Origin of the sequence: Flavivirga jejuensis, assembly GCF_030540765.1 — a bacterium.
Classification (GTDB): Bacteria; Bacteroidota; Bacteroidia; order Flavobacteriales; family Flavobacteriaceae; genus Flavivirga; species Flavivirga jejuensis.
The window spans coordinates 230,686-288,356 of the sequence record NZ_JAUOEL010000004.1 but is presented as its reverse complement, the minus strand read 5'-3'; the positions used below and the strand labels follow the sequence as shown (position 1 = coordinate 288,356).

Genomic DNA, 57,671 nt, shown 5'->3' with positions numbered 1-57,671 from the left:
TCCTGATTCATATTCCCAGGATCTGTCATTTCTAAAAAAGTCACCCAAATATCTTTAAAAATATTACCTGTATAATCTAAACTTGGGAATAGATATATGAGTAGTAATCGTAGGCCTGTAAGGACTACAAATACTACTATAAACAAGATTAAAAGGCTTTTAAATATGGAAGCGCCTCCTTTACTTAAAAAACGTTCTGCTTTATAGCTTAAACGTTCTCTGAAAGAATTTTTCATAAAATAGTAGGATTGAAAGTTGTTAGAGTTTGGGGTATTAAATAATGCTAAATTTTAGTTGAGTTGTTCTACAAATTCTGCCATGATGCCTTTTACATGAGCTGAAGACATATCCATAACGGTTCCCATTTCTAGGATCATTGTTCTTTCTGAAGCATCAAAATTACCATCAGAATATGCAACATCTAAAGCACATTTTATTAAAAGTTCCTTACCATGCTCATTTAAAGACGGACCGACATTTTTTAAATAGGTTGAAATATCGCTGGAATCTGCTTGTACTTCTTTTATATAATCTTCTAGCTGAAATGAAGACATATCATTATGTCCATATTTATTAATGATATTTAATACCATTACTTTTTCGTTATTATCAATAACACCATCGGCTAACATGATTTTTACCATAACATGGCGTATGGCTTGCTCATACATAGCCATGAATGCTTCTTTATCTTCAGAAGCTGTATTATTTATAACTTTTGTAATAAAAGTACCTTTACAATGGTCACACTCTACATATTCGCCTTTACTTCCTAAAGGAATAAGTGGAATAAAATATAAGGTAAAAAATTGAGTTACTTTTCTGTGTCTATACCCTCTATTGTCTTCACATTGTGGGCAATTAAACATGCCTGTTGCTTTAGTTGAGCGTACACCCCTGGTTCCGAAAATAATCATGATAGTTAGGTTGATTTAGGTTAAAATTATTGCCTAAATATAGTAATCTTAATTTATAAACTAAAATTAGTTATTCAATACAGTTAAGAATTATTAAATATGTTTTTATTGTAGTAACCATTCTTTTTACCTCCAAATTCTATTATTTATGATATGTTTGGGCAAAACAAACAAATTATAAGTGTGATTTTTCTTAAAAATTTAATAATTTTTTATTTTCTTCATTAAGTAAAGAGTATGCAAATAAATTAACAGAAATATTACGAATGGATTTGAATATTATAACAATCCTACATCAAAATCATAGCTTATTGACAAAAACAAGAATAAGCTTATTTTTAACATAAGAATATTTCTTACATTTGAATATCCTAGAAACACAATCTAAAATTTTATGCAAAACATTACTTTAGTGCTTTTATTTTTATTTGCTTCATTGGTTTCTTGGAGTCAGGATTTATATAAGACAAAATCTGGTATTACATACAAGATAGGTGATACTTTATACATTGGGCAACCTTTAAGCAATTTAGGGTGGCTGTCTATTTATGAGACACGGGAAGAAGATTATATTAGAAACAAAAATCTAATTGACAAATTAGTAATTATAACAGATATAAATCTAGAAGCAAATCCAGTACATTTAATATTTAACTATTTAAATAAGGATTTAAAAATAGATATTGACGATGCTATTCGTAATAAAGAAGTTATACCTCATGTAAAAAGGGATTTAGCAGACAAAAAAAAACTCAATAAATATCAATTATTGAAGGATTTGAAAGACCTATTAGACTCTGGAGCATTAACACAAGAAGAGTTTAATGAAGAGAAGAAGAAAATATTAAAGCACTAACCAAAATAAACTGCAATGAAATTGCAGGGTTTATCTTTAGATAAGATAATAAACAAATCTCTTTTGGAACATTACATATGAAGAAATTAATTTTATTATTACTTGCGTCTATTGTTTTTTTTTGTAATTCTAGTGATAATACTTCTGCAACTTTAGACGATAGCAAAAAACTGTTTTAAAACTTGTTAAAATCGTTCAATTAGAAACTAAATCACATCAAGCTCCTTACCTATTTTAATAAATGCTTCAATAGCTTTATCTAAATGATGACGTTTATGTCCTGCTGATAATTGAACACGTATTCTTGCTTTTCCTTTTGGTACTACTGGGTAGAAAAAACCAATAACATAGATGCCTTCTTCTAATAATTTTGAAGCAAATTCTTGTGCCAATGTTGCTTCGTATAGCATAACAGGAACTATAGGATGATCTCCTGGAACGATGTCGAATCCTGCAGCTGTCATTTCTCTTCTAAAGTATCTAGTATTTACTTCCAAGGTATCTCGAAGCTCTGTAGAAGCACTTAAAATATCCAATACTCTAATGGAAGCACCAACTATTGATGGTGCTACGGTATTTGAAAATAAATAAGGTCTGGAACGTTGTCTTAACAGCTCTACAATTTCTTTTCTTGCTGCTGTAAATCCACCAGAAGCGCCTCCTAAAGCTTTACCATAGGTACCTGTTATAATATCTACGCGTCCCATAACTTTTCTGTATTCATGAGTGCCACGACCTGTTTTACCAATAAATCCTGTAGAATGGCATTCGTCAATCATAACTAAAGCATTATAGCTATCTGCTAAATCACAAATTTTATCAAGCTGTGCAATGGTACCGTCCATAGAAAAAGAGCCATCTGTAACGATTAATTTTCTACGTGCTCCTTTTGCTTGAATTAATTGTTCTTCTAAGTCTGACATATTGTTATGGGCATATCTAAATCGTTTTGCCTTACACAAACGAATCCCATCAATTATGGAAGCATGGTTTAATGCATCTGAAATAATAGCATCTTCGGCATTTAAAATAGGTTCAAATAAACCTCCATTTGCATCAAAGGCAGCGGCATATAAAATACAATCTTCCATCCCTAAAAAAAAGGCAGTCTTTTGCTCTAATGTTTTATGAATATCTTGTGTACCACAGATAAAACGTACAGAAGACAAACCGTACCCATGGGAGTCTATAGCTTTTTTTCCTGCATCTATAACTTCTGGATGAGATGATAACCCTAAATAGTTATTGGCGCAAAAATTTAATACTTCTGTTGATGTTGTCGTGCTTATTTCTGAGTTTTGAGGCGTTGTTATAATTCGTTCTGATTTATATAATCCTGCAGCCTTAATTTCTTCAATTTCATTCTGCAAATCATGTTTTATATCTGAATACATATTCTTATTATTTTTGATATTACTACTAAGGGGTTGTTTAAAAATTTCGTCTATTATTTTTTATGCTTCTTTTTACGCATTATTTTGTTAAAATTTAGAACTGTAACTGAGCTACTTTTAAAAATTTCGCCTTGTATTGCATCTCTGCCTGCCAATGTCATTAAATTAAGGAATTTTATCCTATTTTGTCACATTGAACGCAGTCGAAATGCTTTAAAAAGCTAAGGTTTATAAGGTCTTCGACTGCACTACCATTGACGGATTTCATAAATAATTAATTTTCAATCGTTTGTCATTCAGAGCACAGCGAAGAATCTTTATTATTAATCTCTAAAGATTCTTCAGTCGTACCTCCTTCTGAATGACACGAACCTTTTGCAAACATAAGATGACACCCCAATTACGTCATTTCATCCGCTAGTTAAAATTTTTAACACAGATCTCTGACTGACATTTTAGCCTTAACTTAATGACATTGGCAGGCAGGAAAAATAGCCTATAAAAATTCTAATCACAAAATCTTAAACAGACTCTAAACTTCAACAGTCATTTTATATTGTTCTATTAGCTTACTAATCATAGTTTCTGTAATAGACCACAAATCGTATTGAGGTTTCCAATCCCAATCCATTTTCGCTTCGGAATCATCTATAGATTTTGGCCAATTTTCTGCAATATCTTGTCTGAAATCTGGTTTATACTCAATTTTAAAATCGGGGTATAATTCACAGATTTCTGATGCTATTTCTTTTGGTGAAAAACTGCTCCCTGCTATGTTATATGACGTTCTTACTTTTATATTTTCAATAGGTGCTTCCATAATCTCTAAAGTAGCTCTAATGGCATCATCTATAAAAATCATAGGTAAAGCGGTGTCTTCTTTTAAAAAACAAGTAAATGTTTCATTTAAAACAGCTTTATGATAAATATCTACGGCATAATCTGTAGTTCCTCCACCTGGTAACGACTGGTATCCTATAATACCTGGATAGCGAATAGACCGAATATCTAAGCCATATTTAACATGGTAATATTGTGCCCAATTTTCACCATCTACCTTACTAATACCGTATACAGTAACGGGATCTAGATAGGCATCATTAGGGGTATTATTTCTTTGGGCACTCGTTCCAAAAACTGCTATTGAGCTTGGATAAAACACCTTTTCTATATTATAAATTCTAGAGACTTCAAGAACATTAAGCCACGTTTTTATATTAATATCCCAAGATCTCAATGGGTTCTCTTCTCCTTTAGCAGATAAAATGGCCGCTAAATGATAGATTTGAGTCACTTTATATTGTATAACAACTTCTTTAATTCTATCAAAATTAGTAGCATCAATGATTTCAAATATACCCTCTGAATCTTCGCGCTCTCTTATATCTGAAGCTATAATGTTTTCTTTCCCATATTTATCCTGTAGCGCTTTGGTAAGCACGCTTCCAACCTGTCCATTAGCTCCTATTACTAAAATCATTGTTTTCATAATTTAAAAGCATTATTTGCTTTCAAAATTAAATATTACAGCTTTTAAAATAAAATATATAAATTAATTAAGTAATTATATCTTTTTTATAATCAAATAACAGCTATATTTACTTTTAAACAATTAAATAATCGTTTTTTGCAATAATTTTTATTTGACACATTATGGAAAATTTAGACCAAACAGACATTACCATACTTAGAATTTTACAAAATGATTCTAAAAAAACAGCTAAAGAAATTGCTAAAATTTTAAACTTAACGCCTTCTCCTGTTTATGAGCGCATTCGTAGACTTGAAAATCAAGGATTTATTAAAAAATATGTCGCTATACTTGATAAAAAACTCATTGAACGATCTGTAACTACTATATGTCAAGTTTCTATGCGTTATCACAGTGAAGCTTTTATTGAAAAATTTGAAGAGCAAATTCAAAATTTAGACGAAGTTCAAGAATGCTATCATATGGCTGGTCAGGTAGACTTTATTTTAAAAATAAACACAAAAGGGCTGGAAGATTATCATAATTTCGTAAAGTATAAACTTTCTAAAATTGAAAATATTGGTGTATTAAATAGTACGTTTGTTTTAAAGGATATTAAGAATTCTTCGGAGTTTTATATTTAATAACCTCGGCTAGATTTGTAACAAATTTTACTTATTCAAGACTAATAAGTATACCTTTATGCCTTACATCTCATATTCAAGAGATTAAACAAATTGATTCAGCCCTCTGAAAGAAATCTTCAAAACACAGGTTCTATAGGATATGACCATATCATTTATAGTCGTACAGAAAGAATAATCTAAATTATAGAAAAACAAAGATGAAAGAAACGCCCCAAGTTCGAAAATCATTACACAAACCTTATAGATACGACAACACCAATCGTAGTAATAGAGGGGATATGACTCTGTTCCTGTTTATGATATTCATAGCTTTAATTACTATTTTTGGTTTTCTAGTAATATATTTAACGATTCATTTGTCCTTATATATTTTAGGCATATCTGTAGTAGTAATGATAGTAGCATTTAAAATTTATAACACTTTTTATCACCGCTATTATCGAATATTAAAAATAACAGAACAACAAGGTAAAAATGAAGATCGTATATATTATGCTGTTCAATCATGTATTTCATACAAAAAACTAGAAAAAATAGTTCATAAAGGGAATGCGACATGGAAAAATGTGAAGTTATTTTATGATGATTCTGGTAAAAAAAAGGCTGAGGCTTTTTTTGATCGTAAAACGATTGAAAATAAGGGAAGTGACATTGTAATATCTCAAATTAGGAAGTCGATACATAAGCCTAAATTCAGTGATAAATTTTTTGAGAAAAACAATTTCCATGTATCTACATTAATAGTTCCTGGAATACTACTTGGGATCGTTTTAATCATCATTTCACTTAGGTTATTAATATTATTTATGCCCTCAAGCATGTTTTTATTTGGTTATTTGGCTATGCATGGGATTATTATATTTTGCACCATAGTAGTGTATCAACTTTATATAAGAAAGAACCATCGTTATATTCGATTGATAGAAAGCACTGTGTGGCAAGGTCGCTATAAAAAGACATCATACCATTTACAATCATTTATTTCCAAAAAAAAGCTAGAAAAAATAGAACGTAAAAAAGATATAAAATGGAAATATTATGAACATCATGAATTTAAACCAAACATTTCCAGAAAAAGTGCTGAGTATTATTTTGATAAAGATACCATTGAAAAAAAAGTTATAGAAGAAGTTTTATGATATAACAAGAATTGATTTTCTGTGGTAAATCAAAATAGTTTACTCCTAAAAAATACGATCTTAAAAAACAATCCTCTAATTTATATAAAAACAAAAATGAAAGAAACGTCCCAAATTAGAAAATCACTACACAAGCCTTATTGGTATGATAAAACCAACTATAGTCATGTAAGTAATTATGATTTTATACTAACCAGTTTAACATTCCCATTTATTGCCTGCCTAGTATTAGTTCTTTTTTATAGTGTCTGGCCTTTATTTATACTAGTAGCAACCGTAGTATTAGCAATAATAAGCTATAAATTGTATAATAATTTTTACTATCGCTATTATCGCCTTATAAAAAGAACAGAACAAAGAGGCTCAAATAAAAAACAATATTATGTGGTTCAAACATGTCTTTCTTCCAAAAAATTAGAGGTTTTTTTAATTAAAAAACGTGTAAAATGGAAAGACGTTGAATCAGGTAGTAAAGAAAGTATGGAGGCCTTTTTTGACCAGAAAACTATTGAGAAAAAGGTGGATGAAATTTTACTATCACCAATAAAAAAGGCTATACTAAAACCTAAATTTATTCATAAGTTTAGGGAGAAAAATAATATCTTAAAAGCAGAAACAAATACCTCTAAACATTTTTTGTATTTACTTCTTCCTGTCTTGTTATTTGGCTTGGCTTGGTACTCACCCCAACCGTTTTATACAATAGGAGTTGTTATACTGAGTCTGATAATAGTCTATGTGTTTTATACTAAAAATACTTCTCGTTTTCTTCGTGTGGTAGAAAAACGTGTGCACCAAGGTCGGTATGAAAAAACAAGCTATCATATTCAGTCCTTTATTTCTAAAAAAAGCATAAACGAAATAACACATAAAAAGAATATAAAATGGACAGATCATTATCCCGAAGAATTTAAAAATGATGTTTATAGAGAAGAGGTCGAGGCTTTTTTTGATAGAAAAACTACTGAAATAGAAGTGATTGATGATGTTCTATAAGGTGTAAAATGGTTATAGAAATCTGGTTAATGAGTTTCTTTAACAAACTCTAAAGCTCGTTTTTCATTGTAGTAAACATTCTTTTTGTCTACAAACCCTACATGCCCTCCATGTTGTGGCATTTCTAAATAAAGATTGGGGTTGTTTTTTGCCTCTTTTACTGGATAACATTCTGGAGATAAAAAGGAATCGTTTAAAGCGTTTATTATTAGTGTTGGTATTTTTATGTTAGGAAGAAATTGTAAACAGCTAGATTTTTCATAATAATCTAAAGCATCTTTAAAACCGTGTGCTTTAGAGGTGTAAATATTATCAAAATCGAACAATGTTTTTATTGAGGCAACGTCTTCGTCACTTAAATCTTCTTTGAAATTTTGTTGCTTCGTTTTTAGGCGATTCACTAAATATTTTAAAAATCGATCGTGATACAGTTTGTTTTTAAAAGTATGCAACGCTTTAGCGGAACCATACAAATAACAGGGCGCAGATGCTGTAATGGCTGCTTTTATTTGATTGGGTATTACTTCTCTTTCTCCTAAATATTTTAAAATCATATTAGCGCCCAAACTGATACCTTTTAAATATATTTCTGAATAGTCTTTTTCTGAAATAATGTGTGTAATAACAGCCTCTAAATCTTCGGTAGCTCCAGAATGGTAACTACGGAACTTTAAATTATCTTCTCCGCTACATCCTCTAAAATTTACACAAACGGCATCAATATCATTATCATTAAAAAGTTTTGCTGGGCCTTTCATATAAGGTCTCTGTCCGTTGCCTTCTAATCCATGCAGTAATATAAGAAGCTTATTGGTTTTTGTTTTTGAGAAACTCCAATCTAAATCGATAAAATCACCATCGAATAAAGTGATACGTTCTCTTTTTTGTTCGACTCCTTGAACGCGCCTAACTAATCCTGAATATACTGTTGAAATAAAGCCATTTTTTAAAAGGAAAGGTGGTTTGTAGGTTGATTCTATTATTGGCATGTGTTTAGTGTTGGGTTTTCAGTGTTCGGTGCTCAGTGTTCAGTGTTTGGTGTTTGGTGTTTGGTGTTTGGTGTTTGGTCGTTAAAAATTAAATTTCTAGGGACGTAAATTTAAAATCGGTGCCATTAAATAATCCTTTATCGCTTAGTTTTAATGATGGGATGACTAATAAAGCCATGAATGATAATGTCATATATGGGGCGTTAAGACTACTACCTAATTGCTTTGCCATGGTATCTAATTCTGCATATTGTTTTCCTATCGTTTCACCATCTTGATCGCTCATAATCCCTGCAACGGGAAGTGGTACTACTTTTTCTTCGGAATTTGAAATAGCACAAATGCCTCCTTTATTCTCAATTAGTAAATTAACGGCTTTACAAATAGCTTCATCACTCACTCCTACTGCTATAATATTATGTGAATCATGCCCCACAGAGGAAGCTATTGCGCCTTCTTTTAATCCGAAATTCTTAATAAAGGCTATGGCTGGTTTTTGATCTTGGTATCTATTTACAACTGTCATTTTAAGGATATCATTTTCAATATTAGAAACCAAATTTCCATTTAAAACTGAAGTGTTAGCAATGTGTTCATTTGTTACTAATTGTCCTTCTAAAGCTTCTATAACTCGAATTTGTTTGGATGACGATTCTAATCTAAAATCTGATACGTCTTTTTTATTGCTATTGAAATTATTAAGGTTCTCAAAAGCTACTGGTTGTATTAAAGAGGTTCCTTTATCGAAAACCAATGTGCCGTTTATATAGGTTTGAAGGGTTTTAAAGTTGATTAAATCTTCTACAATTATAAGATCTGCAAAATCACCTTCTTGCAATAACCCAACGTCTAAATTATAATGTTTTACGGGGTTGATACATGCGGATTTTAACACTTTAAAAATGTCTATTCCTTTTGCTACGGCTCTGACACATAGATTATTGATGTGATGTAGTAGTAGATCATCTGGGTGTTTATCATCACTACAAAACATCATGTTTTCAAAATGTTCTGGTAGTAAATCTATTAAGGCTTCAAAGTTTTTAGCGGCACTCCCCTCTCTAATTAGAACTTTCATTCCTTTTTTAAGCTTTTCTAAGGCTTCTTCATAGGTAAAACATTCGTGGTCTGTAGAGATTCCTGCATTTATATATTTAGTAACATCGTCTCCTCTTAAGCCTGGTGCATGACCATCAACGGGTTTATTATAATGTTTCGCCCAAGCTACCTTTTTCATGACTTCTTCGTCATCAAACAATACGCCTGGATAGTTCATCATTTCTGCTAAATACTTGATATCTGGGTTTTCAAGAAGTATTTTAATCGCTTCTGAATCTATAACGGCTCCCGCCGATTCGAAACTGGTTGCTGGTACACAAGATGGTGCTCCGAAATTAAACTTAAATGGTACTTTTTTACCGTTATCAATCATAAATTCAACGCCTTCAACTCCTAATACATTTGCTATTTCATGAGGATCGGAAACCGTGGCTACTGTGCCGTGCGTGACTGCCAAACGTGCAAACTCACTTGGTACCAGCATAGAGCTTTCTATATGAATATGAGCATCTACAAACCCTGGTAGTATATAATGATTTACATTGTGTTCTTTTTCTTGAATGGTAGAAATTTTTCCGTTTTTAAAAGTGATTTCTCCTTTAAATATGCGTTTGTTTTGTATGTCTACTATATTGCCTTGTAGTTTCAAATTGTATTTGTTTTTTAAAAGTGAATTCCTGTTTTCACTTCGACTGTGCTCTGTGTGACACATAGGAATGATACGATCACTTTAATTCTATTTTTAGAATATTTTTTGTTTTTTCTTTTACTTTAAAACGGTTATCTGCCCGCTTTCCTAATATCCATATGATATCTCCTCCAGAGCATAACAGCCTTACATTTTCTTTGTCTAAAAGCGATAGTTTTTCGTCTTTAAAATACTTACTTAGTTTCTTTTTTCCAGACATTCCTAATGGGTAAAACACATCACCTTCTTCCCATTTCCTGATGATTAGCGGATATTTTAATGCTTCTTTATCTACATATATAGTTTGCTTGTTTTTTTCTAGAATAGTATCTGCTTCATCAAAAAATAAAATTCCTATGTCTGTTTTTACTTGTTTATCTGTTTTCGAAATTGTAATTAGTGTGTCTTCTTTTTCTAGGTCTATCTCACTTAATAAAATATGTTCTCTGTCTTTTATTAAACGGTGTGTTGTTGAGAGGATCTGTTTTCCTGATTGTGCTTCTAATAAGTTAACGATATCATTCCATTCTGTAAATCCGTAGTCTTTAAATGCTTCGAATAAATAGGCTTTTGGATTGTTTAATTTTTTGAATTCTGAAATCTTGTATGCTTCTTGATCTTTTTCGGTCGTTCTGGCTCCTTTTAAGACTTCTTTTACGCTTTCTTTAACGATATCTGCTGTATCGTTTAGATTGTTAAGTGTACTCTTGAAATTTTGTAATAGTTGTGGATTGATCTCTTTTAATGTTGGTATGACATCATGCCGCAATTTATTTCTTAGATATTTAGTTGATGTATTACTACTGTCTTCTCGCCATTTTAAATGGTTTTCTTTGGCGTATGTTTCGATAGATTCTCTTGGGGTTGTTAGTAATGGTCTAACGATGTTATTATTGACTTCTGGGATTCCTGTTAGGCCATCTATTCCTGTTCCTCTGGATAAATTGATTAAAAAGGTTTCTAGGTTATCGTCTGCATGGTGTGCTGTTAATATATAATCGAATTGTAATTGTACTGCTAATTCTTGAAACCAATCGTATCGTAATTTTCGAGCCGCCATTTGTGTGGACAGCTTTTTTTCATTGGAATAGGTTTCTGTATCAAAACTTTCTATGAATATTTCTATGTCTAATTCTTCTGCTAGTTGTAATACGAAGTCTTCATCGGCATCGCTTTCTTTTCCTCGTAAATTAAAATTACAATGGGCTAAGGTTATGTTTAGGTTTAGTTGATGGCATAGATGGGTTAAAACGATACTGTCTACGCCTCCTGAAATGGTTATTAGGAGCTTACTATCGTTTAGGTAAGGGTGCTTTTTATTTATATGTTTTTTGAACTGTTCTAACACGTTTCAAAGTTAATATTTTTAATTTTAGTTCTGTTGGGATTTGCTGAGATAACTTAGGGGTGTGTTTTTTCTTTTGTGGGGATGGTTTCTCTCTCTCTCTAAGACGCTGAGGCGCAAAGGGAATGCTGTTTATTGATTATTGTTTACTTATTATTAAATACTGTTTTGCTTATTATTAAATATTATATGTAAAAAACAACTCTATAGTCTTACTGGAAATGTCTGTGGTGAACCCTTTATTATAATTTTTTGTTGATAGGTTATTTCTCGCTAAGTCGCAAAGCCGCAAAGGAAGTACTGCTTACTAACCTCTGCTTACTGAACACTGTTTACTGAATACTGTTTACTGAGCACTGAATACTGTTAACTAACCACTGTTTACTGAATACTACCACTGGGCACTGTTTACTGAAAAACAATTCTATAATCTTACTAAAAATGACTGTGGAGAATCTTTTTATTATAATTTTATGTTGGTACTTTATCTCGCTGAGACGCTAAGCCGCAAAGGAAGTACTGCTTACTAACCTCTGCTTACTGAACACTGTTTGCTAAATGCTGTTTACTGAGCACTGAACACTGAACACTGTTTACTGAATACTGAACACTGCCTACTGAACACTGAATACTGAACACTAACTCTCCAACACTGTTCGCATTGCTTTTGCTTTTAGTAGACATTCTTCGTATTCTTTTAAGGGGTCACTTTTTGCTGTGATGGCTCCGCCTACTGAATAGGATACATATTTCTTGGTTTGGTTGTACAGAATGCTTCTTATGACTACATTAAAATCGAAATTGCCTGTGGGAGAAAAATACCCTACTGATCCTGAATATAATCCGCGTTTGGTCGTTTCTAAGTCTTCTATTATTTTCATGGCTGAGATTTTTGGGGCTCCCGTCATACTTCCCATTGGGAATGTACTTTTTATAATGTCTACTGGGTGTGTTGTTTCTTCTATCTTTGAGGTGATTGTAGAGATCATTTGATGTACTTGATCGAACGTATATACTTTTGTTAATTCTTCAACTTTTACACTTCCTTTTTTTGCTGTTTTTGATAGGTCGTTGCGTACCAGGTCTACAATCATAATATTTTCGCTGCGCTCTTTTGTGTCTTGAGATAGGGCTTTTTTTAGTCTGTCATCTTCTAATTTATTCTTCGAACGTTTTGCTGTTCCTTTTATTGGTTGGGAAATTATAGTGTCTCCTTCTTTTTTTAAATAACGTTCTGGTGATGCCGACATCAAATATTTATCACCATATTTTAAGAATGTTGCAAATGGTGGTTTAGAGATATTGTTAAGTTTTAAATAGGTTTCCAACGGGTCTATACTCGTGTTTTCTGCATAAAATTCCTGGCAAAAATTGGCTTCATAAATATCGCCTCGGTGGATATGAGCGAGCATCTTGTTTACTTTTTCAAAATATGCATCTTTATGTATACGTAGTTTTATTTTTATCTGGTCTTCTTTGGTTGAAAGATTGTTACGTTGTAATGCTTCGCCATGTTGTATGTTTTTTAAATCTTCTTCAAACTCATCATCAACACAATTTAAATATTGGATTTCTACTTGGTTGTCTTTTAATAGAAATAGTTTTTTAGGTTGAAAAAAGTATAAATCTGGAAATTCTAAGCTGTCAAAATTATTAGATTTTAAAGGTTCTACATCATTTTTTAAGTCATATGTTAAATATCCAAAAATCCAATCGTTTACATTGGTTTGGTATTCTTTAAGCCTCTCAAAACTGCCTTCAAATTTCGTTTGTATACTTGTAAATGCATCTACCGCCAATATCGCTTCGTAATTGGAATGATTTTGTTCGTAGTTATTAGAATCTAACCAAACGACATCATCAAATTGCTGACTCCAAATCAGTAATTGGTCTTTAAATTGGTTAGTATTGTCTAAACTGTGAGTTTGTGTTGTTCTCAATAATAAAATTTAATGTGTAAAGTTAGTTAGAATCCTTAAAAAATTATAAGTTTTGTCACTTGAAGTCCTTTAAACTTTTTATTTTACCTGCGAATTTCACGTTTTACACCTTAACTTTATAGTTTTTGAGTGCTGTAACTATAATTATGCTGCAAAAAATGTTTTTATTTAGGATGCAAAACCTAAATTCTCGGTTATAAACTAAAAGTCTAGATCATTTTATTACTTTATATATTTCATTTTTATGTACATTTTAGAAAACGAAAAACTAAAAATAGCTGTTAAAAAAACGGGCGCAGAGCTATGCAAAATCACGTCGGTTAAAGATAAAATCGATTTTATGTGGGATGCTAATCCAGAGGTTTGGGGAAGTTATGCTCCTAACCTATTCCCTATAATTGGTGCTTTAAAGGATGATACTTATTTCTTTGAAAATCAATCATATAAATTGTCTAAGCATGGTTTTATAAGACACAATGACAAACTCATATTAAAGGAACAAAGTAAAGATTCTTTAACTTTTAAATTGAGTTATGATGAAAATTCATTAAAAATATACCCTTTTAGGTTTGAGTTTCTTATTACATACCAACTTATAGACACTATAATTTCCATTACGCATACTATTAAAAATCATGATGATAAGGCCTTGTATTTTTCTCTAGGTGGACATCCTGCTTTTAAATGTCCTGTATATAAAGACGAAGATTATAGTGATTACTGCTTAGAATTTGAGCACGTAGAAAACTCTGAAACACATGTTATAAATATGGAGAATGGTCTTATTTCGAATACTACTAAACCTGTTTTTAACAACTCAAATAGTTTAGCATTAAGGCATGACTTGTTTGATACTGACGCTCTTGTTTTTAAAGATTTAAAGTCTAAAAAAGTGACTTTAAAAAGTAAATCTAACGGTTCTATTCTTACTGTTAACTATAAAGATTTTCCTTATTTAGGTATTTGGGCAAAGCCAAATGGGGATTATGTTTGCATAGAACCTTGGCTTGGTATTGCTGATAACGAAAACACAAATCAGAATCTCAAAGAAAAAGAAGGTATTTTAACTTTAATGCCACAACAAACATTTAAAGCGGCTTATAGTATTGAAATACACAATAGTCATTTAGAAACTGTTTAAATTTTATCCTTTAGTTTCTAAGTCTAGAATTAATTATTAATTAAGCGTAACTTTGCCAGCTAAATAGCATCATTTTGAATTTTGAAGATTTAAATTTAAACACTCCGCTTTATAACGCCTTAGATGATCTGGGTTTTACAACTCCTACGCCTATACAAGAACAGGCATTTAATGTTGTTAATTCTGGTAAAGATATGGTGGGTATTGCGCAAACGGGTACTGGTAAAACCTTTGCCTATATGCTACCTATTATTAAGAATTTAAAATATTCTACTCAAGAGGAGCCACGTGTTTTGGTTTTGGTACCTACACGTGAATTAGTTGTGCAGGTAGTAGATGAGATTGAAAAACTTTCAAAGTACATTAATAATCGTGTTTTAGGGGTTTATGGTGGTACCAACATCAATACCCAGAAACAAGCAGTTGCTCAAGGGATAGATATACTAGTGGCAACACCTGGGAGATTATACGACTTGGCTTTAAGCAGGGTTTTGCAACTTAAATCGATACAGAAATTGGTGATTGATGAAGTTGATGTGATGCTCGATTTAGGGTTTAGACATCAACTAATTAATATTTTTGATATTCTTCCTAGTCGTAGACAAAACATTATGTTTTCGGCTACTATGACGCAAGATGTCGATGCTTTAATTAGTGATTTCTTTAAGAGTCCTCAACGTGTTTCTATTGCTATTTCTGGTACGCCTCTAGATAACATATCGCAAACACGTTATAATGTTCCTAATTTTTATACTAAGGTTAATTTATTAGAGCATTTACTATATGATACCGAAACTTTTAATCGGGTTTTAATATTTGTGGCTTATAAACGAATGGCTGATCGTTTGTTTGAAAAACTAGACGAAACATTTCATGACGAGTTATGTGTGATTCATTCTAATAAAACCCAAAATTACAGACTACGAAGTATTGAACAATTTAGAAATGGTGACAACCGTATTTTAATTGCTACAGATGTCATGGCTCGTGGGTTGGATATTGATAATGTATCCCATGTTATTAATTTTGATACGCCTTTGTATGCTGAAAACTATATGCATCGTATTGGTAGAACAGGTCGTGCAGAACGTGAAGGAAAGTCCATGGTTTTTTCTACTAAAGCAGAACAAGAGTCTATTGAAGGTATTGAAACTTTAATGAATATGGAGATTCCTTTATTGGAAATTCCTATGGCTGTTAAGATCTCTACGGAGTTAATTGAAGAAGAACGTCCGAAAATAAAGGAACGTAACAATCCTATTAAACGTAAAGATGAAGATGCTCCAGGACCTGCTTTTCATGAAAAATCTAAAAAAAACTCTAAAGAAAATTTAGGGGGTTCTTATAAATTTAAAATTGCTGCTAAGTACAAAAAGCCTAAAACAAGAGGTGATAAGAATTATAATAAACGGAATAAGAGGAAGTAGTTGGTTTAGTATTTTGGTTTGTTTTTAGAGATTAAATTTCGACGTGAATAAAAATTATAGAAATAATTTTCTAAATTTACGTTTATTGTTTTCAATATAACACTTGTTATTTGTCTATATATTCATTACCATAAATATCAAGCCATCCCTTCTTGCCACTATCTAACCTAAATCTTGCTAACGAACCATTGAAATTATCAATTGAAGTATACCTGCCCGATTTATTAATTGGAAAATAACCATATTTCTCATCCCTCTGAAACAAAATCGGAGTATAATAGTTTTTACTTCTAATAGTGTAAAGCATGTTATCTGGTAATAACTTTTTTAGTGAGTGAACACTGTCTTTTTTGAAAAAATATTCAAACAATGTTGCCCCATCACCTTTTTTTACAATAAAATAATTGTAGGCTTCGCCTGGTAATTGGTAATGAGCACCTAGACCAGAATTATCATCATAACTCAACGCTTTACTACCATTGAGAAAATAGGTTTCATATTCTTTATCCTTGAAAGGTAGATTATATACAAGTGTTTTCGGTGGACCTCCATCAAAATTATCAGTTTCTTCAATCATTTGAACTAAGTTTCCATCACGCACTATTTTTCTTTTTACCGAACTTACGGTTCCGCACACGGAATAAGGAAGCTCTGGTTTGTCTTTTAAAATCATCCCTTCTTTAGTAAGCCACTTTATTTGATTGTTGACCAGAATCTGTGAATAAGAATCATTATTAGCAAACACGGCTCTTGTGCCTTTTGGAGAGATTATTTTTAATTTCAGATTATAAACGTCATACTCTTGATTCTTTCCACCAATACCAAATCCTTTTTTGATATAAATTGTATCATATTTTTTGTTCAAAAGTGATTTATTAAATATAACATCTCTAAGTTCTTGGTGGTTGGTAATTCTGTAAAGATTAGTAAACTTATCGTTGTAATTATATGTACTCGTAAGTTCTTTAAGTTCTTTTATTGATGCTTTATCATCAATTTGTTCCTTAAAATTTTGCCCTCTTAAACTAGCCTTTAATCCATTAGCTCCATTGGTAATGAAACCTACTATGTCTAAGTGCCTACCCTCATGTTCTGTAAGTACTAGGATTTGGGTGTTTTTCTTAATATTTATAATAAAATAATTATAAAATTCTGTTTTGATTAAATTCCATTTGTTTTCTCTTCCTTGAATAATCTCATTATATTGATTTTTGTATTCAAAAACTCTTACAGAGAAATAAGCATTATTGAAATAATTAAGTTGGTATAAGACGTTTCGTTCTCTAAAATAAAGCGAAGGGTTTTGTTCAGAGAATCTGTTAATTGAAAATGGGGTTAAGGATTTTGTTTCAATTACGGAATCATCTAATTCTTCAGTCTCAATCTTTTTACTATAATAAGAAATATTGTGTTCATAATCGTAAAGTTCCAACAGTTCAAATTCAAATTGCCGATAATGTTCTTCTGATTTTTTGTAGAGTCTAAAATCCCTATCATTAAATGAAATAAGGTCAGCTTCAATGTTTACTATTTTCTGGCTAAATATCAGGCAAGGAATTAGTAATAGTAATTTAGAGAATAGTTTCTTCATGTCTTCTATTTGGGGTTAAGATTAGATATGAAATCGTTTAAATACTAAATAGTTATCTAGAATTTACATATTGTTTTAAAGTTCATTTTATATCTGATGATACTTACTTATCTACAAACAGAAGCTAATTTATATTAAAAAAACTTAAAATCAATATTTTCTGCAAAACATCTACTAACTTGTAAAAACAAAAAAAGCCCATAAACATGAGCTTCTAGTTTTAACAAAGTGCCTAAGGTTTTTATTTCACCAAAGTTTCTAAATGCTCGACTAATCTATCAAAAACAGAGCCCCAACCATTTAGAATACCCATTTTTTCTTGTTGCTTACAATACTCTTCTGTGTCGTGTACAATATTAAATGTAAAATTTGTTTGATCGCCATTTTTCTCAAAGAAAGCTTGTATTTCTACACCTTCGGTCATAGGTTTGAAATCTGCTGATGAAATTATTTTTTCGAATTCAACAATTTCAGAATATACGCCTTCAGTAATAAATTCATTACCATCTGGCATTTCCATGGTGTATTTCCACGTGCCTCCTACTTTAAAATTGTGTTGAATCACTTTAACATTCATTTTTACATGCCCCCACCATTTTATTATATGTTCTGGTTGAGTCCATGCTTCCCAAACCAATTCTATAGGCGCATTAAACGTTCTTTTTATGGTAACTGTTCGGTTGCTAGCATCATTTGTTTTACTCATTTTTTTTATTTTTAGTTTGTAATGTCATTAAATAATCTTCGAAAGTATCTATCCTATCTTCCCACAGGGCTTTATATTGTTCTATCCACAAAAATGCAGGAATAAGGTTTCTGGGTTTTATGATGCAAAAGCGTTCTCTACCCTTTTTGTTTATCTCTATGATTCCACATTCCTTCAAAATTTTCAAGTGTTTTGAAATTGCAGGACGGCTTACCTCGAATTTTTCGGCTACAGTATTTACAGTAAGTGATTCGTTAGAAAGCAACTCTATAATATCTCTTCTAACAGGGTCTGCTATGGCTTGAAAAACATCTCTTCTCATAATATTAGGTAACTGATCGGTTACAAATATAAACGTAACCGATTAGTTACGCAACTATTTTTGTCAAAAAAATAGATTGAGAGTATTTTATTAAATGAAAAGCAATTAGAATTTATGGTCTTAAAAACACAACTTTATTTGAAATGGTTGCTGTTTCATCAATAAGAATCGTTTTAGAAATAATGTTTGCTAAAATAGAGTCTAAACCTTTATAGGAGTCTGACACTACATTGTAAACTAGTTTTATTTTTTGGATAGAATCTGAAATAGTTTCAACTTCTCCTACTTGATGAATATTTTCTATTGAAAAATCACCAGTATAATTTAGAATGGAATCATTCGATAATTTTCTAAGTTGTAATAAAATATCATCTTTAAATTCTGGATGTTTTTTTTGAAGTTTTATTAAATCAAAATAGTCTTGAAGTTTTTGAGTTGATAGGGTTTCATATCTATTCACTTTTGAATTTATCTCAAAGTCGTATACTTCGGTATCATTTTCCATTTCCAATACAGGGCTTTCGGATACTTTATTAGCTTCATTATTTTTACATGAAATAAAAATCAGAATACATATTATATAGGTCAATCTCTTCATTTCACAATAAATTTAAGTTTTGAAATCTTTCCATCTTTCAACGTTTTATCTAATATTTCTACGCGTCTTAAATTACGTGTTGGCGTTGTAATAAACCTTATAAAATCTTCTTTAGTAAATAATTCAACTCCAATGTTGGTATCAAATAATTGATATATCTGAGCATCATTTGCTATAAGGTTATTAAGCTGTTGTTTATGTTTTTTCCAATCTTTTACGTTTCCGTTAGAATAATAATGCAGCATTAAAGCATAATCGTCTGTAACAAGTTTAACTGTTTGATTAGAATTGGAATCGATAAATCGAACTATAGTATCTGTTTTATGATATGGTGATTGCACTACAAATTTGATACGAGTCTCTTTTGTCTCATAATTAAAGCAACCCAGACTATCGGTTTTAAAATACAAAGGCGATTCTTCATCTTGCAAAATCTTGATATCTAATGGCGTTTTTGTTATGGGTGTATTTTTAATAGCATCTACAAAGCAAAAATGAAATTGATTTTTAGAATTCATACCAAATACAAAAAAAACAATTACGGGTATTAACAACAATAACCAATACAGTGGTTTTCTTTTATTTGATAGGACATGTGTTTTATTTTTATGAGTAGCCTTAAATGTATTCCAATCCTTCAAATCAACATATTCGCTTAGTAAATTAAGCATATCAATCCTCGGTAGTTTTTCAGTATTATTTTTAAAATAGGTATAAAACCACTTTTCGCTAACTTTTGCTTTTACTTTAATAAACAAATCTTCCTGAAATGAAACAATATCTTCACCTTTCCAAGCTTCAATTAAATCTGGCGCATGATTCGTCTTTAAAAAAGTAGCTGCTACTTTCTTTTTTAAAAGATTGAAATAATAAAAATCTTGTTTGATCAAGTTAAAATCTACTGGTTATAAATTAATTACAAATTGTAAAATAGATTACAAACCTTTTACAATCGCTTTACAATTCTTTGCTTCGATTGCTCGATATGTTTGTTTATATAATTATTAAAAATATAAAATTATGAAAGCAAATCAATTAAAAATAGTATTTAAAATTTTGGCAGTTAGTTTAATCTTTGTTTCATTTTTGGCTTGTAGTCAATCTTCTAAGTATAACGAAAGTGTTCCTGTTACTCATGTTGAAATAAATGAAGACTTTGAATCTGTTAATGATGAGACGTCTAATTTTGTTTTAAAACAAGATGCATCAATAAATGCAGTTCCAAAACATTTAAAAATAATTAAATCTGCCAATGCTAAATATAAAGTTAAAGATGTAAAAAAAGCAACCAATCAAATCAAGAATATGGTACACAAATACGGTGCTTATATTTCTGATTTAAGGTTTGATAATAATTTATACAAAAAAGAGAATCGTTTTACTATTAAAGTGCCCGAACAATACTTTGACTCTATGATAGACTCCATAAGTACTTTTGTAGAATTTATTGACTATGAAAACATAACGACACAAGATGTTACCGAAGAATATATCGATATTCAAACCCGTCTTAAAACAAAACTAGAAGTTAAAGCTCGTTATGAATCTATTTTACGTAAAAATGCTAAAACGGTTGAAGATATTTTAGCTACTGAAGACAAACTACGAATTATTCAGGAAGAGATTGAGGCTGCTCAAGGAAGACTAAAATATTTAACGAATAAAGTTTCATACAGTACGATACAAATTGATTTATATGAAACTGTAGATTATAAAGAAGAGCCTAACACTTATAACAAAACATTTTGGTCTAAAATTAAAGAAGGTATATCTTTTGGTTGGGATTTTATTGAATCTCTAGTTATAGGCATCATCCATATATGGCCATTGCTTATTATTGGAATACTAACTTTTATTTTTATAAAAAAGCGACTAAGACATAAAAAATAAAGAATTTCTTGAAACCTACTATCCTCGGCAGAGCCATAGAGGTATTTCGCTAGTTTCATACTCAATCAAGTTGCCGACAAGGTTTTGACCTAAAAAGGTCAAAAACCAAAATTCTTTATTTTTCCTCTCCCAGAACTGCCAAAAAAGTATTTAATAATCTTAATAAAAGCCCCTTTTCTTAATTCATGAAAAGAGGCTTTTAAACAATATATTCCAAAAATAACTAAACATTTTTTTGGAATCCTTTTAAAATTATAATACCAATTCTAGGAAGAATAAAAGTTATGCATCCAAATACAGTAGTTAAAAATGCTACCTTAAGCCCTCCAGACATCATACCTGCACTAATATCACCAACAGCTTCTATAGAGTCAAAAGCTTGAATCATACCTATGGTTGATCCTAAAAAACCAAAGACAAGCCCCAAAATACTGACATCTGATGCTAAGCTCATCATTTTTTTAGATTTGTTTAAATCCTTTTTAACACTTAAAAAGCCAAAGACAAGAAAGACAAATGCCAATATGAAACAGATTAAAATAAGTGACATAAAAAATGATCCGCCTTCTTCAAATCGTTTTGATAATTGTGAAAAAAAACCTGGGTTCTGTAATAATACTAATGTTATCATAATGTTTAAATTTATTGTTTTTTTGTTAATGTTTTTGGGTTAATTCCTGCTTGTGAAAAAATTAATGTCTTTTCCTTTAAATTAAACTTAAGATGAATTCCGAATTTTTCTTGTACAAATTCATTATTCTTTATAGCTTTAAACTTAAATAACATGTTTGGATTTGGACTACCTTTTAGTACATTACCCTCTGCTACAATGGTAAAACTAACCTTTTCATTTTCAATGAAGTATTCATATTCTCCAGCAAAAGGCTGTATTTGTTGTTCGGTCAATTCGATAAATGTCATATTAGCCATAGGTTTTACCAAGTCTTTATTTTGACTTGCTAAAAAACCATTTGTAATAATGTCTGATATACTATAATTTAAAGCATTTGCCAATAAAACAATGGTTGTTTTTTCTTCAGGGATATACGTTATTTCAGTAGCGAATCCATCGATAGCTCCCCCATGACCATAACTATCCAGACCGTACATTTCTCCTTTAAAAATGCCACTCCCATATGGGAACTTTTTAATTGTAATCATTTTTGAAAAACTTTCCGACGACATTAATTCCCCAGTAAATAGTGATTCATAAAATGTTACAAGATCGTATGGTGTCGCAACAATACCACCTGCACCACCAGGAACGCTCATATCTGTTTCTTCAGATTGTGTTAACGTACCTTTTTTATATTTATAAGAAACACACTCATTATTTGTTGCATTTATTTTACCACCATAATAGGTGTTTTTTAGGTTTAGTTTATCTGCAATTCTTTTTTGAAGCACCTCGGCATAGCTAGTCTTTTCTATATTTTCAATGATATAGCCCAGAAGAAGAAAATTAGAATTGGAATATTTACATTTTTCATTGGGTTCAAAAACTCCAGGATATTTTTGCATTCTTGCTAGCATTTCTTCTCGGGTAGCCCCTTCTAAATGCCATGTTTTAAAACCAGCATCTTTAGTAATTTCGTATAAACCACTACTATGAGTTAATAAATTTTCAATGGTGATATTTTCTGCATTTGGAATCTGAGGGAAATGGCTTGAGAGTTTATCCGTAAGTTTTAGTTTGCCTTCATCAACCAATTGATAAACCATGGTTGCAGTAAAAGTTTTTGTAATAGATGCTAATCTAAATTTTGAGGCCTTGGTGATTTTTTTCCCCTCAGAAACACTAGCGTATCCGATACTCTTATCATAAATAACCTGTCCGTTTTTAGAAACTACTAAAGTTCCCATCACTTTGTTGTTATCTGATAAGGTTTTAAAAAATGAATCTAACTGTTTAAAGTTATCTTGTTGTGGAAAACATAATGTACTTGTTAAGAGAAAAATAACTAATAATTGTAATCGTTTCATCTACTTTTAATTTTAAATATGCAACAAACTTAACCTTAAGAACGAGTCTAAAAACTAAAATGCGACAGATAACCTAATTAGTCTCTTTTTTAACAACATGCTAAAACTGGTACTAAATCCGTCATTCATCTACAAAACACATCATGTAGTAAAAATTATAGTAATATTGTTATATGTTAAATATTATATGCTAAAAAAATTCATTTTAAAAAAAATAGTGCAATTGCTACTCCATGCGTTGTTTTGGTTTGGGGTTCTTTTATTCTACACTTATTTTTTTGGTTTTGATAGTAGTGATTTTAGCTATGTATTATCATTCTCCCTGTTTTTAATGCCCATAACTATTGCCACTACCTATGTGTTTATTTATAAAATAATTCCAGAATACCTTATAAAAAAACGATACATCCTTTTTGCTTTATATAGCTTATATACCGTTATTATTTCGGTATACCTTATCCTTATTTCGGTATTTTATGGGCTTATTTATTTATCAAGTTTTGTGTACACAGATATGGCACCAATTAGTAGAAACTTACTTTTTGTAACGCTTGCTGTATATCTAGTTGTTATTGTAGTAAGTGGGTTTAAGTTGTTAAAACTTAATTTAAAACATGTCGAGCAAACTAATAAACTAGAAACTAAAATTTTAGAGACGCAACTTAAATTAAAAGAGCAGCAGCTTAAGTATTTAAAGATGCAAATTCATCCGCACTTCTTGTTTAACACTTTAAATACCATGTATGGCTTTGCTTTAAAAAAGGCAGATGAAACGCCCGAAATGATTTTAAAACTCTCAAATTTATTAGATTATTTACTCTATAAAGTTGATAAACCATTTGTCCTTTTAATAGACGATATAGATCATATTAAAGACTATATTGAGTTAGAAAAAATGAGATTTAACAACACTTTAGATATTATTTTTTTAACCGAAAACATATCCGAAGACCTTAAAATTGCCCCCATGCTATTACTGCCTTTTATTGAAAATAGTTTTAAACATGGTGCTATTAAAAATGGTTTGCTTTCTATTAAAATAATATTAACTTGTGAAGACAAAAACATTCATTTTAGTATAAAAAACACGAGTACATCGTCTGAAAGCTATAAAAAAGGTATTGGATTAGAAAATATACAAAAGCGATTAGATTTACTATACAAAGGTCATTACACGCTAAATATCACCAACGAAAATGCCCTTTTTAAAGTCAATTTAATATTAAATACCACAGAATAATTGTTGAAAAGCAAAGATATATCATGCCTTATTGTTGACGATGAAGCTATAGCAAGAGAAGTTATAGAAACACATCTAAAAAAAATACCTCATATTAAAACAATTGTTAGTTGTAATAACGCTATTGAAGCTTTTAGCGCCATAAGAAGTAACCATATAGATTTGATTTTTTTAGACATTAACATGCCCGAAATATCTGGAATCTCCTTTGCGAAATCAATTAACAAAGACATTAAAATTATATTCACAACCGCTTATCGGGATTATGCTGTAGAAGGGTTTGAATTGCAAGCGGTCGATTACTTATTAAAACCAATTTCTTTTAACCGTTTACTAAAAGCAATTAATAATTATTTTGAAATATACAGTGATACAAAAAGTGCCATCATAAAAAACATAGATAATAGTGATTTTATGTTTGTTCGATCAGACAGACGCATGATCAAAATAGATTTTGATGCTATTATTTATATTGAAAGTTATAGTGATTATATTAAAATTCATTTAGCAGATAAAACGATTGTAACCAGGGAAACTATTAGTGCTATTGAAGCCAAACTACCTGTTAAAAATTTTATTAGAATCCACAGATCCTATATTATATCAATAAATAGTATTATTTCTTTTACAAATGAAGAAATAGTAATTAATAATAAATCATTACCTATTAGCCGAAGCTATAAAAAAGAGGTTTTACAAATCTTAGAAAAGTTCTAAAAAAAGGCGCCCTTTCCAAACAAATGAAAAGGGACTTATAGAGAGTTGCTAAAAACCTGGATAAGTAACCAACCAAAACTTTAACCCTAACTAAAGTCAATCCTTAATTTTCACTTGGCTCTCTACTATATCCTTTATAGGAACGACTAATTTTCCTTCCTCTGTTTTTAACGTAAGAGATATGCTATCTATTGTTTCAACTTCACCTTTAATATTGTTAAATTCGATGACCTGTCCAATTTCGTAGGTTTTTCTGATATAAAAAGCTTTTAAAACGTCCCCAACTACTTTTTGCGCACCAAAACCAAATGCTAAAACGAAGGCTAACAAAAAGGCTGCCAAAATCATAGTTAAGTTACTTGTAATAATTTCGGTGTTAACACCAGCCTGATTCAATGCTGTTATTGAAACAAAAATTAATATGATAAAGAAGACCACCTGGCTTATAACTTTCGCTCCAGATAAATCCATAGATTCAAAAAAAGATTTTAAGCCCTTCTTAATGGTATTAGCTAAAATTAACCCAATAGTAAAAATAACTAAGGCTGCGAATAATTGTGGTAAATAACCTAATAAATTACTAATCTGTTCAGAAATCATGGTCAAATTCATGATATCCGATACTATGATTATTAACATAATATACATCACCCATTTCACAAAATTTGAAATAATTTTAATGGTTTCAAATTTTAGTTTTTTACCCTCTATAATCTCAATATCATTTAGCTTGTCATCTAATTTATCAGCTTTGGCCAATTTTAAAGCTTTCTTTATAATTTTAACAACAAGTTTTGTTACCAACCAACCAATAAATAAAACAATAAGGACTATTACCAAATTAAGGAGTATCTTAGCTACTTCTGGCCACATAGCTGCTATAGATTCCATAACTTTATCTTTCAATTCTGTTGCTTTTTCCATATTTATATTGTTAGGTTTATACTTAATTATTGGTTATCTCTTGTCTTGTCTTTTCTTTGTTTCATAACAGATTCTATCAAATCACCGATATTATAAGAAAACAACTGGGCAAGATCCATAAGTAACTTAGCTATAGCAATATCCTGCATAACCTTAGACTTCAGTTCTTTTGGAACTTCCTTAAGCGGCTTGTTTATGTCTTTAAACGGATTATATTCCATTATTTAAGATTATCGTTATACACTGTTATCAACTTATCTTTAGCGCGTTTAATTCTCATTTTAACTGCGCTTTCACCAATTCCTAAAACACTTTCAATCTCTTTAATAGAAAGAAAATCTTGGTATTTTAGCAATAAAATCATTTTCTCATCAGGAGAAATTAGTTCCAAAGCTATTTTTAGCTTATCTACTTTCATATCAACAAAACTATGATCGTCGTCGTCTTCAGAAAGATTTTCAATATCTTTATAATCTACAGATTGTTTTTCTAATTTTTTGGCTGTATTTCTGGTTACATAATTTACACAATGGTTATATGTAAAGGCATACAACCATGTGGAGAATTTCGATTTCTCTTTAAAACTCCCTAATTTAACAAAAAGTTTCAAAAAGACATCTTGAGTTAAATCTTCAGCTTCGTCTTCATCCTTCGCAAAACCAAAACATTTATTATATACTAACCTAGCATACCTATCGTATAAAACCTCAAAAAGCAATGTGTTATTGTCTTTAACAATGCCTTTTATCAGATCTTCATCAGATAGTTTATTAATGTTTTCGAGGGTTTCCAAATGCAGAGCAGACTCTTTTTTTACTATTTTATAACTTAAAGAATATATAATACCTTAAAAGTAATATTTTTTACACAATAGATTAAATAAAAATTAACTTAATTAATTTTTATCTTAAATACACCTAAAAAATCACATTTGAAACCCATTAACTCTAATTGAAATTGAGTAAATAATGTCTCTTAATATTCTTTTTTTGTCTAACAAATAGAAGATAATGAATTTATCAATATATTAGTCTTGTGTAATAACGCCATAAACAATTTTGACAAAACGCTACTTAATGAAAAAATTGAATTTATTCTTAATACTTCTAATTGGCTTAGTTATTTGGTCTTGCTCAACAGATGACTCTACAGATTCAAAAAAGGACAAACTTCTTTCTAAAATGAAAATTACAGTTTACAACCTAGGTGAGCCTGAAAGATTTGTTACAAGGGTTTATGAAGACAACAAACCAAAAACCGATTCTTTTTATGATATAAATAATAAATTAACCAATTATTTCAATTGGACGTATAATAATGGAAAATTATCTTCGAATAAGGGATATTTACCTGATAAAACTCTTACCTATGAATTTACCATATCATATGATGATATGGAAAGAATAACCAAAACTATAAAGACAGATAATAATAATATTACCACTACAAATTTTATTTATAATTCGGATAACACAATAACGAGTATTCGCGAATTCAATAATAATTCTTCCACTAAAACTTTTTTTACAAATAATTTAGGGCTTATTTACAAAGAAACAAGCGATAATGATTCTATAGAAGTTATTTATGATAATGATAATAATGTTACCACTATTACATCTAATTTCGGTATTGTAAATTTAACTTATGATAACATTAATCTTCCTCCAAAAAATTTTCCAGTATATGAAAATTTCATGTTTGGCGTAAATAAAAACAACTATATAATTTACGGGAATTCATTGAATATGGCAACAAATAATGAAGCTTCTATTCTTCCTAAGTTTGTACTTAAATATGAACGAGGTTCAGATACTAATATACAAGATTGGACATTAGACAATGAAAATTATCCCATTAACAAAAAATACTACACTCAAAATCAACTAGAAATTAATTATGATTTTATTTATAATCAATAATAAAAACTATTTGTACATCGGTAATCGTTACTCAAGATCCTAAAAAACAGACTTTAACTCAAAAACTTTTTTTTTAAGAGACTTTTCATAAACTAAAAAGTATAACTTAAAAAACTACTGATTAGAGTTTAGCAAATAATGTCCCTTGACATCCTTTTTTTGTCTAATAAATAGGACAAGATCTGGAAATTTGATGGTAGTATGACTGAAATGTCTTCTAAAGAAAAAATTAGTACCTCGGTTGCAGAGGTTGGCTATAACAATATTTACTAAGATCTGATATTATTATTGAACGATTTATTAACGAATCACCAGCGCACTTACTTATTGCCCCACAATGGAACGGTTTAAAGAATTTTGAAATGGGTGCTAAAATTGATAAAAAACTAATTAGAAAGAACCTTTGGCAAGGGAAACATTTTCTAATCAAGAATATGATATCTGAAATCTGAAAGTGGCACTAAAAAACAAAATTAAATAAATTCCACCTTAAATACATCTAAAAATTTTAGTAAATTGCAATACAGTAATTTACTGAAAAACAAAACATTACAGAATGAAAAGAGGTATACTAGTATTCATTACCCTAAATCTATTTTTTTCTTGTAAAAAGACCAACGAACAACCAAAAGATTTTATTAGTAAAACCACTGTATCATCCAGATACGCCTGTGTACCACAAGTTACAGATGCAGAATGGTATAAAAAAGACAACATAGCCCCTCTTTTAAAAGGTTATGATGTCGTAAGCTATCCTATTACCACTCAAAATACTTTGACACAGCGCTATTTTAATCAAGGCCTGGCATTGGCTTATGCTTTTAATCATGCAGAAGCTGCCCGTTCTTTTTATTACGCCACAAAATTAGATCCCAACTGCGCTATGGCTTTTTGGGGATACGCTTATGTATTAGGACCTAATTACAATGCGGGAATGGAAGACGATAATTACGAACGTGCCTACGAAGCGATACAAAAAGCAAAAGAACTATCTAAAAATGGTACAGAAAAGGAAAGACAGTTTATTAATGCAATGGCATTACGCTATGCTCCCAAACCTCCCGAAGACAGGTCTGCGTTAGATGCTAAATATTCTAAGGCCATGAAGACTTTATACGATCAATATCCTGAGGATACAGAAATTAGCACCTTATATGCAGAGTCTCTTATGAATTTACATCCTTGGGATTTAAATGAGAAAGATGGTACAGAAAAATCTTGGACTCCAGAAATAGTAACGCTTTTAGAAAAGCTTATAGCTCAAAACCCAAAACACCCTGGAGCACATCATTTTTATATACATGCCGTTGAAGGTTCCAAAACACCAGAACGCGCTAATATATCTGCTAAAGCTTTTGATGATGGCTTGGTTTCTGGTTCTGGACATTTATTACATATGCCCTCTCATACCTATATAAGAACAGGAGACTATCACAAAGGTACCTTATCTAATATTGCTGCTGTAAAGGCAGATAGTACGTATGTTACAACCTGTCATGCTCAAGGAGCCTACCCACTCGCCTATTACCCACATAATTATCATTTTATGGCGGCTACGGCAACTCTTGAAGGAAATAGTTATTGGGCTATGATTGGTGCTAATAAAGTATCGGAACATGTGCATCCAGAAATTATGAAACTACCAGGCTGGGGCACTTTACAACATTATTACACCATTCCATATTATGTCGCCGTTAAATTTAAACAATGGGATTCTATTTTAAACATGAAACTAGAAACCTACGATTTAAAATATCCAAAAGCGATTAGGCATTATGCAGAAGGTATGGCTTATTTAGGAAAAGGCGATTTGGATAAAGCTAAAGCTGAACTAACTGAATTAGAAACATTAGCAAAAGACGAAACATTAAGCGAAGTAACTGTTTGGGACATTAACTCGGTTTACGAATTAGTTAAAATAGCTGAAAAGGTTTTAAAAAGTGAGATTTTAGCTCATGAAGGCGATTTAAAAGCTAGTATTGCGCTTTTAAAAGAGGCTGTTATAATGGAAGATGCATTAAATTATAACGAACCACCAGATTGGTTTTTTTCTATTCGTCATCACTTAGGGCCTATTTATATACTTAACGGACAAAAGAAACTCGCTATTGAATCCTATCTTAAAGACCTTGAATATTTACCAAAAAACGGCTGGGCGTATCATGGCTTAAAAACGGCTTATGAAGCATTAGGCGATGAAGAAAACACCGAACGCTATAACGAACTTTTTAAAGCAAGTTGGAAACATGCTGATTTTGAATTGTAATGATTCACTTTGATTCTTATAAAACAAAAGAGACTGCCTAAAAAGTGTTATTCTGAATACGATGAAGTCGCTATGTCATCCAGAAAGCTATCGAAAACAAAATATATTTTGTTTGAAGATATAAGCGAAGCTTACGACTGAAGAACCTCTTAAACTTTAATGTTTGGTTTTTAGAGATTCTTCAACTCCGACAATTGTCGGAATGTTCTGAATGACACTAGTTCTGATGACAAACTTTTGAACAAAATAAGACCGCCATGTCATTCAGAAGGAGGTACGACTGAAGAATCTATAGAGATTAATAATAAAGATTCTTCGCTGTGCTCTGAATGAACTAGCCTTTTGCAAACATAGGATAACAAACGCTTTACTCTGAACAATAATAAAGTCCATCACTTTTTAAACAGCCTTTTTATTTTGTTTTAATAACAGAAAATTATTGAAACGTATAACTCGTTCTTACAACTTGTGTTAATCTAAAATATCCAAAAGCATAATTATCTGCATTTGTTGTATTAATACAATTTCCTTTTAAAGGCACTGGAGTTGTACTAAAAAGACCTGCTCCCTCGGCTTGTTCTATAAGAATTTGCATATAGTTTGAAAATGCTTCAGAAATACCATAAAATTCGATACTCACAGTATCTCCAGGCATAAAAGCTTCTATTTCATCTGTATCGTCATCTTCTTCCTTTTCAAACCACCAGGTTACTTTATTTCCATTAACAAATTCATCATCACCATCTTCTAATGTTGGTAACAGATCGCCTTCTTTTTGAAACTTAAATAAATAATAATTCTCTTCTGCTTCAGGATCTGTGAATATTATATTTACTTCTAGATCCTCATCATTAAAACCACTTTCTACAGACTGCGTAATAGCATCAATATCCACAACAGGTGTTAAAGTCTCATTTGCGCTATAAGTTTCTCCGTCATGAATAACCTCTAAAGTATAAGATTCGCCAACCACAGGAATAAAATTGTTTGTTGTGTACGCACCATCACCTTGATGGGTGAAAACAAATTCTGTTCCATCGTTATCATTAACAACTCTAACAGAGGCATTTGTAACACCTGTATTGGTTGTAGTATCGAAATACGGTGTCGATTTACTTAATTTTATAGTTTGATTACTTCCTGTTGTTCCTTTTTCCCAATCAAGAGAAGCTTCAATAACTAATCTGCTAACGCCATTTTGCACATCTACATCTATAACATCTTCACATGATGCTAACGATATTGTTAAAAGAAGTAATATTAATTTAAAATATATTTTCATTTTATTAAAATTTAAAGTTGTAAGTTACCGATGGTACCATTGTAAAAATGGCAGTTCTTGTTGCTTCATTAATACCTAAGTCCTCATTTTGAGTAAAAGAAATTGAAGCCGCATTTTTACGATTATATGCATTATAAATACCAAAAACCCATTCGCCTTCCCATCCTTTATTAGGCCTTCTATTAGGTTTATACGTTGCAGAAAGATCTAACCTATGGTAAGCGGGTAGTCTATCAGAGTTTCTTTCAGAAAAACTAGCTATAGATTGTCCTTCATATTCATATTGACCATTAGGATATGTTACAGGTCTTCCCGTTTGAAAAACCATATTACCTCCAAAGGTCCATTTATCATTTAACTTATAGGCTCCTGTGATCGAAATATCATGTGTTCTATCAAAAGCAGAATTATACCAATCGCCATTATTAATTCCAGGGCCTCCTGCGGTACCTCCCAAGGTTCTTTGCTCTGCTTTAGATAAGGTGTACGATACCCATCCTGTAAATCTTCCTTCGTTTTTACGTACTAAAAATTCCAGTCCATAAGCTCTGGCCTCTCCGTTTAAAACCTCTGTTTCAATATTATTTTGACCTATTAAATTAGATCCATCAATATAGTCTATTCTATTATCTGTTGTTTTATAATAACCTTCAACTTCCAAAGAGTATTTTTTATTATTAAAATTTCTAAAATATCCTAATGCATACTGATCAGATAATTGTGGCTTAATATACTTCCCACTAGCAGTCCATACATCTAATGGCGTTACCGAGGTTGTATTTGATAATAAGTGAATATATTGAGCAGATCTTGAATATCCTGCTTTTACAGAAGATGACTCGTTTAATTGATACGCTAAGGATGCTCTTGGCTCTAAATTACCAAAACTTTTAATAGTTTCTCCTTCTTTATAAGCGGTCTCTCCTATTTCTGTGCCACGCTCGTAGATACCCAAAGTACTATTATATACAACAGGCTGACCGTTGGCATAATCTATCATTGATTGACCTCCCAAACGGCTAAAACTACTATGCCTTAAGCCGTATTGAGCTGTTAACTTATCTGTGATCTTATGCTCTGCATTAACATATAAACCTCCTTCAAATGCTTTTTTTCTATCTAATGCTAAAAAATTTATTGGAGACGTATCGGAAGTAGGACGTACTTGACCAGGATCAAAATCATAATAAATACCACTAATCCCAAAATCTAATTTAAACTTATCACTGGCATAATATTTAAGATCGTATTTTACATTATAATTCTTGATTGAAGAAATCCAATCAAATTCATCATCTGTAATCTCCAGATCGTAGTCATATTTACTATAGATTAAAGATAAGTTTGAGAATAAACGATCATTAAATATATGGTTCCATCTTAAATTCCCTGAAGCATTACCATAGCTACTGCTAAAACTTTTGCCAAATTTAAAGCTATCTCTACCAAAATACCCAGAAAGGTATAGTTTATTCTTGTCGTTCAATTTATAATTGGTTTTCAGGTTTAAATCGTAAAAACCAAGTCTATTGTCCTCATTTGCTGCTGCCAGAAACAAATTAACATAAGAACTTCTACCAGCTATTAAAAAGGAGCCTTTATCTTTAAACATAGGCCCTTCAACAGCAAGTCTACTAGAAATTAAACCAATGCCTCCTGTAAAAGCAAGCTGCTTGCTATTTCCATCTTTTTGACGCACATCTAATACAGAAGATGTTCTTCCACCAAAACGTGCAGGGATTCCCCCTTTATACAATTTAATATCCTTAATGGCATCGGCATTAAATACAGAAAAGAAGCCTAACATATGTGACGTGTTATATATAATAGCCTCATCTAACAACACTAAATTTTGGTCAACAGCACCACCCCTTACATGAAAACCACCTGTACCTTCACCGTTTTTTGTAACTCCTGGAAGCATTTGTAACGATTTTATAATATCAACCTCTCCTAAAACCACTGGCATTTGTTTAACCGTTTTAATATTTAGCTTAGAAACACTCATTTCTGGTTTCTTAAGACTTACACGTTCAGTTTCCTCTGCAACAACAACGACAGCGTCTAATTGGGTTGACTCCTCATTAATTTCAAAATTTACTTTTTGATTTTGATCTAGAGTTATTTCTTGTCCCATACTTTCAAACCCTATATAAGAAACGGTCAAAGTGTATGTTCCTTTTGGTGCTGTAATAGAAAAGAACCCATACTCGTTAGTAATCGAGCCAATACGCGTTCCTTTTAAAAATACTGAAGCTCCAAAAGCCGTTTCTCCGTTACTTGCCTCTTTAACTATACCGCTAACAGTATAATTATCCTGTGCCGACAAAATAGCAGTGAATAACATAAATAGTAATACTAAGTTTTTCATTTTTTTTTGATTAATGATTGTTTTAAAATTTTAATTTGATTGATGAATAAAAAATTCTTAAAACTGACTATCTATCTCCGAGGCAAGCCATAGGAGTATTTCGCCAGTTACATTTTGCCCTTAGAGGTTAAAACCAAATTTTATATTTTACCTCACCTTGAACTGCCTTTTTTTTGCAGTTCCGACCTCTTCTTTGGAGAGGTGGGTTTTTAGATTAAATGATTTTTAATTCGTTTTTAAACGTATTCTTTTTGCTTTTAACATTTAACATCTCTTTTTTAACACTGTTCTTCTATTTCAGCCAAACCTTAAAAGGGGATTTAGTTAATTGATTTTTGCAATTATGTTTCATTATTCTATTCATTACTTGTTCGTTTTTTTGATTTTTTGATTGTTACATTTTTAATTATTTTCTCATAACTTTATTATTGACAGATCAAAAACTAAAAGGTTGCATAAATAGTTTCTTTTTTTTTAGGTTATCTTTTTTTTATAAAAAATTTATGATTTAAACATGTCTGGAATTTTGTATCCCTATAAGCTCTTTCTTAGTTATATCAGTTGGAATAACAAATTAGATACCCAGGAATGGTTGATGGGAAATTAAATGGAATGATCGCTTTTGTCTAAGGAAGGTGTTTTTAAACCCGTTACTTAGAAAGGCACGCCTGATTTTTGATGCTTAAACGCAGGTGCCCAAACATCGTGTTTCTTAAAAAAATTGTGAAAGAATCTGGTACGTCATCTTTTAATCGTAAAACCTTTAATAAGCACAAAGAATCAAGAACATACTTAATTCTATAATTTCTGATACCATTAACGATTTAAAGCAACAAAACTACAAACAAAACCGTTTTTTAATAAATCTATGCCTTAAGATTCCCCTTTTCATGAAAAACTCATACAAGAATAGAATTACTTTTAAAGTTTTAATAGGATATTGCATACTTGGGGTTTTAGCCACTATTTCTGGGTTTCTAGTTCTTTCTGAAATCAAAACATTTACCCAATTACAAAAACAAGATATTTCAGACCGAAATAAAATTGTTAAAACAGGAAGTTTAATAGCAGATATTTATAAAAATGAAAGTTTAGCAAGAGCTGCATTACAACTAAATTCCAGCACAAAGTTTAATGAGTATCTTGATGAAAACGAAAAATTGTTATTAAAAATAGATTCCTTAAACTTTATGGTTTATGATACTACACAGGAATCCATTCTAGACAGTATAAAATTGATTATCGATAATAAACTAAATAATATTACTGATTTAAAAAATTTAATACACAATGATAATTCAGAAGAATCAATAAATGATGCCATCAATAAATTAAGTTCCATCGATTCCCTTTTAGGAAAAGTCACTTTAGGTGACCTTGTTAAAAACCCCAATACTTTAAATAATAAAACACGTAAACAATTTGAGGAATATGTTATGATACTTAACAAGTATAACCCTCAAGATTCCATTAATAATATTGAGCAAAAACAAATAGATTCTTTATTATCTATTTCTAGAAATATGTTAAAGGAGGCTCAAAAAGAGTCCAACAACAAACGTAGATCTCTACAAAAAAAAGAACGAGAGCTCATTGAAAATGATTTTACTATTTCAAGAAAGCTACAAGAGCTTCTAAATAATTTAGAAACAGACGTCATTCTTTATGCCAGTAGCATGAATAAACAACGAGAAAAAACTCTAAATCACAGTAAAAATATTATTCTCTTTGCGGCAGGAATCAGTTTTATTATTATTATAATATTTTCAGTTATTATTTTAAATGCTTTTTGGAAAGCACAGCGATACCGAAAACAATTAGAGCAAGCTAATGAAGTCACATCATCGCTTTTAAAAAGTAGAGAACAGTTAATTTCTATGGTAAGTCATGATTTAAGAACGCCATTAAGTACTATTTCTGGTTTTAGTGAATTACTTCAAAAATCTACTTTTAACATAAAAAATAATAATTACATAGACCATATCAGAAGTGCCTCAAACTATATGTATCAATTGGTAGATGATCTTTTAGAGTTTTCAAAACTTGAAAATGGTAATATATCTATTGAATCGGTTCCTTTCAATCTAGAAAAACATTTAGATGAAATTATCCAAAACACTAAAAATATTGTTCAAGATAAACCCATAAATTTTGTCGTTAAGCATGATAAGGCTCTCAATAAACTTATCATTAGTGATCCTTTTCGAATCAAACAAATTCTATATAATTTGGTTATAAATGCTTATAAATTCACTGAAAAAGGGATTATTACCATAGAAAGTTCTTTAAAACAAGATTCTAACATAAATATGTTGAAAATTTCTGTTAACGATACTGGTATTGGTATTAAAAAAGATCAAAAAGAACTTATTTTTAAAGCATTCACCCAAGCAGATAACAACGAAGAAAATAAGCAAAAAGGGTTTGGGTTAGGGCTAACCATTTCAAAAAAGCTTGCAGAATTGTTAGGTGGCAAACTAACATTAGAAAGCAAAGTAAATAAGGGAAGTACATTTACTTTAAAAATACCAATAACGCTTTTAAATAAACCCCTTAACGAACCAATAGAGCAAAAAAAGGAGGTGGCTTTTAATTTAATTGCCATAATTGTTGAAGATGATGCTTCTATACGGGAACTTTTAAAAAATCTTTTAAAACAATACAATGTTAAAACCCATCTTTTTGATAATGCCCAAACCGCTCTTAAAACGATTTATGATATAGATTACGATTTTGTTTTAACCGATATTCAGCTTCCAAAAATGAATGGCATACATTTTATGGAAACACTAAAAAATCACAAATCATACAATAAGCAACCTATTATTGCCATGACAGGGCGTGCAAGTATGTCTAGAGAAGATTATATCAATAGTGGTTTTTCAGAAGTACTCATAAAGCCATTAAATTCTAAAAAAATTCAGAGTATTTTACAGGATTTTTTTAGTACTAGACCTTTGACCGCAAATGGCTATACTTCAGATCATCAAAATACTGAAAGAGAAGGTTTCAATATGATATCTTTAGGGTCTTTTTTAAATCATGATGTTACTGCAATAAAAAGCACATTGCTCACTTTTTTAGAGGATACCAAAAAGAATTACACCCTATTAAAAGATGCTAAAAAAAATAACAATACTGGTTTGCTTAATAGTATTAGCCATAAAATGCTTAGTATGTTTAAACTATTAGGGGTTAATGAGATTATTCCTTTTCTAGAAGTATTTGAAACCACAAAAAAAATTGATAACCAGGTTTTTATAAATTTTGAAGAAGGCCTTAATCGCTTTATTTCTTCATTGGAGGCTTACCTTAAGTAAGTTTATACTCCTTCATTTTGTTATAGAGTGTTTTTCTTGTAATGCTTAACAACTTTGCTGCTTGAGTTTTGTTATTATCAACCTCTTTTAAAGCATTAATAATAAGCTCTTTTTCATTTTCTTTAGTTGAAAATTTATTTGATAAAACTTTATTTTCATTAGTTTGCTTTAATTCGCCAGGTAAAACATTTTCATCAATAATTTCCGACTGCGTTAATAAAGTAGCTCTTTTAATAATGTTAGACAACTCTCTTAAATTCCCAGGCCATTGATAATTCTGAAAAATGGTTAACACGCTTTTTGAAAACCCTAAAACTGATTTATTTAGCTGCTTATTAGCCTGATCTAAAAAGAAATCGGCATAAAGAATTAAATCGTCATTTCTGTCTTTTAAGTTGGGAACTTTTATAGAAAACTCATTTAAACGATGGTATAAATCTTCACGAAAATCACCTTTTTCTACGGCACGAATTAAATCTTCATTCGTAGCAGTAATTAAACGAATATCAACGTTAATTTCTTCACTACTTCCAACAGGTTTCACTTTTCTTTCTTGTAAAGCTCGTAATAATTGAACTTGATTTTCGTATGTTAAATTGCCTACTTCATCTAAAAAAAGTGTGCCACTGTTAGCCGATTCAAAATGTCCGATTTTATCATTTTCAGCACCAGTAAAAGCTCCTTTTTTATGTCCAAAAAACTCACTGGATGCTATTTCTTTTGGTATAGCACCACAATCAACAGCAATAAAAGGCTTATCACTACGCAAACTTTCTAGGTGAATGGCTTTTGCAACCACCTCTTTTCCTGTTCCGCTTTCTCCATTTATAAGTACCGACATATCTGTTGGTGCTACTAAATGAATATATTCGTTTAATGTTCTTGATGCGGTACTTATACCTTTAACAATGTTTAAAGTTGATTTACCTGCATCTTTTTTATTTTTTTCTTGAGGAATTAATCGACTGGTGGCTTTTTCTTCTAAAGCATTACCTATAACTTCTAAAACTTCATCTGGGTTAAAGGGTTTAGAGATATAATCAAAAGCACCTTGTTTCATGGCTTGTACAGCTGTAGAGACTTCGGCGTAACTAGTCATTAAAACCACAGGAATGGGACTTTTACTATGTTTTATTTGTTTTAATAAGGAAATTCCATCGCCATCGGGAAGACGTAAATCAGTAAAAAGCAAATCGTAGTTTTGTTTTTTTAACTGAATAGCAGCTTTCTGAATATTATAACAAACATCAACTGCATATTGGTGCCGTTTAAGGAATTGCTTAAGCATTTCCGAAAACGCTACATCATCTTCAACTAATAGGATATATTCCATAAAATTTTCTCGTTCTTATAATATTAATTATGATACGTTGATTGTTATATTTAAAGAAACGTAAAAAAGGACGTTTTAATTTAAAACGTCCTTTTTTATTTAATAAAATTTAGTTTGAAGATTTTTTACTTCCCTAAATAACTTGATTTTTATCCTTTAATACTATCTTCTTCAAGCCAGTTTCCATCTTTATCTATATAGAAGGTACTTTCGCTCTTTTCGACAGTAATTAAAAGTTTATATTGCTCGCTGCTATTTACATAAGCTTTACTTATGGTAGCAGTTGCAAAATCTTTCTTAACAGCTTTAATAACTGCTTCTGGCAATTTGTCTAAAGAAATTTCTTTAAACTCTTCATTCATTGTAATAGTAATTTCTGCATTAGGCGTCATGTTGTTACACAATGCGAAAGTTGACATGCCACAAGTTAAAATTGCTACGGATAAAATTAATTTTTTCATGATTTTAAATTTTAAATATTAATAATTGTCTAATGCTTAAGTATAAAGAAACAAATATGCCATAAATGATTATTTAACAGGTAAACGAATTAAAACACTAATTTTCAATACATTAATAAATTAGTGCTTTTATTTATTAAAACATGTTTTGTGTAAAATGTGTGTAATTAGGCATTGTGTTGAGTAAATTTTACTCAACACAATGCCTTTGAACAAAAGTGGATTTCCAAGGTTTTAATATAGTTCTCTAAAGCCTGAGAGCTCATATTACCCTGAGTTCGACGTAAGGAAAATGAGGTTGTTTTTGTAAAATCTGTTTATAAAATATTAATAAAGTGAATTTCAGATATCTGAAACATATTCAAATCTATTTAGTAAAAAAAAAAGCAACCTTAAAAAGATTGCTTTAATATCATTAAGATTCCTGACTTCTCAGGAAAATAACTTTAAATATGTAATGCCCGATCATCTGTAGCCGCTAAAGCAGCTTCTTTGATCGCTTCAGTAAATGTTGGATGCGCATGAGACATACGTGATACATCTTCAGCAGAAGCTCTATATTCCATAGCAACAACAGCTTCAGCAATCATATCTGCAGCACGAGCGCCCACCATATGTACCCCTAAGATCTCATCGGTAGTTTTATCTGCAAGAACTTTTACAAATCCATCTAAATCCATACTAGCTCTACTTCTACCCAGAGCACGCATTGGAAATTGACCTGATTTATACGCTACTCCTGCCTCTTTAAGTTGTTCTTCCGTTTTTCCAACCGTAGCAACTTCTGGCCATGTATAAACAACCCCTGGAATCAGGTTATAATCAATATGTGGTTTTTGTCCAGCAATAGTTTCGGCAACAAACGTACCTTCTTCTTCTGCTTTATGCGCTAACATCGCTCCCTTAATCACATCACCAATAGCATAAATATTAGAAGCAGATGTTTGTAAATGATCATTTACTTCAACCTGTCCTCTATCATTTAATGTTACACCAGCAGCTTCAGCGTTTAAACCATCTGTGTAAGGACGACGTCCTACAGATACCAAACAATAATCTCCTTTAAATTCTACTTCTACTCCTTTTTTATTATCTGCTTTAACGATAACTTCATCTCCAACACGCTCAACAGATTTCACTTTATGAGATGCATTGATTTTGAATTTCTGCTTCTTTAAAACTTTATTAAGTTCTTTAGATAAACCTGCATCCATAGTTGGAATGATACGATCCATAAACTCAACAACAGAAACATCTGCTCCTAATCTTTTATAAACCTGTCCTAACTCTAAACCAATAACACCACCACCAATTACAATTAAGTGCTTTGGTATTTCTTTAAGCTTTAAAGCTTCTGTAGATGTTATAATTCGCTCTTTATCAATATTTATAAATGGTAAACTTGAAGGTTTACTTCCAGTAGCAATAATGGTATTCTTTGCTTCAATTTCTATAGTTTCTTCTCCAGAAATCGTAATATGAGTTGCATCTTTAAAACTTCCTAAGCCTTGGTAAACATCAATATTGTTTTTCTTCATTAAGAAATCAATCCCTCCTGTTGTTTGATCTACAACAGCTTGTTTACGAGCGATCATTTTTTCTAAATTCACCTTAACCTCTCCTGGTATCTCTATACCATGCTCTTCAAAATGCTTTATAGCATCCTCATAATGATGAGAAGAATCTAAAAGTGCTTTACTTGGTATACAACCAACATTTAAACAAGTACCACCTAATGTAGAATATTTTTCTATAATGGCAGTTTTCATTCCTAATTGTGCACAACGTATTGCTGCTACATATCCTCCAGGCCCTGAACCGATTACGGCTACATCGTATGAATTCATAAAATATATTTGGTATTTTTATTTCTAAATCGAATCACAAAAATACGAATGTTTTGTGGGAAGGCAATAAAAAACATAAGCTTAATATAGAGGAAATTGAGTTTCTTTTAACCTCAAAGAAAGTATATATAAAGTATCTATTCTTTAGTCTCCAGAGCAGCATTGCATCTTATGTTTGCATAATGCAATAATGTTAAGACCATCAGATCCTTTTTCATAAAGTAAACTTGAATAAAAGCTTAACATGTATTATGATACATAATAAACAAATATGCTATCTCTTATTTTTAATATCTTGTATCACCCAGTCTAATTCTGTGTCTTTTTTTAGCTTCCTATCGCTAACTGTAGGCAAAATTTCAACATCTGGCTTAATACCATAACCATCTGGTTCTTGTTTTTGAGGGGCTTCTATTTGCATCATACCCATTCTTATTTTTAACTTGGTATTTGGTAATTCGTATATTTTATAAATACCAGCTACAGTACCATTATAAGCACCTCCCGTTTCTTCTCCAACAAAAGTAGCTCTTTTTGTAGCTTTTAAATGTGTAGATATTAAAGAAGAAGCCGAAAAAGAACTCCCATTAATAAGCACATAGATCTCACCTGTAAAATGTAATGGTTTAGGCGCTTTAACTTTCGTTTGTCTAAATCTGTAATACAATTTGCCATCTCGTTTTCTTGTTCTTATTAAATTCTGAACAACAATTATTGGAGACACAATCCCAGATAACACTTTAATACTATTTGATGTTGTATTACTCATTAAAAATTTTAAGAAAGGCACACGACTATTTACTTCGCTATCTTCAATAAATTTATAGTCAACCTGAGTTAAATACGAATACAAATAATCTATTTCTGCTATTCTTCCTCCCCCGTTATCTCTTAGATCTAAAACTAAATATTTGGTTTTTGCAGAATCTAATTTGGCAAAACTTTCCTTATAGAATCTTTTATAATTACCATTAGTAAAACTTCTTAATTTCATATAAGCCACGTCCTTATCTGTTTCCATAAAACGAAAATTACGTGTGTATTCTTTATATTTTTTTATATAACCATGCTTTCTTCTAAACTTTCGTTCTTTTTTAAAAGCCAAACGATTCGCTTTTTTCTCTGCCGAAGTTAATTTTATACGTTTTTTAGTTTTAGTAGAATCTTTCTTTTTAGGCTTTTCTTTCTTTTGTAATCTTCTAAAGGTTTTGATAAATAATGAATCCTTGTTTTTAAACGTAACCCTTAAACTATCTACAGTCCCCTTATCTTTATAATAAAAGTTGGAAAAATGACGTCCCATATACCTGTTATGCAACGTGGTATTATAACCATCTGAAGCAAAACGTGTTTTATACACATTTACCAAATCGGAAATTAAATCATCCTCAATTTTAACGACTTCGCTTCCTACAATCGTAGAATCTTTACCTCTAGTACTTTTAACCCAAAGCTTATTTTCTAAATACTCAAAATCTAAAGCGTAAAATTCAAACTTATTTTTAAGTAATTTTTTTCGTTCTTTCTTAGTATGCCATTTATTTGCAGAACCTAACGAAACATGCCCTTGTTTTACTTGAGCAACTACAGGTGCTAATCTTTTATAGAATTCTCGTGAATCAATAGGCGTAGTAATCGCCTTTTTTAAACTATCAAACTTAAAATCTAAAACTTTTTTTGAGGTATATTGATATAATTTGGGATGGTGTCTTTTTAATTGATTGTATACTTTATCGATATCTTTATGTAAATCGACTACATCATGCAATTTGGTTATTTGTTCATTGTGATTTTTAATACTTCTACAAGATATTAAAATCAATAAAACTAAAATTAATAAAAACGCTTTCCTCATATACAAATCGAATTCTACCTGCTAAAGTAATTGTATTTACTTAAATTTAAGACACGAATTACACAAATTTACACGAATAGAATCTTAATGTAGTTGAGCATTTCTATACCCAACATAAATACGAATCAGACTTTCTTAACCTCTATTAAATCTATACAGGGGAAACCTGTCATGCCTTTGGTCTGGTATACTGTTAAGTAGTAAAATGCGTGAAATTCATGTCTACTTTTTAAGTACGCCTATTAATAATTAGTTTCAAGAAATTCTTTATTTACTTTTTCAATGACACCACACATTAATAACTTCATAAAATTATGTAGTTTTGTGCTCGATGCAAAAAAACATTAACATACAAAACAAAAAAGCACGCTTTCTATACGAAATATTAGATAAGTATACGGCAGGAATTGTGCTAACTGGAACAGAAATTAAATCAATACGTAGTAGTAGAGCATCTATTGCCGAAAGCTTTTGTGAGTTTAATGAGCAAGGAGAGCTTTTTGTAATTAATATGACTATTGAAGAATATGCCTTTGGTAATTATTACAACCACCGCCCTAAAGCAGAAAGAAAGCTTTTATTAAACAAAAAAGAGCTTAAAAAACTACTAAAAGAAGTTCAAAATACAGGGCTTACCATTATTCCTTTACGATTATTTATAAATGATAAAGGCTATGCTAAAATGGACATTGCTTTAGCAAAAGGTAAAAAACTGTTTGACAAACGAGAAACTATTAAGGATCGTGATAATAAACGTGATCTTGACAGGATTAAGAAAAACTTTAGATAATTATCAATCTTACTAAAACGAGTTCAGTACCAACACAAGAACAACAAACCTAGAAGACTCTTTTGTGTTTGTAGCCTCTCTAAACCTGAATTCAACGTAAGAAAAATGAGGTTGTTTTTGTAAAATATTGTTTATAAGACATTTATCTTAATAAAGTGAATTATAGATACCTGAAAACATATTCAAGTCTATTAATTTCAAGCTAAAAACTAATAAACATACCAGCTTCTTCCTTAAATTATTATAAGTTGAATCTAGTATATTTATTGACTTTTATCTATGATCCTTACATCGACACTCAGGTTCTAAAATATTTTTAAATTTAAGAAAGCCTTAACGTTTCAAAACCAACAAAATCTTTACTTTGTTAATCTAATTAAGATCTATTATATTTTAAGATGAAAAAAATTATAACAGTTATAGCATTATGTATTCTAGCAATTTCTGCTCAGTCGCAAGAAAAAGCAAAAGACTATTCAGAAAAAGTAAAAACATTAGATAGCACTATTGAAACTTTATACGCTGTTATTTCGGGAGAAAGAGGTGTTGAGAGAGATTGGACATTATTTAAATTTCTGTTTAAACCAGGTGCAAAATTAATTCCATCTGGAAAAGATGAAGAAGGAGAACATAAAGTGAGTTATATGGCTCCTGCCGATTATGTAAAAAGTTCTGGAAAATGGTTAGTAGACCATGGTTTTTTTGAAAAAGAGATACATAGAAAAGTAGATACTTTTGGTGATATTACTCAAGTATTCAGTACATACGAAGCTTTTTATAGCAAATCTGACACCAAACCATTTATGAGAGGCATCAATAGTATTCAACTTTTAAATGATGGTAAACGTTGGTGGATCATTAATATTTATTGGACTCAAGAAACCAAAAAAAAACCTATTCCTGGAGAATATCTTCCTAAATAATAAGATCTCTTCTATTTTGAAATGACTGTAAAAGTAATAGTCATTAGTTACGGTTTCTTTTTATGAAGAAGAAAGAAAAAAGAAGCACTTTATTACGGCCATTTTAATGTAGAAATGGTATAAAATCAAAAAAATGAACAACTCTGTTAGATTAAAATCTGTAGTATTAACAAGCATCTTATTTATTACAGGTGTCTTTTCTTGTTTAGGACAAGAAGCAACAACAAAAGCAACACCTATTTTTAAAGATGGTGAAGCACAAATAGTAGAAGCTTTCAAAACTCCCGATACATGGATTAGACATGACCTGTGGGTAGAAACTACTTTTGATACAGATGGCGATGGTAAATTAGACCGTATGCACGTGGCAGTTACCAGACCTCATCAAACAGAAAGCGAGGGGTTAAAACTTCCTGTTATTTATGTTTCCAGTCCTTATTTTGCTGGTGTTGCACCAAATGTTGATGGCCTTTTTTGGGATGTTAATCACGAACTTGGTGATGCAGCAAAAGAACGTGTTCATCCAGAAGTAACACGTATAGGCAAACGCCCTGTTATATCTAATTCTCATATAAATAAATGGGTTCCCAGAGGTTATATTGTTGTACATTCTTCCTCTCCTGGTACTGGATTATCACAGGGATCTCCAACCGTTGGAGGTATTAACGAATCTTTAGCACCAAAAGCAGTCATAGATTGGTTATGTGGTCGTGTAAAAGGTTATAAAACCATAGACGGTAATGAAACCGTTACGGCCTATTGGTCTACTGGAAAAGTAGGTATGACTGGAACCTCTTATAACGGAACTTTACCAGTAGCAGCTGCAACAACAGGCGTTGAAGGACTTGAAGCGATTATCCCTATTGCACCTGTAACTTCTTTTTATAAATATTACAGGTCTAACGGATTAGTGCGTTCTCCAGGTGGTTACTTGGGTGAAGATATTGATGTTTTATATGACTTTATTCATAGTGGTGATGAATCAAAAAGAGCACATAATAATGCCAAAGTAAGAGATACTGAAATGAAAAACGGTATAGATAGAATTACTGGTGATTATAACGATTTTTGGGCGGGTCGTGATTATATGCATGATATGAAATTTATGAAAGCAGCCTTACTCATGTCTCATGGTTTTAATGATTGGAATGTGATGCCAGAACACAGTTATAGAATTTACAAAAAAGCTAAAGAAATAGGGATACCTACTCAAATATTTTATCATCAAAACGGACATGGTGGTCCACCTCCTATTAAAATGATGAACCGTTGGTTTACACGCTATTTGCATGGTGTTGAAAATGGTGTTGAAAACGATGCCAAAGCATGGATAGTTCGTGAGGATGATAAAAAAGACACCCCCACAGCTTATAAAGATTATCCTAATCCAGAAGCCTCTAATGTAACACTACACTTAACATCGGGAGCTCCTAATGCGGGTAAACTAAGTACTTCTAAAGTAAAAAAACAAGGCAAAGAAACTTTAGTGGACGATTATTCTTTTTCGGGAAAAGACTTAGCAAAAGCAGAAAATTCCAAACATCGCTTACTTTATGTAACTCCTAAATTAACAAACGATATCCATATTTCTGGAATACCTAAAGTAACTGTAAAATTAGCAAGTAGTAAATCTGCTGCTAACTTATCTGTTTGGCTGGTATCACTCCCTTGGAATGAACAAAAAGGCGCAAAAACTACAGATAATATTATAACGCGTGGTTGGGCCGATCCACAAAATCATAAATCATTAACAAAAAGCAATCCTTTAAAACCTGGGAAATTTTACGAGGTATCTTTTAACCTCATGCCCGATGACCAAATTATTAAAGCTGGACAACAAATAGGTTTTATGATTTTTTCTAGCGATAAAGAATTTACATTACACCCAAAAGCAGGAACCGAATTAACTGTTGATTTGGATGGAACCAGTTTGACGTTACCTGTGGTTGGTGGCACCAGCACCTTAAATAAGGCCTTGGACAACTAAAGTTATCTATAAGTTAATTCTAAGTTAAGCCAGCAATAACACCAAATAAATCAGCTATTTTTATCACAAAAATTCAATGAAAGAAAAAGCCCTATTTCTCTTATTAACTAGCACATTGCTTTTTGCCTCTTGCAGTAATAATGAACAACCCTCTAATCCTAGTTGTCAAGAGCAAACATGGTATCAAGATGCCGATAATGATGGGTTTGGAAACGAAGAAAATCAACTAAGTTCATGTATCCAGCCAGATGGCTATGTTGCAAATAATAATGACTGTGATGATACCAATAATTTAATTCACCCAGACGCTCCAGAAATTCAAAATAATATAGACGACAATTGCGATGGTATTATAGAACCTGCAGTAATTGAATGTAATTCAGACAGTGAATGTGCTGGAGTTTGCCTCAATAATGTCTGTGTCGATATTTCCACACCTGTTCCAAATGAATTTGTCAAATACTATTTCACTCACGATTTAACAAATATAAATATCCCCTATCGCTTTTTTAGGCCAGAAGGTGCAGACACGGTCAATACTGAGTACCCTTTAATCATTAGCTTGCATGGAGCAGAATTTTTTATAAGTCCAGAAAATACATTTTTGCAAGGCGATTATGGCACTTATATGGCATTAGCTTGGATAGAAGAAAATAATCAAGAAACATATCCCGCATACGTAATAGCTCCTAATATACATAGAGATATACGTGGACAAAATTATCGTAACTGGCTCACCGAAGCATCTTTAGATTTTATAGAAAAGCTATTAGATTTTATTCTCCAAAGTGAAAATATTGATGAAAGCAGAATATATATAACTGGACATTCTATGGGAGGAATTGGTAGTTGGTATCTAGGAGCAAAGATGCACGATAAAATTGCTGCTATTGTGCCTCTTAGTAATGCATTTGTCCCTGGTGATCCGAGTTTTGATGAAGTAACATCTCAAATTGAAAATGACATATTTGAAAACCTGCCTGTTTGGAGTTTTATTCATAGAGCAGACACTGGAGCATCAGGCTCCAGAGGGGCTTTTGGAGCACTGTCCGACAAAGGATACAATATAGTAAACACGCATTGGGTAGACGATGTTGAGTACAACTTATCTGAAAATGACATACGAACAAGAATAGATGCGGGAGAAAAATATTTTCAAACAGAATACAATTACCCATGCGATAACAGCGAATTTTGCCATTATGCTATGGACGTAGCATTAAAAGATCCCTTATTATTTGAATGGCTTTTTAAACAAAAAAAAGAATAAGCCTAACAAAAACAAATATTAGTATTTCTAAACTAATTAAGCTAAAACTAGGAGATACGTTTAGGGTTGTTATTTATCATAACGAGAGACATATAATACAGGCCTTAAAAACATTAACTAGTTGTTAGCGTACACCTTTGTGCTTAAAAGTATCTTTCAATGTTAGGAAAGTTTATAACGCTATTTTAGTTAAACATTTGCAAGATGAAAATAAAATAAGCAAAATTTATTTTCGACATCGAATATGCAAAAAAATTAGCTGTAAATAATCAAATTCATGTTGTAAATATCTTACTTTTGTGGAAAACGTAAAATATATACTTAAAATTGGTGTACCTGATGCTGTTGATGTGGTAGATATAGAACACCTACACTTTCTCATTACGACTGTGCAAAACAAGCCATAGCAAAAGGCAAACACATATTTATTGAAAAACCAATAACTAACACAGTAGAAGAGGCTGAACATATTAAAGAACTGCTCTGTAATAAAAAAATTCTTGAAACTGACTATCCCCGAGGCAAGCCATAGGGGTATTTCGCCAGTTTCATTTTGCCTTTATAGAGGCAAAAATCGAATTTTGTTATTTTGCCTCACCCAGAACTGCAAAAAAAGGCAGTTCTGACCTCTCCAAAGGAGAGGTTAATTGGAAACCCCGACCCAAGGGTCGGAGAATTTTTAGATTAAAGTTTATGGAATTTGCCCAAAACAAAGATTATTTAAAAAATGTTGGACATCGGACTGCTGGATTAGAAGATTCCCGATTATTACCTACAACCGAAATAAAAAACGATACCCAAAAACCATAATTTAAGAAAAAAATGAAAATTTGTGTTGCACAGACAGAACCGATTAAAGGAGATATTCTAAAAAATATTGAAAATCATAAAAAGTTAATTGATCTTTCTATTAAAAACGGCTCAGATATTATAGTTTTTCCAGAGCTTTCATTAACAGGATATGAACCTGAATTAGCAAGAAAATTAGCAACCACAAAGGATGACAAAAGATTTGATGAATTCCAAAAAATCAGTGATTTAAATAAGATTATAATCGGAGTTGGACTACCTACTAAAAGTGAGACAGGAATCTGTATTAGCATGATACTTTTTCAGCCAAATAAATCTAGAATGACATATTCGAAAGAATTTCTACACCCAGGTGAAGAAATTCATTTTGTTGCTGGAAAAAACCTCCCTCCTATTACATTTAAAAACAATAAATTAGCTTTTGCGATCTGTTATGAAACATCCATTCCTGAACATTCAGAAAAAGCATTTAAGAATGGCGCAAATGTCTATATCGCAAGTGTCTTGAACTCAGTAAATGGAGTTAATAAGGATATCAATCGGATTTCTGATATTTCAAAAAAATATGAGATGGTGGCAGTAATGACTAATTTCATAGGAAAATCAGGAAATTACGATTGTGCAGGTAAGAGTTCCATTTGGAATAATAAGGGGGTACTCATTGAACAATTAGATAACTCCAAAGAAGGTATTGCAATCGTTGATACCAACACACAAAAAACAATTAAAATACAACTAGATAAAACTATTGACAAAATTGATTAGCACTTAATTGAAAAGGAATCATTTGATAGTAGAATAAAAACAAAAGCTAAATTAATATATACCAAACCGTTAGCTTTAATACTGGTTTTGCAACAAAAACTCCTTTTTTTTGGTCAAATGCCTGTAATTCCAAATGTTAAATGGCATAACTTTAACAAACATTAAGAATGATAGTGATGACATTATTTTAGCTTTACTTACTAAAATAATTTGACGTTATGTATAAATTAAGGAGAAACATTGGATTAAAAAGTTTAATGTTATTAACTAATCTAATAATATTCACGGCATGCAACAACTCAGTAAAGCCTGAAAGTTACAAAGTATTGTTAATTACCAATAATGATTTGTCTGAAGCTTGGCAAGCCTATGCAGATTGGAAAAAATCTATAGGGAAATCGACAAAAATAATAACGGTTTCAGATATTAGCAAAGACTATAATGCAACAAATATTCAAGAGAAAATAAGATTATGCGTTAGAAATTATATAGAAAATCACGGTGTTAAATGGGTGGTACTAGGAGGTGATAGTCAACCAAATGGTAAAGGTGTTGTACCAGGCGGACATACTACGATTCATCAACAAGAACCCAAAGGTATTCCCACAGATATTATTTATTTGAGCCCTACAAATTGGGATGCAGATAATGACGGTATTTACGGCGAGTTTAAAGATGACCGAGAGGCCATTACCTATCCTGATGGTAGTATTGGTTTAGGAAGAATACCAGTACGCACAAAAGAAGACGTCATAGCATTCACCGAAAAAGTTATAGCTTATGAAGCTAATTACCCTACAGGTAACTTTGCAAGTAATATGGTATATACATGTACAGATCAACCCGCATATGCTAAGGTTCGTAATAGTTGGGATGGCTATCTTTCAAAAGTTTGGAATGGAAATTCTAAACGCTTTTTTTCATCTGAAACGCCATGGGATGAAGCAGGTAAACTTGGAAGCTACGAACTTAGTGCTGAAAATTTAGTGAGCCTTATTAATAACAAAACAACAAGTAAAATACACATTCATGGGCATGGACATTTACCTGCTTGGTTATTAGAAGGAAAATCTATTTTTATTGAGGATCATGTACAACAATTAAATAATGAAGGTGCTTACCCTCTAATTACCACGGTTTCTTGTAATACTGGTGAATATGATTCTGATAAAGATCCTTCTATTGTCGAGCAAATGATAAGAAAGCCTAAAGGAGGTTCGGTAGCTGTAGTAGCACCAATTCGTACTGGGAAACCTCATTTTTCTGATCGTAGCGACTTTAGATTGATGGTGTTAGAAGGAAAGCTTGATGGAACTACTCATACAATGACAAGATATTGGATGGCTGGTATGAATCATAATGCTACTACAGGAGAAGCATTAATGAAAGCTAAAAGTGAAATGATAGCTGATGCTAAAAACTCTGCAGCTTACCATCTTTGTATTTGTGAGATAAATTTATTAGGCGATCCTACATTAGATATGCGGTCGACAGCTCCCAAAACACCTAAATTAGAAGTTGAAAAACAACTTACATTGGGTAAAAACAAACTAGAGGTAAGCACTGCTATTTCTGATTGTACAGTATGTATATGGAAGGAAAATGACGGTATATACGAAATAGCAAAAACAGATGCTACAGGAAAAACTTCTTTTAATTTAGAAATAGCTAGTACAGGAGACATTGTTGTGTCTGCATCGGGAGTTAATGTTAATAGTGTTGTAACAAAAATAAATGTAAAATAGGTTATTTAGATATGATTTCTATTGCCCCATTATTTCTTAAATATGATGACTGCATTTCTATACAAAATAAAATAGATGTCATTTAAAAAATTTTATAAATCGTAGTTACAATAACCCCTTCACAACCATTTAAAATAACAGATAATAATTGTTTTTCCTCTTTTACCTTAAAATTAAATGGTGGCGCTAATAAGTTTAAACCACTTTGTTTTTTTAGTCTAATGCCTTGTCCTGAAATAATCTCTTTATTGGGTACAAAATCTCCTTCAGGTAAATGCTCTGTTAAAATAACATATTTAAAATCAGTTAACTTACTCACTATACTTTGTACTTCTTCATTTGATACATGCTGTAATACTTGTCTTAATATAGCACAATCCCCAGAAGGCAAATCATCTACTGCAATATCTAAACAATGAAATTCTAAATTTTCTTCTTTAAATTTTTCTTTATTATATGCTATAAGATCTGGTACTATATCTACCGCAACATACTTCTTTGTATACTTTACCAATTCCTTTCCTACATTAAAATCCCCACAACCTAAATCACATACCACAAGCGGACTTTTAAAAGAGGTTAAAAATGATGTTAAAACATCTATATATGGTTTTACTATCTCTGGATAATGCGACCCTGTACCTGAATAAAAATCGGATTCACCACCACCCCAAAGTTTCATTGCATAAACCTGTTCCATAGCCTCTTTAGTTGGCCAAGGTTTCTTTATTTTTTTAGTTTCATTTTTTTTATTCTTCATAAACACCCTATTCACCTATATAGACTATAAAAACATATTTATTATGTACTCAAATAACATATTAAAACAAGCGTACAAGGTATAAAATAATAAAGGTTAAGTAGCAAACCCAAAGTTGGTATATATCAACAAAGTCCGCCAAATTTACAATGTTTTTCAGCAATTCGATAACAGTTAGAACGCTACTCAATATAAAATCATTTGATTTACACCCTTTAATTACGATCCTTTAACATAGACACAAAACGAAATTCTTAAAGTTACTAAAGTTCATTTTTTTTTACTTTTTTCTATTAAAAATGGTCATACCTTATACATTATTATTAATTTAGTTTTCAAATAAAAAATAGTAATGAATAATAAAGTGATTAATTTGTTTGACAACAAAATAGTTCCAAATAAAGGTGTAAAATATTCTGAATTATTAGAACAATTTATGTCACCGTTTACAGATGAATTTATTGACGCAGCATATATTGACGATATATTTGAATTTTCAATGAATGCTTGGAATATGGCTAATATAAATATTATGATGCCAAATGAGGATATTGAAAAAGAAATGAATGCAATTGAACAAGAAGGTGAAGATATTTCATTACTAAAAAAAATGATAGCTCATAAGGAGGAAAAATACAAAGTGTTTACCAATTTCATAATAGATTATGAATTAAAAGAACCCCAACCAGGCAAAGCCCCTATGCTAAGTGTTGTGACTCAAGAAGAACACGCTTATTTATCCGATATGGTAAATGAAATAAAAGAAGAAGAGAACCTGCACTATCAAGAAGATTATCATGAAAATTATATTAACCGTAGTGCAATTGTTCTAAAGCCGCAACAACCCTTTTTAGATTGGTTTTCTAATTTGAATCCAGATGAGGATTTTGAAGAAGAGCTTAAAGAAACCAACATTTATTTAGTTGATGACACCATAGATGATGTAGAAAAATGGTTAAAAAAGAAATTCGACACCTTTTTTATGATGGAATTAGAAGAATGGCACGGCAATAAAAAAGAGTGGCCTCAAAAACGTAATTATAAAATGTTTAACCTTTGGTTTCGAGTTGAAATATCAAAAATGATTTATGATTTAGAAAAAAAACCAGTTCTAAAATCAGAATAATTAACCATTTTATACCTGAAAGTCTGCTTTGTGAAATCCCGAAATAAAAGAATAAACATGGTAAAACTAAATTAGTATGAATTCGTGAAATCTGCCAGCTGGCAGGCTAATGTCATTAAGTTAAAACTAAAATGTCAGTCTGAGCGCAGTCGAAGACCTTATAAACCTTAGTTTTTAAAAGCATTTCGACTTTAGCTTGTCTTGAGCGGAGTCGAAAGGCTCAATGTGACAAAACAGAACAAATCCCCTTAACTTAATAACATTGGCTGGCAGGCTGGTTCGTGTCAGAAATTTTTAGAAACTGAAAGCAAAACACATAAAGAATGATACCTATTAGCGATTTACTTTTATTTGGACTAGCCTCATTAATAATGGTGCTTTCTCCTGGGCCTAACATGATTTATTTAATTTCCAGATCCTTATCCCAAGGAAAAAAGGCAGGAATTATATCTCTTTTTGGAATCATGTGTGGTTTTTTATTCCATATACTTATGGTATCCTTCGGGTTAACAGCCATTTTCTTTGCTGTTCCTTATGCATATGTAACAGTTAAATTTTTAGGTGTAGGCTACTTACTTTATTTAGCCTATAGCACTGTTACATCAAAAAATAAAATCTTTGATTCCGATAAAAATCTTAAATCGGACAAAAGCCTCAAGCTATTTAATATTGGGTTACTAACCAACGTTCTAAACCCAAAAATGGCGATTTTTTACCTTTCATTTTTTCCTCAATTTATAAAACCTGAATACGGTTCAATTTTAAATCAAAGCTTTCAACTCGGCATTATTCAAATAATAATTAGTTTTTCAATTAATTTTCTAATTGTAATATCTGCAGCGAAAATGGCGAAATGGTTTTCAAAAAAACCAATTTGGCTAAGGATACAAAAATGGTTTATGGCTTCTGTATTAACTGGACTTGCTCTAAAAATGGCATTAACCAAAGCGAAATAAAATAGGTACAATACGCTGTCTAATAAAAAACTGCCTTTAAATAAAATGACTCCTATTTCAATACTAATAGAAAAACTAAACAGTCAAAATTTATGGCAAAAAACATTAGAGTTAAAAAGGAACGAATACCTAAAAGTAAAAGGAAGTATTGATACCAATTTATATTTAGTAGTTACTGGTGCAGTAAGAATTTTTGTTTTAGATGAATTTGAAGAACACACCATTAGGTTTGGTTACAAGAATAACCTAATTGCAGCACTTGATTCTTTTTTAAGTGAAAAACCATCCGATTTATATATTCAAGCTTTAAAACATACATCATTAAAAGTTATGGATAAAAGCACGTATATGAATTTTGTGACTAATTCTACAGAAAACACAAAAATATGGCAGATTACTTTAGAGAATTTTGTACTTCAGCAAATGGAAAGAGAACGTGATATTTTAACAACATCTCCTATTGAGAGGTATAACCGTGTTTTAAAACGAAGTCCTCAACTTTTTCAGGAAATACCAAACAAGTATATTGCTTCATACTTAAGAATGACTCCAGAAACACTTTCAAGAATTAAAAAATCTTAATTTGAATCAATGTTTATATGACGTATAATTGAAACCTTTGTAAAAAAATATTATGAAGGTAACATCAGAAGTATTAATCACAGAATTAATAGAAAAAACAAGGCAAAACATTAACCAAATTGAAGCCTTAAGCCTAAAACCAATTAGTGAACTTAATTGGAAAGCAGACAGCAACATATGGAGTGTCTTAGAATGTATTGAACATTTAAATTTATACGGAGACTATTATCTCCCTGTAATAGAACAAAGCATTATTAATAACGCATCCAAACCTAAAACTTATTTTAAATCAGGTGCTTTAGGTAATTACTTTGCTAAAAGCATGTTGCCAAAAGAAAAGCTAAACAAAATGAAAACCTTTAAGGATAAAAATCCTAATGGTAGCGATTTAGACAAAACAACTTTAAACCGCTTTTTAATACAACAAGAAAAAATGTTAGACCTCCTAGACAAAGCTAGAAAAGTGAGTTTAAATAAAACAAAAACGAGTATTAGCATTACAAAACTAATCAAGCTTAAACTTGGAGATACCTTTAGAGTTGTTATTTATCATAACGAAAGACATATAGTTCAGGCAATAAATACATTAGAAACTAAAACCAATATATAAGGCTAATCAATTCTTATCCTCCAACAAAGGCACAAAACGAAATTCCCCAAACTCCTGTTGTTCGAATTCTTTTTGTCCTTTTCTGGTAAACATAGTCATGATCTGCACATTATCCCCCACAGGAATAACTAACCTACCTCCTATTTTTAATTGACTTAATAAAGGTTTTGGTACAAAAGGTGCACCTGCTGTAACAATAATACTATCAAAAGGAGCTTCATCAACCAAACCTTTGTAACCATCACCAAAAATGAGTTTCTTAGCACGATAGCCTAATTTAGGTATAAATTTACTGGTTTTTTTAAATAACTCTTGTTGGCGCTCAATACTATAAACCTTAGCTCCTAATTCACACAAAACAGCCGTTTGGTAACCACTCCCCGTTCCAATCTCTAAAATCTTGTCCCCTTTTTTAACCTGTAATAATTCACTTTGAAAAGCCACAGTATAGGGTTGCGAAATAGTTTGGTCTGCAGCAATAGGAAACGCTTTGTCTTGATAAGCATGGTCTAAAAAACTAGAATCCATAAACAAATGTCTGGGTATTTTCCCGATGGCATTTAAAACATTTGTGTCTGTTATTCCTTTGGTCTTTAAAATATTAACGAGCTGTTGGCGTAATCCTTTGTGTTTAAAAGTGTCTTTCAATCTTGATGGCGTTTAGTTATGCTAAAATTAGTTAAACATTTGCAAGATGAAAACAAAATAAGTAAAATTTATTTCTAACATCAAATAGGCAAAAAATTAGCTGTAAATAATCAAATTCATGTTGTAAATATCTTATTTTTGTGGAAAACGTAAAAATATGCTTAAAGTTGGTGTACTTGGTGCTGGTCACTTAGGTAAAATTCATTTAAGACTTCTAAAACAATCTGAAAAATATAACCTTGTTGGTTTTTATGATGCAGATGAAACGAATGGTAATAACGTAGAAGCAGAATTTGGTTATAAATTTTTCAATTCTTTAGAAGCCCTCATTGATGCTGTTGATGTGGTAGATATAGTAACACCTACACTTTCTCATTACGACTGTGCAAAACAAGCCATAGCAAAAGGCAAACACATATTTATTGAAAAACCAATAACTAACACAGTAGAAGAGGCCGAACATATTAGAGAACTGCTGGCCGAACACAACCTAAGAGGTCAAGTAGGACATGTAGAGCGTTTTAACCCTGCATTTATTGCTGCAAAAGGAGATATTAAATCCCCCATGTTTATTGAATCCCATCGTTTAGCAGAATTTAACCCCAGAGGCACCGATGTACCTGTAGTATTGGACCTCATGATTCATGATATTGATGTTATACTAAGTCTCGTAGATTCAAAAGTTAAAAACGTGTCGGCAAGCGGTGTTTCAGTCATTAGCGACACACCAGATATTGCCAATGCCCGAATTGAATTTGAAAATGGTTGCGTTGCCAATCTAACCGCAAGTAGAATCTCACTAAAAAAAATGCGTAAAGCACGTTTCTTTCAAAAGGACGCTTATATTTCTGTAGATTTCTTAGAGAAAAAATGCGAAGTGGTTAAAATGAAAGATGCGCCAGAACAACCTGGAGATTTTGATATGGTACTTCAAAATGCAGAAGGTGTAAAAAAACAAATCTATTTTGATAATCCAGATATATCAGACAACAACGCTATTCTTGACGAATTAGAAACGTTTGCTGATGCTATAAATAATAACACTACCCCTATTGTAACGCTTAACGACGGTACAGAAGCTCTAAGAGTGGCAACTCAAATAATAAACTGTTTTTAAACAAATACTTACATGAAAAATATTGCTGTTATTGGAGCAGGTACTATGGGGAATGGTATCGCTCATACTTTTGCGCAAAGTGGTTTTAACGTTCAACTTATAGACATAAGTGAAACATCACTAAAAAAAGGCATAGAAACCATTACCAAAAATTTGGACAGAATGGTGGCTAAAGAAAAAATTTCTGAAGCTGATAAAACAGAAACCTTATCAAATATTGCAACTTTTACGAATATATCCGATGGAGTTAAATCTGTCGATCTAGTCGTTGAAGCTGCTACTGAAAATGTAGATTTAAAACTAAAAATCTTCAAGCAGTTAGACGAAGTTTGCTCAAAAGAAACCATTTTAGCTACAAATACATCTTCTATATCTATTACACAAATAGCTGCCGTTACATCAAGACCAGACAAGGTTATTGGCATGCATTTTATGAACCCGGTGCCTATTATGAAACTCGTTGAAATTATACGAGGTTATAATACAAGTGATGAAGTCACTAAAAGCATCATGGATATGTCTAAAACTTTAGGCAAAGTACCTGTTGAAGTTAATGATTACCCTGGTTTTGTGGCAAATCGTATTTTAATGCCTATGATCAACGAATCTATTGAAACACTTTACAACGGTGTAGCTGGTGTCAATGAAATAGATACGGTTATGAAACTGGGTATGGCTCATCCAATGGGACCATTACAATTGGCAGATTTTATTGGTTTAGATGTTTGTTTATCTATACTTCATGTGATGCACGACGGATTTAAAAACCCAAAATACGCTCCTTGCCCATTATTAGTAAACATGGTTAGAGCAGGTAAATTAGGCGTGAAATCTGGTGAAGGTTTTTATGATTATTCTGAAAGTAGAAAGGCTGAGAATGTTGCTGGGCAGTTTTTGAAATAGTTGGTTCAGTGTTCAGTGTTCAGTGTTCAGTGTTCAGTGTTC

At 31.2% G+C, this 57,671-nt stretch carries 50 protein-coding genes and 2 pseudogenes (1 of these 52 running past the window's edge); 26 read left to right on the top strand and 26 right to left on the bottom strand.

The window, feature by feature from the left end; genetic code table 11:
* On the bottom strand, positions 1 to 236 hold the 5' end (the start) of the coding sequence (locus Q4Q40_RS12855; protein ID WP_303302249.1) for a CASTOR/POLLUX-related putative ion channel. It extends 1,702 nt beyond the left edge of the window; the window shows 236 of its 1,938 coding nt (coding positions 1-236); the start codon lies at positions 234 to 236; the stop codon falls past the left edge of the window.
* Positions 237 to 290: 54 nt separating this feature from the next.
* Positions 291 to 917, bottom strand: coding sequence for a TerB family tellurite resistance protein (locus tag Q4Q40_RS12850; RefSeq protein ID WP_303302248.1), 627 nt, complete (start codon positions 915 to 917; stop codon positions 291 to 293).
* Positions 918 to 1,311: 394 nt separating this feature from the next.
* Between Q4Q40_RS12850 and Q4Q40_RS12845 the strand changes: the two genes are divergently transcribed.
* On the top strand, positions 1,312 to 1,773 hold the full coding sequence (locus tag Q4Q40_RS12845) for an SHOCT domain-containing protein (protein ID WP_303302247.1): 462 nt from the start codon (positions 1,312 to 1,314) through the stop codon (positions 1,771 to 1,773).
* A 206-nt stretch (positions 1,774 to 1,979) separates the two neighbouring features.
* Here Q4Q40_RS12845 and kbl read toward each other — a convergent pair whose 3' ends face one another.
* Entirely contained in the window at positions 1,980 to 3,167 is a 1,188-nt protein-coding gene (kbl, locus tag Q4Q40_RS12840) for a glycine C-acetyltransferase (protein WP_303302246.1), read from the bottom strand.
* 532 nt (positions 3,168 to 3,699) lie between these two features.
* Positions 3,700 to 4,647 (bottom strand): NAD-dependent epimerase/dehydratase family protein, encoded by a 948-nt coding sequence (locus Q4Q40_RS12835; RefSeq protein WP_345027247.1) that lies wholly within the window; start codon positions 4,645 to 4,647, stop codon positions 3,700 to 3,702.
* Between the two features lie 173 nt (positions 4,648 to 4,820).
* On the opposite strand from Q4Q40_RS12835, the gene Q4Q40_RS12830 reads away from it, so the two are divergent.
* The 3 genes from Q4Q40_RS12830 to Q4Q40_RS12820 all read left to right on the top strand — a co-directional run bounded on the left by Q4Q40_RS12830 (position 4,821) and on the right by Q4Q40_RS12820 (position 7,420).
* Complete coding sequence (locus Q4Q40_RS12830) at positions 4,821 to 5,282, top strand: Lrp/AsnC family transcriptional regulator (RefSeq protein WP_169674932.1); 462 nt, start codon at positions 4,821 to 4,823, stop codon at positions 5,280 to 5,282.
* Positions 5,283 to 5,482: 200 nt separating this feature from the next.
* The gene (locus Q4Q40_RS12825; protein ID WP_303302244.1) at positions 5,483 to 6,424 is read left to right on the top strand and encodes a hypothetical protein; all 942 of its coding nucleotides are present in this window, start codon (positions 5,483 to 5,485) and stop codon (positions 6,422 to 6,424) included.
* Between the two features lie 96 nt (positions 6,425 to 6,520).
* A complete protein-coding gene (locus tag Q4Q40_RS12820; RefSeq protein ID WP_303302243.1) occupies positions 6,521 to 7,420 on the top strand; it encodes a hypothetical protein in 900 nt (299 codons plus the stop codon).
* Positions 7,421 to 7,446: 26 nt separating this feature from the next.
* Here the strand turns inward: Q4Q40_RS12820 and Q4Q40_RS12815 are convergent, their stop codons facing one another.
* The 4 genes from Q4Q40_RS12815 to pabB all read right to left on the bottom strand — a co-directional run bounded on the left by Q4Q40_RS12815 (position 7,447) and on the right by pabB (position 13,441).
* A complete protein-coding gene (locus Q4Q40_RS12815) occupies positions 7,447 to 8,409 on the bottom strand; it encodes a YheT family hydrolase (RefSeq protein ID WP_303302242.1) in 963 nt (320 codons plus the stop codon).
* Between the two features lie 88 nt (positions 8,410 to 8,497).
* Positions 8,498 to 10,117 (bottom strand): adenine deaminase, encoded by a 1,620-nt coding sequence (ade, locus tag Q4Q40_RS12810; RefSeq protein WP_303302241.1) that lies wholly within the window; start codon positions 10,115 to 10,117, stop codon positions 8,498 to 8,500.
* Between the two features lie 76 nt (positions 10,118 to 10,193).
* A complete protein-coding gene (gene tilS, locus Q4Q40_RS12805) occupies positions 10,194 to 11,504 on the bottom strand; it encodes a tRNA lysidine(34) synthetase TilS (protein ID WP_303302240.1) in 1,311 nt (436 codons plus the stop codon).
* A gap of 635 nt (positions 11,505 to 12,139) precedes the next feature.
* Complete coding sequence (gene pabB, locus Q4Q40_RS12800) at positions 12,140 to 13,441, bottom strand: aminodeoxychorismate synthase component I (protein WP_303302239.1); 1,302 nt, start codon at positions 13,439 to 13,441, stop codon at positions 12,140 to 12,142.
* Positions 13,442 to 13,685: 244 nt separating this feature from the next.
* On the opposite strand from pabB, the gene Q4Q40_RS12795 reads away from it, so the two are divergent.
* Both Q4Q40_RS12795 and Q4Q40_RS12790 read left to right on the top strand, forming a co-directional pair.
* On the top strand, positions 13,686 to 14,582 hold the full coding sequence (locus tag Q4Q40_RS12795) for an aldose 1-epimerase family protein (RefSeq protein ID WP_303302238.1): 897 nt from the start codon (positions 13,686 to 13,688) through the stop codon (positions 14,580 to 14,582).
* Between the two features lie 74 nt (positions 14,583 to 14,656).
* Positions 14,657 to 16,009, top strand: coding sequence for a DEAD/DEAH box helicase (locus tag Q4Q40_RS12790; RefSeq protein ID WP_303302237.1), 1,353 nt, complete (start codon positions 14,657 to 14,659; stop codon positions 16,007 to 16,009).
* 106 nt (positions 16,010 to 16,115) lie between these two features.
* Here the strand turns inward: Q4Q40_RS12790 and Q4Q40_RS12785 are convergent, their stop codons facing one another.
* From Q4Q40_RS12785 to Q4Q40_RS12765, 5 genes are all read right to left on the bottom strand, one after another.
* Positions 16,116 to 17,600, bottom strand: coding sequence for a hypothetical protein (locus tag Q4Q40_RS12785; RefSeq protein WP_303302236.1), 1,485 nt, complete (start codon positions 17,598 to 17,600; stop codon positions 16,116 to 16,118).
* Positions 17,601 to 17,841: 241 nt separating this feature from the next.
* A complete protein-coding gene (locus Q4Q40_RS12780) occupies positions 17,842 to 18,306 on the bottom strand; it encodes an SRPBCC family protein (protein WP_303302235.1) in 465 nt (154 codons plus the stop codon).
* Complete coding sequence (locus Q4Q40_RS12775; protein ID WP_303302234.1) at positions 18,299 to 18,628, bottom strand: ArsR/SmtB family transcription factor; 330 nt, start codon at positions 18,626 to 18,628, stop codon at positions 18,299 to 18,301. The genes Q4Q40_RS12780 and Q4Q40_RS12775 overlap by 8 nt, the downstream gene beginning before the upstream one ends.
* Positions 18,629 to 18,740: 112 nt before the next feature.
* On the bottom strand, positions 18,741 to 19,226 hold the full coding sequence (locus Q4Q40_RS12770; RefSeq protein ID WP_303302233.1) for a hypothetical protein: 486 nt from the start codon (positions 19,224 to 19,226) through the stop codon (positions 18,741 to 18,743).
* Entirely contained in the window at positions 19,223 to 20,116 is an 894-nt protein-coding gene (locus tag Q4Q40_RS12765) for a hypothetical protein (protein WP_303302232.1), read from the bottom strand. Before Q4Q40_RS12765 ends, Q4Q40_RS12770 begins: the two co-directional genes overlap by 4 nt.
* 130 nt (positions 20,117 to 20,246) lie before the next feature.
* On the opposite strand from Q4Q40_RS12765, the gene Q4Q40_RS12760 reads away from it, so the two are divergent.
* Positions 20,247 to 21,116 (top strand): DUF4349 domain-containing protein, encoded by an 870-nt coding sequence (locus tag Q4Q40_RS12760; RefSeq protein WP_303302231.1) that lies wholly within the window; start codon positions 20,247 to 20,249, stop codon positions 21,114 to 21,116.
* Positions 21,117 to 21,339: 223 nt separating this feature from the next.
* Here Q4Q40_RS12760 and Q4Q40_RS12755 read toward each other — a convergent pair whose 3' ends face one another.
* Together Q4Q40_RS12755 and Q4Q40_RS12750 are read right to left on the bottom strand one after the other, a co-directional pair.
* On the bottom strand, positions 21,340 to 21,747 hold the full coding sequence (locus Q4Q40_RS12755; protein WP_303302230.1) for a MotA/TolQ/ExbB proton channel family protein: 408 nt from the start codon (positions 21,745 to 21,747) through the stop codon (positions 21,340 to 21,342).
* Positions 21,748 to 21,758: 11 nt separating this feature from the next.
* On the bottom strand, positions 21,759 to 23,099 hold the full coding sequence (locus tag Q4Q40_RS12750; RefSeq protein WP_303302229.1) for a serine hydrolase domain-containing protein: 1,341 nt from the start codon (positions 23,097 to 23,099) through the stop codon (positions 21,759 to 21,761).
* A gap of 187 nt (positions 23,100 to 23,286) precedes the next feature.
* Between Q4Q40_RS12750 and Q4Q40_RS12745 the strand changes: the two genes are divergently transcribed.
* Positions 23,287 to 24,339 (top strand): sensor histidine kinase, encoded by a 1,053-nt coding sequence (locus Q4Q40_RS12745; protein ID WP_303302228.1) that lies wholly within the window; start codon positions 23,287 to 23,289, stop codon positions 24,337 to 24,339.
* Positions 24,340 to 25,056 carry a LytR/AlgR family response regulator transcription factor gene (locus tag Q4Q40_RS12740; RefSeq protein WP_303302227.1) on the top strand — a complete coding sequence of 239 codons (717 nt, stop codon included), beginning with the start codon at positions 24,340 to 24,342 and terminating at the stop codon, positions 25,054 to 25,056.
* A 96-nt stretch (positions 25,057 to 25,152) separates the two neighbouring features.
* Here the strand turns inward: Q4Q40_RS12740 and Q4Q40_RS12735 are convergent, their stop codons facing one another.
* The 3 genes from Q4Q40_RS12735 to Q4Q40_RS12725 are packed head-to-tail and all read right to left on the bottom strand — an operon-like array spanning position 25,153 to position 26,773.
* Positions 25,153 to 25,980, bottom strand: a complete 828-nt coding sequence (locus Q4Q40_RS12735) for a mechanosensitive ion channel family protein (protein ID WP_303302226.1) — start codon at positions 25,978 to 25,980, stop codon at positions 25,153 to 25,155.
* A 26-nt stretch (positions 25,981 to 26,006) separates the two neighbouring features.
* The gene (locus tag Q4Q40_RS12730) at positions 26,007 to 26,201 is read right to left on the bottom strand and encodes a hypothetical protein (RefSeq protein WP_303302225.1); all 195 of its coding nucleotides are present in this window, start codon (positions 26,199 to 26,201) and stop codon (positions 26,007 to 26,009) included.
* Positions 26,201 to 26,773 (bottom strand): RNA polymerase sigma factor, encoded by a 573-nt coding sequence (locus tag Q4Q40_RS12725; protein WP_303302224.1) that lies wholly within the window; start codon positions 26,771 to 26,773, stop codon positions 26,201 to 26,203. The genes Q4Q40_RS12730 and Q4Q40_RS12725 overlap by 1 nt, the downstream gene beginning before the upstream one ends.
* A 283-nt stretch (positions 26,774 to 27,056) precedes the next feature.
* Between Q4Q40_RS12725 and Q4Q40_RS12720 the strand changes: the two genes are divergently transcribed.
* From Q4Q40_RS12720 to Q4Q40_RS12715, 3 genes and pseudogenes are all read left to right on the top strand, one after another.
* Positions 27,057 to 27,902 carry a hypothetical protein gene (locus Q4Q40_RS12720; RefSeq protein WP_303302223.1) on the top strand — a complete coding sequence of 282 codons (846 nt, stop codon included), beginning with the start codon at positions 27,057 to 27,059 and terminating at the stop codon, positions 27,900 to 27,902.
* Positions 27,903 to 28,076: 174 nt separating this feature from the next.
* Positions 28,077 to 28,169: pseudogene (locus Q4Q40_RS24210) on the top strand (FAD:protein FMN transferase); the annotation flags it as partial.
* Positions 28,170 to 28,458: 289 nt separating this feature from the next.
* Positions 28,459 to 30,168: a tetratricopeptide repeat protein gene (locus Q4Q40_RS12715; protein WP_303302222.1), complete on the top strand. Its 1,710-nt coding sequence runs from the start codon at positions 28,459 to 28,461 to the stop codon at positions 30,166 to 30,168.
* Positions 30,169 to 30,604: 436 nt separating this feature from the next.
* On the opposite strand, the gene Q4Q40_RS12710 is transcribed toward Q4Q40_RS12715, so the two are convergent.
* Together Q4Q40_RS12710 and Q4Q40_RS12705 are read right to left on the bottom strand one after the other, a co-directional pair.
* A complete protein-coding gene (locus tag Q4Q40_RS12710; RefSeq protein ID WP_303302221.1) occupies positions 30,605 to 31,450 on the bottom strand; it encodes a DUF4249 domain-containing protein in 846 nt (281 codons plus the stop codon).
* Positions 31,451 to 31,454: 4 nt separating this feature from the next.
* Positions 31,455 to 33,821 (bottom strand): TonB-dependent receptor, encoded by a 2,367-nt coding sequence (locus tag Q4Q40_RS12705; protein ID WP_303302220.1) that lies wholly within the window; start codon positions 33,819 to 33,821, stop codon positions 31,455 to 31,457.
* An 890-nt stretch (positions 33,822 to 34,711) separates the two neighbouring features.
* On the opposite strand from Q4Q40_RS12705, the gene Q4Q40_RS12700 reads away from it, so the two are divergent.
* The gene (locus Q4Q40_RS12700; protein WP_303302219.1) at positions 34,712 to 37,141 is read left to right on the top strand and encodes an ATP-binding response regulator; all 2,430 of its coding nucleotides are present in this window, start codon (positions 34,712 to 34,714) and stop codon (positions 37,139 to 37,141) included.
* Here the strand turns inward: Q4Q40_RS12700 and Q4Q40_RS12695 are convergent.
* The 4 genes from Q4Q40_RS12695 to Q4Q40_RS12680 all read right to left on the bottom strand — a co-directional run bounded on the left by Q4Q40_RS12695 (position 37,134) and on the right by Q4Q40_RS12680 (position 42,604).
* Positions 37,134 to 38,474, bottom strand: a complete 1,341-nt coding sequence (locus tag Q4Q40_RS12695; RefSeq protein WP_303302218.1) for a sigma-54-dependent transcriptional regulator — start codon at positions 38,472 to 38,474, stop codon at positions 37,134 to 37,136. The two genes, Q4Q40_RS12700 and Q4Q40_RS12695, sit on opposite strands and share 8 nt — an antisense overlap.
* A gap of 149 nt (positions 38,475 to 38,623) precedes the next feature.
* On the bottom strand, positions 38,624 to 38,935 hold the full coding sequence (locus Q4Q40_RS12690; RefSeq protein WP_303302217.1) for a hypothetical protein: 312 nt from the start codon (positions 38,933 to 38,935) through the stop codon (positions 38,624 to 38,626).
* Positions 38,936 to 39,381: 446 nt separating this feature from the next.
* Positions 39,382 to 40,782, bottom strand: a complete 1,401-nt coding sequence (gene lpdA / locus Q4Q40_RS12685) for a dihydrolipoyl dehydrogenase (RefSeq protein WP_303302215.1) — start codon at positions 40,780 to 40,782, stop codon at positions 39,382 to 39,384.
* Between the two features lie 274 nt (positions 40,783 to 41,056).
* Positions 41,057 to 42,604 (bottom strand): S41 family peptidase, encoded by a 1,548-nt coding sequence (locus Q4Q40_RS12680; protein WP_303302214.1) that lies wholly within the window; start codon positions 42,602 to 42,604, stop codon positions 41,057 to 41,059.
* A 364-nt stretch (positions 42,605 to 42,968) separates the two neighbouring features.
* On the opposite strand from Q4Q40_RS12680, the gene smpB reads away from it, so the two are divergent.
* From smpB to Q4Q40_RS12640, 7 genes and pseudogenes are all read left to right on the top strand, one after another.
* Positions 42,969 to 43,427 carry an SsrA-binding protein SmpB gene (gene smpB / locus Q4Q40_RS12675; RefSeq protein WP_303302213.1) on the top strand — a complete coding sequence of 153 codons (459 nt, stop codon included), beginning with the start codon at positions 42,969 to 42,971 and terminating at the stop codon, positions 43,425 to 43,427.
* A gap of 398 nt (positions 43,428 to 43,825) precedes the next feature.
* Positions 43,826 to 44,350 carry a hypothetical protein gene (locus Q4Q40_RS12670; RefSeq protein WP_303302212.1) on the top strand — a complete coding sequence of 175 codons (525 nt, stop codon included), beginning with the start codon at positions 43,826 to 43,828 and terminating at the stop codon, positions 44,348 to 44,350.
* A gap of 133 nt (positions 44,351 to 44,483) precedes the next feature.
* Complete coding sequence (locus tag Q4Q40_RS12665; RefSeq protein ID WP_303302211.1) at positions 44,484 to 46,337, top strand: Xaa-Pro dipeptidyl-peptidase; 1,854 nt, start codon at positions 44,484 to 44,486, stop codon at positions 46,335 to 46,337.
* 76 nt (positions 46,338 to 46,413) lie between these two features.
* Positions 46,414 to 47,607 carry a MopE-related protein gene (locus tag Q4Q40_RS12660; RefSeq protein WP_303302210.1) on the top strand — a complete coding sequence of 398 codons (1,194 nt, stop codon included), beginning with the start codon at positions 46,414 to 46,416 and terminating at the stop codon, positions 47,605 to 47,607.
* 338 nt (positions 47,608 to 47,945) lie between these two features.
* Positions 47,946 to 48,091, top strand: a pseudogene (locus Q4Q40_RS12650) (Gfo/Idh/MocA family oxidoreductase); the annotation flags it as partial.
* A gap of 338 nt (positions 48,092 to 48,429) precedes the next feature.
* Positions 48,430 to 49,182 carry a carbon-nitrogen hydrolase family protein gene (locus tag Q4Q40_RS12645; RefSeq protein ID WP_303302209.1) on the top strand — a complete coding sequence of 251 codons (753 nt, stop codon included), beginning with the start codon at positions 48,430 to 48,432 and terminating at the stop codon, positions 49,180 to 49,182.
* Between the two features lie 218 nt (positions 49,183 to 49,400).
* Positions 49,401 to 50,927 carry a C25 family cysteine peptidase gene (locus Q4Q40_RS12640; RefSeq protein ID WP_303302208.1) on the top strand — a complete coding sequence of 509 codons (1,527 nt, stop codon included), beginning with the start codon at positions 49,401 to 49,403 and terminating at the stop codon, positions 50,925 to 50,927.
* A gap of 82 nt (positions 50,928 to 51,009) precedes the next feature.
* On the opposite strand, the gene Q4Q40_RS12635 is transcribed toward Q4Q40_RS12640, so the two are convergent.
* Positions 51,010 to 51,687: a class I SAM-dependent methyltransferase gene (locus Q4Q40_RS12635; RefSeq protein ID WP_303302207.1), complete on the bottom strand. Its 678-nt coding sequence runs from the start codon at positions 51,685 to 51,687 to the stop codon at positions 51,010 to 51,012.
* 352 nt (positions 51,688 to 52,039) lie between these two features.
* On the opposite strand from Q4Q40_RS12635, the gene Q4Q40_RS12630 reads away from it, so the two are divergent.
* The 4 genes from Q4Q40_RS12630 to Q4Q40_RS12615 all read left to right on the top strand — a co-directional run bounded on the left by Q4Q40_RS12630 (position 52,040) and on the right by Q4Q40_RS12615 (position 54,961).
* A complete protein-coding gene (locus Q4Q40_RS12630) occupies positions 52,040 to 52,813 on the top strand; it encodes a hypothetical protein (protein ID WP_303302206.1) in 774 nt (257 codons plus the stop codon).
* 323 nt (positions 52,814 to 53,136) lie between these two features.
* Positions 53,137 to 53,769, top strand: coding sequence for a LysE family translocator (locus Q4Q40_RS12625; RefSeq protein ID WP_303302205.1), 633 nt, complete (start codon positions 53,137 to 53,139; stop codon positions 53,767 to 53,769).
* Positions 53,770 to 53,814: 45 nt separating this feature from the next.
* Positions 53,815 to 54,351 carry a Crp/Fnr family transcriptional regulator gene (locus Q4Q40_RS12620; RefSeq protein ID WP_303302204.1) on the top strand — a complete coding sequence of 179 codons (537 nt, stop codon included), beginning with the start codon at positions 53,815 to 53,817 and terminating at the stop codon, positions 54,349 to 54,351.
* Positions 54,352 to 54,403: 52 nt separating this feature from the next.
* Positions 54,404 to 54,961, top strand: a complete 558-nt coding sequence (locus Q4Q40_RS12615; RefSeq protein WP_303302203.1) for a DinB family protein — start codon at positions 54,404 to 54,406, stop codon at positions 54,959 to 54,961.
* A 6-nt stretch (positions 54,962 to 54,967) separates the two neighbouring features.
* Here Q4Q40_RS12615 and Q4Q40_RS12610 read toward each other — a convergent pair whose 3' ends face one another.
* Positions 54,968 to 55,609 carry a protein-L-isoaspartate(D-aspartate) O-methyltransferase gene (locus Q4Q40_RS12610; RefSeq protein ID WP_303302202.1) on the bottom strand — a complete coding sequence of 214 codons (642 nt, stop codon included), beginning with the start codon at positions 55,607 to 55,609 and terminating at the stop codon, positions 54,968 to 54,970.
* Between the two features lie 157 nt (positions 55,610 to 55,766).
* On the opposite strand from Q4Q40_RS12610, the gene Q4Q40_RS12605 reads away from it, so the two are divergent.
* Positions 55,767 to 56,726, top strand: coding sequence for a Gfo/Idh/MocA family protein (locus tag Q4Q40_RS12605; protein ID WP_303302201.1), 960 nt, complete (start codon positions 55,767 to 55,769; stop codon positions 56,724 to 56,726).
* A 12-nt stretch (positions 56,727 to 56,738) separates the two neighbouring features.
* A complete protein-coding gene (locus Q4Q40_RS12600; protein WP_303302200.1) occupies positions 56,739 to 57,629 on the top strand; it encodes a 3-hydroxybutyryl-CoA dehydrogenase in 891 nt (296 codons plus the stop codon).
* The last annotated feature ends 42 nt before the right edge of the window (positions 57,630 to 57,671 follow it).

Excerpts from the sequence above, each read along its gene's own strand:
- Q4Q40_RS12850 (WP_303302248.1), bottom strand. The coding sequence starts at position 917 with ATGATTATTTTCGGAACCAGGGGTGTACGCTCAACTAAAGCAACAGGC.
- Q4Q40_RS12845 (WP_303302247.1), top strand. The coding sequence starts at position 1,312 with ATGCAAAACATTACTTTAGTGCTTTTATTTTTATTTGCTTCATTGGTT.
- kbl (WP_303302246.1), bottom strand. The coding sequence starts at position 3,167 with ATGTATTCAGATATAAAACATGATTTGCAGAATGAAATTGAAGAAATT.
- Q4Q40_RS12835 (WP_345027247.1), bottom strand. The coding sequence starts at position 4,647 with ATGATTTTAGTAATAGGAGCTAATGGACAGGTTGGAAGCGTGCTTACC.
- Q4Q40_RS12830 (WP_169674932.1), top strand. The coding sequence starts at position 4,821 with ATGGAAAATTTAGACCAAACAGACATTACCATACTTAGAATTTTACAA.
- Q4Q40_RS12825 (WP_303302244.1), top strand. The coding sequence starts at position 5,483 with ATGAAAGAAACGCCCCAAGTTCGAAAATCATTACACAAACCTTATAGA.
- Q4Q40_RS12820 (WP_303302243.1), top strand. The coding sequence starts at position 6,521 with ATGAAAGAAACGTCCCAAATTAGAAAATCACTACACAAGCCTTATTGG.
- Q4Q40_RS12815 (WP_303302242.1), bottom strand. The coding sequence starts at position 8,409 with ATGCCAATAATAGAATCAACCTACAAACCACCTTTCCTTTTAAAAAAT.
- Q4Q40_RS12795 (WP_303302238.1), top strand. The coding sequence starts at position 13,686 with ATGTACATTTTAGAAAACGAAAAACTAAAAATAGCTGTTAAAAAAACG.
- Q4Q40_RS12785 (WP_303302236.1), bottom strand. The coding sequence starts at position 17,600 with ATGAAGAAACTATTCTCTAAATTACTATTACTAATTCCTTGCCTGATA.
- Q4Q40_RS12780 (WP_303302235.1), bottom strand. The coding sequence starts at position 18,306 with ATGAGTAAAACAAATGATGCTAGCAACCGAACAGTTACCATAAAAAGA.
- Q4Q40_RS12775 (WP_303302234.1), bottom strand. The coding sequence starts at position 18,628 with ATGAGAAGAGATGTTTTTCAAGCCATAGCAGACCCTGTTAGAAGAGAT.
- Q4Q40_RS12770 (WP_303302233.1), bottom strand. The coding sequence starts at position 19,226 with ATGAAGAGATTGACCTATATAATATGTATTCTGATTTTTATTTCATGT.
- Q4Q40_RS12760 (WP_303302231.1), top strand. The coding sequence starts at position 20,247 with ATGAAAGCAAATCAATTAAAAATAGTATTTAAAATTTTGGCAGTTAGT.
- Q4Q40_RS12755 (WP_303302230.1), bottom strand. The coding sequence starts at position 21,747 with ATGATAACATTAGTATTATTACAGAACCCAGGTTTTTTTTCACAATTA.
- Q4Q40_RS12750 (WP_303302229.1), bottom strand. The coding sequence starts at position 23,099 with ATGAAACGATTACAATTATTAGTTATTTTTCTCTTAACAAGTACATTA.
- Q4Q40_RS12745 (WP_303302228.1), top strand. The coding sequence starts at position 23,287 with ATGCTAAAAAAATTCATTTTAAAAAAAATAGTGCAATTGCTACTCCAT.
- Q4Q40_RS12735 (WP_303302226.1), bottom strand. The coding sequence starts at position 25,980 with ATGGAAAAAGCAACAGAATTGAAAGATAAAGTTATGGAATCTATAGCA.
- Q4Q40_RS12730 (WP_303302225.1), bottom strand. The coding sequence starts at position 26,201 with ATGGAATATAATCCGTTTAAAGACATAAACAAGCCGCTTAAGGAAGTT.
- Q4Q40_RS12720 (WP_303302223.1), top strand. The coding sequence starts at position 27,057 with ATGAAAAAATTGAATTTATTCTTAATACTTCTAATTGGCTTAGTTATT.
- Q4Q40_RS12715 (WP_303302222.1), top strand. The coding sequence starts at position 28,459 with ATGAAAAGAGGTATACTAGTATTCATTACCCTAAATCTATTTTTTTCT.
- Q4Q40_RS12710 (WP_303302221.1), bottom strand. The coding sequence starts at position 31,450 with ATGAAAATATATTTTAAATTAATATTACTTCTTTTAACAATATCGTTA.
- Q4Q40_RS12705 (WP_303302220.1), bottom strand. The coding sequence starts at position 33,821 with ATGAAAAACTTAGTATTACTATTTATGTTATTCACTGCTATTTTGTCG.
- Q4Q40_RS12700 (WP_303302219.1), top strand. The coding sequence starts at position 34,712 with ATGAAAAACTCATACAAGAATAGAATTACTTTTAAAGTTTTAATAGGA.
- Q4Q40_RS12695 (WP_303302218.1), bottom strand. The coding sequence starts at position 38,474 with ATGGAATATATCCTATTAGTTGAAGATGATGTAGCGTTTTCGGAAATG.
- Q4Q40_RS12690 (WP_303302217.1), bottom strand. The coding sequence starts at position 38,935 with ATGAAAAAATTAATTTTATCCGTAGCAATTTTAACTTGTGGCATGTCA.
- lpdA (WP_303302215.1), bottom strand. The coding sequence starts at position 40,782 with ATGAATTCATACGATGTAGCCGTAATCGGTTCAGGGCCTGGAGGATAT.
- smpB (WP_303302213.1), top strand. The coding sequence starts at position 42,969 with ATGCAAAAAAACATTAACATACAAAACAAAAAAGCACGCTTTCTATAC.
- Q4Q40_RS12670 (WP_303302212.1), top strand. The coding sequence starts at position 43,826 with ATGAAAAAAATTATAACAGTTATAGCATTATGTATTCTAGCAATTTCT.
- Q4Q40_RS12665 (WP_303302211.1), top strand. The coding sequence starts at position 44,484 with ATGAACAACTCTGTTAGATTAAAATCTGTAGTATTAACAAGCATCTTA.
- Q4Q40_RS12660 (WP_303302210.1), top strand. The coding sequence starts at position 46,414 with ATGAAAGAAAAAGCCCTATTTCTCTTATTAACTAGCACATTGCTTTTT.
- Q4Q40_RS12645 (WP_303302209.1), top strand. The coding sequence starts at position 48,430 with ATGAAAATTTGTGTTGCACAGACAGAACCGATTAAAGGAGATATTCTA.
- Q4Q40_RS12640 (WP_303302208.1), top strand. The coding sequence starts at position 49,401 with ATGTATAAATTAAGGAGAAACATTGGATTAAAAAGTTTAATGTTATTA.
- Q4Q40_RS12635 (WP_303302207.1), bottom strand. The coding sequence starts at position 51,687 with ATGAAGAATAAAAAAAATGAAACTAAAAAAATAAAGAAACCTTGGCCA.
- Q4Q40_RS12630 (WP_303302206.1), top strand. The coding sequence starts at position 52,040 with ATGAATAATAAAGTGATTAATTTGTTTGACAACAAAATAGTTCCAAAT.
- Q4Q40_RS12625 (WP_303302205.1), top strand. The coding sequence starts at position 53,137 with ATGATACCTATTAGCGATTTACTTTTATTTGGACTAGCCTCATTAATA.
- Q4Q40_RS12620 (WP_303302204.1), top strand. The coding sequence starts at position 53,815 with ATGACTCCTATTTCAATACTAATAGAAAAACTAAACAGTCAAAATTTA.
- Q4Q40_RS12615 (WP_303302203.1), top strand. The coding sequence starts at position 54,404 with ATGAAGGTAACATCAGAAGTATTAATCACAGAATTAATAGAAAAAACA.
- Q4Q40_RS12605 (WP_303302201.1), top strand. The coding sequence starts at position 55,767 with ATGCTTAAAGTTGGTGTACTTGGTGCTGGTCACTTAGGTAAAATTCAT.
- Q4Q40_RS12600 (WP_303302200.1), top strand. The coding sequence starts at position 56,739 with ATGAAAAATATTGCTGTTATTGGAGCAGGTACTATGGGGAATGGTATC.